47 protein-coding genes and 2 tRNA genes (1 of these 49 cut by a window edge) are annotated in these 42,519 nt (G+C 51.9%); 4 read left to right on the top strand and 45 right to left on the bottom strand.

From position 1 onward, the window contains the following. The 11 genes from trpA to AYW79_RS04165 all read right to left on the bottom strand — a co-directional run. Positions 1–724 (bottom strand): tryptophan synthase subunit alpha (gene trpA, locus AYW79_RS04215; RefSeq protein WP_067562023.1); only part of this gene is annotated, 724 nt, incomplete at its 3' end. Then, positions 705–1,919, bottom strand: a complete 1,215-nt coding sequence (gene trpB, locus AYW79_RS04210) for a tryptophan synthase subunit beta (protein ID WP_067562021.1) — start codon at positions 1,917–1,919, stop codon at positions 705–707. The genes trpB and trpA, both read right to left, overlap by 20 nt. Then, positions 1,900–2,547, bottom strand: a complete 648-nt coding sequence (locus tag AYW79_RS04205) for a phosphoribosylanthranilate isomerase (protein WP_067562018.1) — start codon at positions 2,545–2,547, stop codon at positions 1,900–1,902. The genes trpB and AYW79_RS04205 overlap by 20 nt, the downstream gene beginning before the upstream one ends. Continuing rightward, positions 2,544–3,335, bottom strand: a complete 792-nt coding sequence (gene trpC / locus AYW79_RS04200; RefSeq protein ID WP_067562015.1) for an indole-3-glycerol phosphate synthase TrpC — start codon at positions 3,333–3,335, stop codon at positions 2,544–2,546. The genes AYW79_RS04205 and trpC overlap by 4 nt, the downstream gene beginning before the upstream one ends. Continuing rightward, positions 3,332–4,360 (bottom strand): anthranilate phosphoribosyltransferase, encoded by a 1,029-nt coding sequence (trpD, locus tag AYW79_RS04195; protein ID WP_067562013.1) that lies wholly within the window; start codon positions 4,358–4,360, stop codon positions 3,332–3,334. The genes trpC and trpD overlap by 4 nt, the downstream gene beginning before the upstream one ends. Before the next feature lie 336 nt (positions 4,361–4,696). Beyond that, entirely contained in the window at positions 4,697–5,800 is a 1,104-nt protein-coding gene (aroB, locus tag AYW79_RS04190) for a 3-dehydroquinate synthase (RefSeq protein ID WP_067562010.1), read from the bottom strand. Then, positions 5,797–6,972 carry a chorismate synthase gene (aroC, locus tag AYW79_RS04185; protein WP_067562007.1) on the bottom strand — a complete coding sequence of 392 codons (1,176 nt, stop codon included), beginning with the start codon at positions 6,970–6,972 and terminating at the stop codon, positions 5,797–5,799. Before aroC ends, aroB begins: the two co-directional genes overlap by 4 nt. A 47-nt stretch (positions 6,973–7,019) precedes the next feature. Next, a complete protein-coding gene (locus AYW79_RS04180) occupies positions 7,020–8,018 on the bottom strand; it encodes a zinc-binding metallopeptidase family protein (protein ID WP_067562005.1) in 999 nt (332 codons plus the stop codon). Then, on the bottom strand, positions 8,015–9,040 hold the full coding sequence (locus AYW79_RS04175) for a M42 family metallopeptidase (RefSeq protein WP_067562002.1): 1,026 nt from the start codon (positions 9,038–9,040) through the stop codon (positions 8,015–8,017). Before AYW79_RS04175 ends, AYW79_RS04180 begins: the two co-directional genes overlap by 4 nt. After that, entirely contained in the window at positions 9,031–10,083 is a 1,053-nt protein-coding gene (locus AYW79_RS04170; RefSeq protein ID WP_067561999.1) for a M42 family metallopeptidase, read from the bottom strand. The genes AYW79_RS04175 and AYW79_RS04170 overlap by 10 nt, the downstream gene beginning before the upstream one ends. Positions 10,084–10,104: 21 nt before the next feature. Next, positions 10,105–10,953, bottom strand: coding sequence for an RluA family pseudouridine synthase (locus AYW79_RS04165; protein WP_269449061.1), 849 nt, complete (start codon positions 10,951–10,953; stop codon positions 10,105–10,107). A gap of 124 nt (positions 10,954–11,077) precedes the next feature. On the opposite strand from AYW79_RS04165, the gene AYW79_RS04160 reads away from it, so the two are divergent. Continuing rightward, positions 11,078–11,680, top strand: a complete 603-nt coding sequence (locus AYW79_RS04160) for a hypothetical protein (RefSeq protein ID WP_067561994.1) — start codon at positions 11,078–11,080, stop codon at positions 11,678–11,680. A gap of 4 nt (positions 11,681–11,684) precedes the next feature. Here AYW79_RS04160 and AYW79_RS04155 read toward each other — a convergent pair whose 3' ends face one another. From AYW79_RS04155 to AYW79_RS04110, 10 genes are all read right to left on the bottom strand, one after another. Continuing rightward, positions 11,685–12,350 (bottom strand): GNAT family N-acetyltransferase, encoded by a 666-nt coding sequence (locus tag AYW79_RS04155; protein WP_067561991.1) that lies wholly within the window; start codon positions 12,348–12,350, stop codon positions 11,685–11,687. A gap of 93 nt (positions 12,351–12,443) precedes the next feature. Then, entirely contained in the window at positions 12,444–12,764 is a 321-nt protein-coding gene (locus AYW79_RS04150) for a hypothetical protein (RefSeq protein WP_067561989.1), read from the bottom strand. Between the two features lie 6 nt (positions 12,765–12,770). Continuing rightward, complete coding sequence (locus AYW79_RS04145) at positions 12,771–13,610, bottom strand: SGNH/GDSL hydrolase family protein (RefSeq protein ID WP_067561986.1); 840 nt, start codon at positions 13,608–13,610, stop codon at positions 12,771–12,773. Then, positions 13,588–13,923, bottom strand: coding sequence for a hypothetical protein (locus AYW79_RS04140; RefSeq protein ID WP_067953122.1), 336 nt, complete (start codon positions 13,921–13,923; stop codon positions 13,588–13,590). Before AYW79_RS04140 ends, AYW79_RS04145 begins: the two co-directional genes overlap by 23 nt. 42 nt (positions 13,924–13,965) lie before the next feature. Next, positions 13,966–16,326, bottom strand: coding sequence for a xanthine dehydrogenase family protein molybdopterin-binding subunit (locus tag AYW79_RS04135; protein WP_231877835.1), 2,361 nt, complete (start codon positions 16,324–16,326; stop codon positions 13,966–13,968). Continuing rightward, positions 16,323–16,805 (bottom strand): (2Fe-2S)-binding protein, encoded by a 483-nt coding sequence (locus tag AYW79_RS04130; protein WP_269449058.1) that lies wholly within the window; start codon positions 16,803–16,805, stop codon positions 16,323–16,325. The genes AYW79_RS04135 and AYW79_RS04130 overlap by 4 nt, the downstream gene beginning before the upstream one ends. Then, positions 16,802–17,617, bottom strand: a complete 816-nt coding sequence (locus AYW79_RS04125; protein WP_067561983.1) for an FAD binding domain-containing protein — start codon at positions 17,615–17,617, stop codon at positions 16,802–16,804. The genes AYW79_RS04130 and AYW79_RS04125 overlap by 4 nt, the downstream gene beginning before the upstream one ends. 28 nt (positions 17,618–17,645) lie before the next feature. Further along, on the bottom strand, positions 17,646–18,422 hold the full coding sequence (locus AYW79_RS04120; protein ID WP_067561981.1) for a VWA domain-containing protein: 777 nt from the start codon (positions 18,420–18,422) through the stop codon (positions 17,646–17,648). A gap of 51 nt (positions 18,423–18,473) precedes the next feature. Next, the gene (locus tag AYW79_RS04115) at positions 18,474–19,310 is read right to left on the bottom strand and encodes an AAA family ATPase (protein ID WP_067561978.1); all 837 of its coding nucleotides are present in this window, start codon (positions 19,308–19,310) and stop codon (positions 18,474–18,476) included. Further along, a complete protein-coding gene (locus AYW79_RS04110; RefSeq protein WP_067561975.1) occupies positions 19,307–19,765 on the bottom strand; it encodes a CoxG family protein in 459 nt (152 codons plus the stop codon). The genes AYW79_RS04115 and AYW79_RS04110 overlap by 4 nt, the downstream gene beginning before the upstream one ends. 297 nt (positions 19,766–20,062) lie before the next feature. On the opposite strand from AYW79_RS04110, the gene AYW79_RS04105 reads away from it, so the two are divergent. After that, positions 20,063–21,607: a GtrA family protein gene (locus AYW79_RS04105; protein ID WP_067561972.1), complete on the top strand. Its 1,545-nt coding sequence runs from the start codon at positions 20,063–20,065 to the stop codon at positions 21,605–21,607. Between the two features lie 107 nt (positions 21,608–21,714). Beyond that, entirely contained in the window at positions 21,715–22,653 is a 939-nt protein-coding gene (locus tag AYW79_RS04100) for a glycosyltransferase family 2 protein (protein ID WP_067562054.1), read from the top strand. Positions 22,654–22,961: 308 nt separating this feature from the next. On the opposite strand, the gene AYW79_RS15445 is transcribed toward AYW79_RS04100, so the two are convergent. Both AYW79_RS15445 and AYW79_RS04095 read right to left on the bottom strand, forming a co-directional pair. Further along, positions 22,962–23,126 (bottom strand): hypothetical protein, encoded by a 165-nt coding sequence (locus AYW79_RS15445; RefSeq protein ID WP_156481844.1) that lies wholly within the window; start codon positions 23,124–23,126, stop codon positions 22,962–22,964. 28 nt (positions 23,127–23,154) lie between these two features. Next, positions 23,155–23,577, bottom strand: a complete 423-nt coding sequence (locus tag AYW79_RS04095; protein WP_067561969.1) for a hypothetical protein — start codon at positions 23,575–23,577, stop codon at positions 23,155–23,157. 140 nt (positions 23,578–23,717) lie between these two features. On the opposite strand from AYW79_RS04095, the gene AYW79_RS04090 reads away from it, so the two are divergent. Continuing rightward, a complete protein-coding gene (locus AYW79_RS04090; RefSeq protein WP_067561967.1) occupies positions 23,718–24,767 on the top strand; it encodes an asparaginase in 1,050 nt (349 codons plus the stop codon). Here the strand turns inward: AYW79_RS04090 and AYW79_RS04085 are convergent. The 22 genes from AYW79_RS04085 to cmk all read right to left on the bottom strand — a co-directional run. Continuing rightward, complete coding sequence (locus AYW79_RS04085) at positions 24,750–25,397, bottom strand: DNA-3-methyladenine glycosylase I (RefSeq protein ID WP_231877834.1); 648 nt, start codon at positions 25,395–25,397, stop codon at positions 24,750–24,752. The genes AYW79_RS04090 and AYW79_RS04085 overlap by 18 nt on opposite strands. Positions 25,398–25,556: 159 nt before the next feature. Further along, positions 25,557–25,632, bottom strand: a tRNA-Gly gene (locus AYW79_RS04080). Between the two features lie 75 nt (positions 25,633–25,707). Next, positions 25,708–26,481, bottom strand: a complete 774-nt coding sequence (locus AYW79_RS04075; RefSeq protein WP_067561964.1) for a CheR family methyltransferase — start codon at positions 26,479–26,481, stop codon at positions 25,708–25,710. Positions 26,482–26,516: 35 nt separating this feature from the next. Next, complete coding sequence (gene ndk, locus AYW79_RS04070) at positions 26,517–26,960, bottom strand: nucleoside-diphosphate kinase (protein ID WP_067561962.1); 444 nt, start codon at positions 26,958–26,960, stop codon at positions 26,517–26,519. Between the two features lie 75 nt (positions 26,961–27,035). Beyond that, entirely contained in the window at positions 27,036–28,013 is a 978-nt protein-coding gene (locus AYW79_RS04065) for a polyprenyl synthetase family protein (protein ID WP_082806714.1), read from the bottom strand. Between the two features lie 34 nt (positions 28,014–28,047). After that, complete coding sequence (locus tag AYW79_RS04060) at positions 28,048–28,770, bottom strand: demethylmenaquinone methyltransferase (protein ID WP_067561959.1); 723 nt, start codon at positions 28,768–28,770, stop codon at positions 28,048–28,050. A 52-nt stretch (positions 28,771–28,822) separates the two neighbouring features. Next, the gene (locus tag AYW79_RS04055) at positions 28,823–29,719 is read right to left on the bottom strand and encodes a heptaprenyl diphosphate synthase component 1 (RefSeq protein WP_067561956.1); all 897 of its coding nucleotides are present in this window, start codon (positions 29,717–29,719) and stop codon (positions 28,823–28,825) included. A 96-nt stretch (positions 29,720–29,815) separates the two neighbouring features. Further along, on the bottom strand, positions 29,816–30,025 hold the full coding sequence (gene mtrB / locus AYW79_RS04050) for a trp RNA-binding attenuation protein MtrB (RefSeq protein ID WP_231877833.1): 210 nt from the start codon (positions 30,023–30,025) through the stop codon (positions 29,816–29,818). Positions 30,026–30,080: 55 nt separating this feature from the next. After that, positions 30,081–30,157, bottom strand: a tRNA-Pro gene (locus AYW79_RS04045). A gap of 137 nt (positions 30,158–30,294) precedes the next feature. After that, a complete protein-coding gene (locus AYW79_RS15440; protein ID WP_156481843.1) occupies positions 30,295–30,438 on the bottom strand; it encodes a hypothetical protein in 144 nt (47 codons plus the stop codon). A gap of 28 nt (positions 30,439–30,466) precedes the next feature. After that, positions 30,467–32,026 carry an acyl-CoA synthetase gene (locus AYW79_RS04040; protein ID WP_231877832.1) on the bottom strand — a complete coding sequence of 520 codons (1,560 nt, stop codon included), beginning with the start codon at positions 32,024–32,026 and terminating at the stop codon, positions 30,467–30,469. 139 nt (positions 32,027–32,165) lie between these two features. After that, positions 32,166–33,644 (bottom strand): stage IV sporulation protein A, encoded by a 1,479-nt coding sequence (gene spoIVA, locus AYW79_RS04035; RefSeq protein WP_067561950.1) that lies wholly within the window; start codon positions 33,642–33,644, stop codon positions 32,166–32,168. 303 nt (positions 33,645–33,947) lie between these two features. After that, a complete protein-coding gene (locus AYW79_RS04030; protein ID WP_067561948.1) occupies positions 33,948–34,787 on the bottom strand; it encodes a lipoate--protein ligase family protein in 840 nt (279 codons plus the stop codon). Next, positions 34,787–35,164 carry a glycine cleavage system protein GcvH gene (gcvH, locus tag AYW79_RS04025; RefSeq protein ID WP_067561945.1) on the bottom strand — a complete coding sequence of 126 codons (378 nt, stop codon included), beginning with the start codon at positions 35,162–35,164 and terminating at the stop codon, positions 34,787–34,789. Before gcvH ends, AYW79_RS04030 begins: the two co-directional genes overlap by 1 nt. 36 nt (positions 35,165–35,200) lie before the next feature. Next, entirely contained in the window at positions 35,201–36,286 is a 1,086-nt protein-coding gene (locus tag AYW79_RS04020; RefSeq protein WP_067561943.1) for an NAD(P)H-dependent glycerol-3-phosphate dehydrogenase, read from the bottom strand. A 19-nt stretch (positions 36,287–36,305) separates the two neighbouring features. Next, positions 36,306–36,908, bottom strand: a complete 603-nt coding sequence (plsY, locus tag AYW79_RS04015) for a glycerol-3-phosphate 1-O-acyltransferase PlsY (protein WP_231877831.1) — start codon at positions 36,906–36,908, stop codon at positions 36,306–36,308. 12 nt (positions 36,909–36,920) lie between these two features. Then, on the bottom strand, positions 36,921–38,237 hold the full coding sequence (gene der / locus AYW79_RS04010) for a ribosome biogenesis GTPase Der (protein ID WP_067561940.1): 1,317 nt from the start codon (positions 38,235–38,237) through the stop codon (positions 36,921–36,923). 40 nt (positions 38,238–38,277) lie between these two features. Continuing rightward, positions 38,278–39,636: a DUF512 domain-containing protein gene (locus tag AYW79_RS04005; protein ID WP_067953132.1), complete on the bottom strand. Its 1,359-nt coding sequence runs from the start codon at positions 39,634–39,636 to the stop codon at positions 38,278–38,280. A 193-nt stretch (positions 39,637–39,829) separates the two neighbouring features. Then, complete coding sequence (rpsA, locus tag AYW79_RS04000) at positions 39,830–40,987, bottom strand: 30S ribosomal protein S1 (RefSeq protein ID WP_067561935.1); 1,158 nt, start codon at positions 40,985–40,987, stop codon at positions 39,830–39,832. Beyond that, positions 40,988–41,293 carry a hypothetical protein gene (locus tag AYW79_RS03995; RefSeq protein WP_067561932.1) on the bottom strand — a complete coding sequence of 102 codons (306 nt, stop codon included), beginning with the start codon at positions 41,291–41,293 and terminating at the stop codon, positions 40,988–40,990. Continuing rightward, entirely contained in the window at positions 41,290–41,886 is a 597-nt protein-coding gene (locus AYW79_RS03990) for a lysophospholipid acyltransferase family protein (protein WP_067561929.1), read from the bottom strand. The genes AYW79_RS03995 and AYW79_RS03990 overlap by 4 nt, the downstream gene beginning before the upstream one ends. Then, a protein-coding gene (gene cmk, locus AYW79_RS03985) for a (d)CMP kinase (RefSeq protein ID WP_231877830.1) crosses the window boundary here: on the bottom strand, positions 41,883–42,519 show its 3' portion. It continues 44 nt past the right edge of the window; only the last 637 of its 681 coding nucleotides appear in the window; its start codon lies off the right edge, out of view; its stop codon occupies positions 41,883–41,885. The genes AYW79_RS03990 and cmk overlap by 4 nt, the downstream gene beginning before the upstream one ends.

Below are 42,519 nucleotides of genomic sequence, written 5' to 3'. Positions count from 1 at the left end.
TCGCCGCACAGCGCCTGACCAGTGCGCTCCCGACGACGATGCCGTCTGTGTAATCCGAAAGCTCGCGCACTTGCTCAGGTTGACTGACGCCAAAGCCAACGGCGACGGGTACAGAACTGTACTCGCGCACGCGCTCGACAAACGCGCGCAGGTCGCTTGAGAATCCTTGGCGCTCTCCGGTTACGCCGAGGCTAGAGACACAATAGACGAATCCCGAGGCAGCGCGCGCGATGGTTTCGATGCGTTCCCCACTGGTAAGTGATACGAGCGGAATGAGCGCGAGCCCCCGCTCCTGTAGCGCTTGGCGCAGATCTCCCGCCTCTTCGTGCGGAAGATCGGGGACGATCATGCCGTCGGCGCCCACCTCTTGACACGCTTTTGCTAATTCTTTGGCACCGTAGGATAGAACCGGGTTTACGTAGGTGAACACGACGATCGGCACATCCGTCACTGCGCGCACACGCGCAATCAGTTGTAGCGCCTTCGGCAGGTTCATCCCCTGCTTTTGCGCGCGCAGTGATCCATCTTGAATCACCGGGCCGTCCGCCAGCGGGTCAGAGTATGGGATGCCTACTTCAATCACGCTTGAAAACGCGGCGAGCTGAGTGAGCAGTTGAAAACTGATCTCCGCATCGGGATCTCCCGCACTTAAAAACGGAATAAACCCGGCGCCCCGCTTCTTTGAAAGCGCGTCTGCGATCGCCTCATGTCCACGTTTTGTCAAGGTAGTGCCCCTCCTCTAAAATCGGTTGCAGCGTTTGCACATCCTTGTCACCGCGCCCTGACAGATTGACGACAAGCAACTCATCTGGCCGCATCGTTGCCGCCTTTTTCATCGCATAGGCGACGGCGTGCGCCGATTCAAGCGCCGGAATGATCCCCTCGACGCGGCTGAGTTGCACGAACGCATAAAGCGCCTCTGCATCCGTGACAGGAACGTACGAGGCGCGCCCCGACGCGAAGAGATGAGCGTGCTCAGGGCCGATCCCTGGGTAGTCAAGACCCGCAGAGATGGAGTGAGCTGGCAGCACCTGGCCTAGTTCGTCTTGCAGCAAAAGGGTCATCGACCCGTGCAGGACGCCTTTGCGCCCCCCGTGAATCGACGCCGCGTGACGCTCCGTGTCGACACCCTCGCCTGCCGCTTCCGTTCCGATCAGTTCGACACCGCCATCTTCAAGAAAAGGATAAAAAATGCCCATCGCATTACTGCCACCCCCGACGCAGGCTACAATCGCGTCAGGAAGACGACCGTGCAGTGCGAGCGTCTGCGCCTTTGTCTCATCCCCAATGATCCGTTGAAAATCGCGCACCATCATCGGATAGGGATGCGGTCCGACAACCGAACCAATGATGTAGTACGTGTCTTCCACGTGGGATACCCAGTGTCTGATCGCCTCGTTGGTCGCGTCTTTCAATGTTTTTGTGCCAGACACGGCAGGTACGACGGTTGCGCCAAGGAGTTTCATCCGAAACACGTTGAGCGCTTGTCGCTGCATATCTTCTTCACCCATGAACACAGTGCACTCAAGTCCTAGCAGTGCCGCGACCGTGGCGGACGCAACACCATGCTGTCCAGCGCCGGTTTCTGCAATGATTCGCTTTTTTCCCGTTTTTTTTGCGAGCAATCCTTGCCCCAGGGTGTTGTTGATCTTGTGAGCGCCTGTGTGGTTCAGATCTTCGCGCTTTAAATAAATCCGCGCGCCCCCCGCGATTTTTGTCAGCCCCTTTGCCTCATACAAAGGGGTGGGACGTCCCGCGTAATTGGCGAGCAGATCGGACAATTCAACTTGAAACTGGGGGTCGCTCGAATAATGTGCAAAATCTCTCTCAAGTTGTTCCAGTGCTGACATGAGAGTTTCTGGGACGTATTTCCCACCAAACTCGCCAAACCGTCCTCGCTCATCCGGATACAAGGTCACGCCTCCTTACTTCATGAACAAATGCACGCATCTTTTCCGTGTCTTTTCTGCCGTTTGTTTCAATGCCTGACGAGACGTCGACGCCTTGTACGCGGTAGTCTGCGAGCAAGTCGGCGACGCGTGTCGGGGTCAAGCCCCCCGCGACAAGAAGGGGGGTACCCTGTGCCTGTTCCAGGCATGCGGGAATGAGCGACCAGGGAAACGTTTCACCTGTACCTCCGTGTGCACCTGCGCGCTTCGTGTCAACCAGCAAGGCGTCCACCACGTCGCGATAATCGCCAATGCGCTCGACGTCGCTTTCATTGGCGATACCTATCGCCTTCCAGACGATCAAGCCTTGCTTTCGCGCTTCCTGGCAAAACGCCTTCGTCTCTTCACCGCTCAATTGAACACGGTTGATTCCTGTCTCCTCATGGAGGCGCAAAAGAGAGTCAAGCGTGGGATTGACGGTGACAAAGACCGGTTTACTATGCATTGGACTGACGTGTTTGAGCCACTCTACCACATCTGCGACAGCAACGCGACGACGACTTTTTGCAAGAACAAATCCGATGTAGTCTGCTCGCAGGGCGTCAGCCACTGCGACTTCTTCTTCGCACATGAGTCCACACAGCTTTACGTAGGTCATCGCGCGCGTATAAACATATCATCAATTTGCTCTGAAACATGTTCAACACCTGCGCGCATAAGCGTCTCACCAATTAAAAATGCGCGCGCACCCGCCTGCTTTAATGTTTCTACCTGCGCGTGCGTTTGAATGCCGCTTTCTGCCACGAGTAAAACACTTTTAGGCAGGAGTGGCGCAATTTGCGCTGTCAAGCTGAGATCGACTTCAAATGTGTGTAAATTGCGATGGTTCACGCCGATCAGCGCCGGCTTGAGCGACATGATTCGCTGTACTTCTTCTGCGTTGTGCACTTCAATCAAGACATCCATGGTGAGCATGCGCGCCAATTCGTAGAGCTGAAACAGTCGCTCGTCAGGAAGCGCCGCGACGATGAGCAGAATCGCATCAGCGCCGATCGCGCGCGCCTCATAAACCTGCAGCGGATCGATTATGAAATCTTTGCGGAGCACTGGAAGAGCCACGGACTGCCGCGCCCTTTGAAGGGCCTCGATACTTCCTTGAAAATACGTCCTGTCTGTCAGAACGGAGAGTGCCGCGGCATTCGCCTGCTCGTACGTTTGCGCGATCTGCGCCGGGTCAAATGAATGCACGATCACACCTTTGGAGGGAGATGCTTTTTTGATCTCCGCGATGAGGCTGTTCGGCGCGTTTCGCTCAAGTGCAGCCAAAAACCCCCGCACAGGCTCTCCCTGTTGCGCGCGATCCTTCCACTCTTCGAGTGTGGCATCACGGTTGAGCGCTTCGACTTCTTCTTTTTTGGTGGCAAGGATGCGATCAAGGATGGTCATGACGCAGTCTCCTTCGGCGCGGATGTGCCGTGATTCTGTAGGTCGATCAGTTTTTGCAGCGCCCGACCTTCGTCAAGGATCGCTTCGGCGCGGCGGGCGCCTTCTGCAAATGTTTTTACACGCCCCATGACGAGAAACCCGGCTGCCGCATTCATGACGACCACATCGCGGCGGGCGCCCTTTTCTCCTTCAAAAATGGTGCGAACGATTCCCGCATTTTTAATCGCGTCTCCGCCTAAGATCGCTTCACGCGGCGCTGTTGTTAAACCAAAATCAGACGGTGAGACATCGTAGGATGTCACACGACTCGAATGCACGTCAAATACGCGTGTAGGCGCAGAAATAGAGAATTCGTCAAGTCCATCTGCCGCGTGAATCACGAATGCTCGTTTGACACCGAGGTTTAGCAGCGTATGTGCCATTTTTTCGGCAATCGCGTCATCGGGCGTGCCGAGAACCTGATACGCTGGATGTGCCGGGTTTGTGAGCGGCCCTAGGATGTTGAACATGGTGCGAAATCCGAGGTCGCGCCGGACGGGTGCGACGTGTTTCATGGCTGGGTGATACGCTTGTGCAAAGAGAAAACAAAAATTGTGCTGACGCAGGGATTCTAGCGCCGCAGAAGGTTCGAGTGATATGTTGATGCCAAGCGCCTCTAGAACATCCGCACTGCCGGTCTGACTGGATGAGGCGCGATTTCCGTGTTTAGCTACAGGGACGCCGTCTGCGGCGAGTATGAACGAAGCGGCCGTCGAGATATTAAACGTGCCGGAGTGATCACCGCCTGTTCCACACATGTCAAGCGTTTCACGCTCTTCTAAAATGACTTCAAGCGCGTGTTCGCGCATTGCGAGCGCACTGCCAGTAAGCTCGGTGACCGTCTCCCCCTGTTGCTTAAGCAGCGTCAGGTATGCGGCCATCTGTGCGTGAGTTCCCTCCCCGCGCATGATGTGATTCATCGCGGTGCGCGCTTCTTCCAAGGTTAAATTCTGCCCATTTGCCAAATGGAGGAGGAGATTTTTCACACGTACAACCACCTTTCTAAAAAATGCAAAGAAAAAAGAACGTGGGTTTCCCCCCGTCCTTTGTGAACGCATATCCTCTAGTCAATCACATATCCATAGGCAAATAACACAGGATCTCGACTAGGCTCAACTCAGCTCACAAATTCAAGGGTACCTTGAAATCGACTGTCTTCGCGCGGATCGCTGTCTGCTCCCAGACAGCGCATCACGAGTGCGCTTCTCTTTGTATCCTACTACGCAAAGCGGGATCGGTCAATGAATCGAAAATGGAGTCTTCATGAACGGTTTATGCCTTAACGAACTTTAGGAGAAAGTCCACCATTTCCACTTGTCTTGTCACTGCGTCAAGCGACGCGCGCGTAAAGCAGTTGCGACACGCGTCTCCTCCACATCGGGGTAAAGCTCTACATTCCCGATTCGCGTGGGCAAGACAAACGCGAGTTGCTGCTTTGTCGCCTTCTTATCGCGGCGCATCGCGGCAATCAGTGCGTCCACGTCAAAGGAGGGTGGAATATGTTGTGGAAGATGCGCCGCTTTTAGGAGCGTGTGCAGGCGGTGCAAGACTGCCTCATCACAGCGACCAAGTGACACGCTGATCAAACACTCGGTCATCATGCCGATGGCGACCGCTTCTCCGTGAGCGAATTGACCGTACGCGAGTGCCTCGATCGCGTGTGCGACGGTGTGTCCAAAATTCAGGAACGCCCGTACCCCCTGCTCTGTTTCATCTTTGCTGACAATCTCTGCTTTGATCGCGCATGAAGTAAAGAGCATCTCCTCTGTCGCATCGAGATCACCATCCACCAAGCTGTCCATGTGTTCTTCAAGCCAGGAAAAAAAAGATTCGCTCCAAATGACACCGTGTTTGATCGCCTCAGCCAATCCGCTGCTGCGTTCTCGCGCAGGAAGTGTGCGCAGCGTCTCGACGTCATAGAGCACGATGCATGGCGGATGAAACGCGCCGACGAGGTTTTTCCCCTGCGGGAGGTTGATGGCGACTTTGCCGCCGATGCTTGCGTCGTGCGCGAGGAGCGTTGTTGGAATTTGAACGAAGCGCACGCCACGCATGTAGGTTGCCGCGACAAATCCAGCGAGATCGCCGACGACGCCGCCGCCGAGCGCCAAAACTACCGATTTGCGGTCAAGTCCAGCCTCAACACAGCGCGTATAGAGTGTATCTGCGGTAGCGAGTGATTTTGACGCTTCACCACGCGCAACGACCGTGCGAACGGTTGGCATCCCGCTCGCTTTGAGAGACGCCTCGACCGTGTCGGCGTAGCTAAACGCGAGCAGGGATTCATCCACGACAAGAAGTGCAGATGTGACGTCTTTGCAAACGGCCTGAACCCTCTTCCCGACCTCTGCGAGGAGTTGTCGTCCGATGTGCACCTCATAGTCTCCACCTGTCGACTGAACGTAAAGTGTATGATGTGCGCTCATCGTAATCGCTCTGCGACACGCGCTTGATAACTCGCGAAATTTCGCTTCATTTCTTCAATCGAGTCGCCGCCAAACTTTTCGCAGAATGCCTCAGCCAAGACGTACGCTGCGACATTTTCACCGATCACGGCTGCCGCAGGCGCGGCGCACGCGTCGGAGCGCTCAATGGCCGCGAGGTATGCCTCTTTTGTCTCCAAGTCAAAACTCGGTAAGGGTTTATAGAGTGTCGGGATGGGTTTCATCGCCGCGCGGACCACGATTGGTTCGCCGTTGCTGATGCCCCCTTCGATCCCGCCTGCCCCATTCGTTTGTCGATAGACACCGCGCGCTGGATCGTGGAAAAGGGCGTCGTGCACGAGCGAGCCGGGGAGCGTTGCCGCTTCAAAGCCGAGTCCGATTTCGACGCCTTTAATGGCTTGAATGCCCATCATCGCACCTGCCAATCGGGCGTCAAGACGACGATCCGGCATGACATAGCTTCCGAGTCCTACAGGCACGCCTGTCACGATGACCTCAAAGACCCCACCTACCGTGTTTCCGTCTTCTTTTGCTTGATCGATAACGCGAATCATCTTTGCCTCCGCATCCGGGTCTGCGCAGCGAACCGAGGATGACTCGGCGCGCGCCGACAATTCCTCAAAGGAGAGCGCGGAGATTTTGTCGCGATCCACCTTGACTGGTCCGATCTGTACGATATGCGAGCAAAGTGAAATCGAGAATACGTCGAGCAGTTGACGCGCAATCGCGCCGACTGCGACAAGCGTTGCCGTGTTGCGTGCGCTTGCCCGCTCTAGGCTGTTGCGCATATCGTCAAACTCGTACTTCAGCGCGCCCGGAAGATCAGCGTGACCTGGACGCGGTTTTGACACGCGCGCCAAATCGTCGGGCGCATCGCCAGTAGGAGCCATGCGCGAGAGCCAGTTTTTGTGATCCTTATTATGAACGGCGAGCGCCACGGGGCTTCCCATCGTCTTTGAAAAGCGGACACCAGATAGAAATTCGATCTGATCCGTCTCAATTTTCATGCGATACCCTCTACCGTGTCCCTGTTGGCGGCGCCAGAGTTGGTGGTTGATCGCCGCCTCTTGTAGCGGCAGGTTTGCCGGAAGCCCCTCGATGATGGCAACAAGCGCTGGACCGTGGCTCTCGCCTGAAGTTAGATAGCGAAGCATTCTCTTCTCCCCTTGCGTGTAAACACGCATGCTTTTTGACCGCTCACTTAGAAATTCTGTAAAAACTCAGGTTGATGCAAGAGCGAGAGGAACAGGTCGCGCGTCGCAATCACATCATTCCAGTCCATCAGCGGAGATTGCGCGTTAGGATAGCGAACAGGAACGCTGACTCCGCCTGCTGGCATTCCGTCGCGGCTTAAAAATAGCACGCCCGCGTCACTGCGCGATGTTAGATTGATTTCAAGTTGAAACGCGATGGATGCTGCTTTGGCAGTATGTGTGAGCGCGGCGCGAACGCGTGGCGCGACGACCATGTCGCGATCTGCTTCTTTGATGGCGGGTCCACCGCCGAGCTTGACTGTACCGCGCTCCGCCTTTGGCGTGTCGAGCGCCTCAGTCGTCTGGATGGTCAGCGCCAAGTCGGCTTTGACGGAGTGCCCTGCCACACGCGCACCGCGCGCGCCGAGTTCACTTTGCGCGGCAAAAACGCCGACGATCGTATAAGAAGTGGCACCTTGAAGAAGGATGTCACACAAGATGGCGCACGGGACGCGACTCGTCAGCGCGGGGCCTGACACATACCGTTCATCATGCCAAGTGAGTGGGGTGACAGCCGTAAAAAAGTAGCCCAGTTCAGGTTGATCGCGATCCGTAATCAGGTCGATAAAGAGATGGTGAGCTGTCACATCGCTAGATTTGATCTCACTCTCGACACCAATGATCCCGCGCGCGCCGGTGCGCGAGCACTGAACGGTTCGGCCGATCCACGCGGATGCGGCGAGGCGTCCCAACGTCTCCACGCGCAAATAGGGACGCTCGCGATCATCGATGACGACAAGCGCTGGCTCGTCCATCGGGGCAGTCAGGAGAATGACGCCGTGAGACGTCTCTTTTGGACGAACGACCGCATAGAGATTGCCGAGGGAATCAACCGACCATTCATCTACGGACGGACCCAGATGATCTGTGAGTCGTTTGCGCATCGCGTCTTCGCCGCCAGTCGGACCCGAAACATCGTACAGTTTCTGTAATAGCTCCTTCATCATCCTGGAAATCCTCCCTTTTCAAGCCCGCGCAATACAGAGATGAGCAGACGATACGCGTTTTGCACATCGTCGAGGTGAACACTTTGGACAGGCGCGTGAATGTAGCGAACCGGTACGCTGATCGATGTCGCGACGATTCCGCCTTCGGTTAAATGAATGATGCCATTGTCGTTTGATCCGCCTTTGACGCGGCGCATCTGGACAGGAATGCCGTTTTCCTCTGCCACCTGTTTTACATATGCGCGAAACGGCCTGTGCGCAACCGTACGGCTGTCAACGAGCGTGAGTGCAGGACCGGCGCCAAGAATCGTCGATTCGCCGTGCGCAGGCGCGTCTACGACGTCAAAGCAGACAGTGCCTTCAAGAACGATCGCAAAATCTGGTTTTGTGCGAAACGCAACAGGCCCTGCGCCGCGCAGGCCGATTTCTTCCTGAACTGTGAACGCGGCGACAAGCGGGAGCTTAATGTCTTCTTTTAATGCTTCGAGCAAAATGGCGCAACCGACGCGATCGTCAAACGATTTTGCTTTCGCGCGGCGATCCCCATACTCCTCGTAGCGTGTCGCAAAGACCGCCGTATCACCGATTGCGACATGCGACTCAGCCTCTGCTTTGGTGCTCGCTCCGATATCGATAAAAAGTTGGGAGAGCCCGAGCGGTTTTTTTCGCTCCTCAGGCTTTTGCAAATGGATCGCTTTTGCGCCAATTACGCCAGAGATGCGTTTTGATCCCACAAGCAGGACTTTTGACACGAGAATGCGCGGATCGACGCCGCCGATCGGGCGAAAGCGCAGAAGACCATTTTCCTCTATGCCAACGATCATAAAGGATACTTCGTCCATATGCGCGGCGAGCAGCACCTTGGGACCGTTTTGCTGCAGGTTTTTCTCGACGATCAGCGACCCGAGGGTATCGGTCGTGATGCGTTCGGCAAATGGCGTGGCCTCGCGGCGAATCAGATCGCGGACCTCGCCTTCAAAACCGGATGGACCAAACGCCTCGGTCAGTTCTTTTAATAGCATGACAATCCCTCCACAAACGCGGCGTCAAGGCTTGCGATGACCCGTGCGAGAAGTCTCCCGACACGCGCGATGTCATCGAGGGACGCCGTCTCTACAGACGTGTGCATATAGCGCAGTGGGATGGAGATGAGCGCGGTTGGGATACCGGCTTGTACGATCTGGATCGGATCGGCATCCGTGTACGTCGCGCCCTGTGTCACTTCAATCTGATACGGGATGTTCTGCTCGGTCGCGACGGTTTTGAGCCGCTCAAACAGCTTTGGATGAAGATGGGGTCCAAAGGAGATCACGGGACCTCCTCCCACCTTTTGCACGAGATCCGACTCGACGCCCGGCATCTCGCCGTGGCATACATCAAGAGCAATCGCGAGATCTGGCAGGATGCCGTATGCGGCGGTCTGCGCTCCTTTGCATCCGATCTCTTCTTGAATGGTCGCCACTGCGTACACGTCTGCGTTGTGGCGGATGTGGGAGAGCTCGTTTAGTGCGAGCAGCATTGCCGTCACGCTCGCGCGGTTGTCAAGCGCCTTTGCCGCGACGCGCTGGTTGATCAGGCGGACGGGGTCGCGGCGCAGTGTCACGCGATCCCCGAGGGAGATGACTTCGCGCACACGCGCTTCTGCCATGCCGAGATCAAGAAAAATATCTTTTAATGGAACCGCCTCTTCCCGCTCCTCAGGCGCCTGCAAGTGTGGCGGCTTTGAGCCGATAATCCCGCTATACGCTTGTGTGCCGTGTACGGTGACCTCCTGTCCGAGCAGCGTGCGTGGATCAAAACCGCCAATGCCAATTACGCGCAAGAAACCGCCTGGCTCAATCGCTTGCACCATGAGACAGATCTCATCCATGTGGGCGGCAAGCATGACGCGCGGTCGCGCCGCCCCTTCCCCGTTTGCGACACCGATGCAGTTTCCAACCGAATCGGTGTAAAATGCCTGTATGTATGGTTCGCACAAGGTTTGATAGCGCGCGGCAATGAGCCCCTCATCCCCCGGCCCACCGCTTAATGTGACGAGTTGACTCAGCACCTCAAATGTGTCCATTGGACACCTCCTGTCCTCACTTCACTGCAAATGGTTGCTCAATATGGCTTGTAGCTCGTCCGGAAATGGCGCACTAACACAAATCTTCCGGGAGTCGATCGGATGGCGAAAGCAAAGTTCACTCGCGTGCAGTGCATGCCGAGTCAGGTTGAAACGCGTACGATCATCTTCTCTACCATACAGTATATCGCCAAGTATGGGATGACCCAAATAGGCGAGGTGCGCGCGGATTTGGTGTGTGCGCCCCGTTTCAAGTTTAAGCGTTAGGAGGGACAAGGTTCTGTCTTTGCTCACCGACAGTGACACGCCGTGCGTGACGGCACGCTTTCCAGCGCTTCCAACAATTCGTTGCAGGGCATTCTGCACCTCCTCAATCGCCGCATCAATCGTGAAGGATGGCGGCAACTGACCGTGACTAAGCGCCTGGTAGATTCGCTTGATTTCCCCCGCGCGAAGCGTGCGTACAAGCGCATCGTGTGCGACACGGTGCTTTGAGAGAAGAAGTGTGCCTGATGTCTCTCGATCGAGGCGGTGAACCAGGCGTGGATGAGCAGTCGGTTCACACCGCAGATGATCGACGACGTTTCCCATGACGCTCCCTGTGCGTTCGCCGGGAGACGGATGAACCAATTGTCCTGCCGCTTTGTCGATGACAAGCAGGTGTTCATCCTCAAAGAGAACGCGGATCTCACCGGGTTCCGGTGCCATCCAAAAGGTTGACTCGCGCGCGTAAAGCTCAATGTGGTCACCCACTTCCACGCGTGATGTGAGAAAAACAGGGAGCCCATTTCGTGTGAGGCCGCCACCTGAAAGGATCTCGCGGCGTGCGCGCTTGCGCAATTGAAGACCTGTAAGAAACGATTGCACCATGCGACCTGCTTCGTTTTCCATGACGGTGTGTTCAAACAGTTTCATCGCGTGATCAAGGCATGTCTCGTCCTATTCCGTATATATTGATGGTATCACTGTCCGAATGAATCGGAGGAAAATGCGTGTGAATAAATCCCATGAAGCCCCCCGCCTGCGCGGTTTTGTAAAAGGAGTCATTCTCGGTGCGACAGGAACGCTCGTCGCGTTATCGCTTTGCGTCGTTTTATTTGCCCGGTATCTTGAGACCGCGAGTCAACAGACCACCATCGCTGTGAATACACCGCAGGTCAATTCTTCGAATCGCGTTGAATTGTATTTTCCGCTTGAGCGATTTCTGGCTTGGCGTTCGACGCCAAACCTTCAAATGGACATGCGCGGACAAGATGTCCATGTGCACGTGAACGTGCACCCCATCACGAGCCTTGGGATCACGTTGTCTGTTGATATTTACGGTCAGCCGAATGTCGTGAACGGACAATTTGTACTGCGCTCCGTTCACGGCAGCATCGATCACATACCGATTCCAACATCCCTGTTACTCGGAGCCATTGCGCGCGAAGGTTCGACCTACGGCGTTTACACCAATACAAAACAGGACGAGCTTGCCATTGATAAGACGTTCGGAACGTCTCGCCTTGTCGGTTTTGACCATCCGGCCAATGATTTGATCATCTCTGTTCCGGTCTCGGCTGTTCTGCGCGCCGCACACGGTGAAGGGATCATTTAATGTTTCAACGTGCGTCGGGTACACGCGAGTCGAGTTGCTTCACCATGCGGTAATCATAGGTTGAATACCCATTTTTTTGGTACAAATCGACGGCTGGGACGTTTGTGCGCGTGACAAAGATCTGAACTGCATGAATTCCGCGCGTTGCGAGCCAACGCTCAGCGGCGCGTAGCGCGTGACTGCCTACCCCTTTTTTGCGCCAAGCCTCTTCGACAAACAGCTCGCCGACAACACCCATGCGCTCATTGGTGAGTGGATCTGGCGATTCAGCCACAAACGCGTAACCCACCGTTTGGTGATCTGTTGTCTCAAGCATCAGCACATGCGCTTCTCCACGTCCGGTCAGCTGGGCGATCTGTCGCGCCCACATCTGGCCTTCTTGCGCAGGTGAACTGCGGCTGAGAGCGCCTTGGCGTTCTCCTTTTGCACCATTTCCCTCGGCGAGTTCAGACCACAATTTTTTTTGCACGTTCATCAACTCGACGTGATAATGGCCTACGCGTTCACTGTCGCGCATAGGGTGAAACGGTCGAGCGAGAAAGGTAACGGTTGGTGTATCATCTATCGGGTGGTCCGGCCCGACTCCTGCGTCGATTTGCTTGCGGTTTGGCAAACGCGTTTTGGCTCGCTGAGGCGATCGGCGGCGCGTTCTGCGTTTTGTCGGCTGCATGCTAGACCACCTTTCTGCGGCTGCGTACGACATACTCTACGCAATCTTTGGTTGTCCTCATGCCGCGAGCAGAACGCATGGCGAGTGTCGCTTTTACGTTTTTGCGATCTCATGTTTTTCGAAAAGTTGAAAAAGAAATTCAGGCGGCGTATGTTCGACACCGTCATACTCGCGCTTTGTGTGAAGATGGATCGCCTCTGGAAACTCTTCTGCGAGCATTCCGCGAATGCGCTTGCCGACATCATCCGAATCCGTAAACACGAAGAGCTCATCGTTTTGCACGCGCGCGTGAATCTCCATCACCCGCTGATGGGTTGGAATGCCAAAGGTACACAGCACATCAATATCTTCGCGAAGAAGCGGAAGGATGCGCTCGCGATCTTTTTTCCCTTCAACGATGACTACGGCGCGCATTTTGCGTCAACTCCCGGGATTCGTTGGCGGTGCTGGCAGATTTCCGTGAGGGTGGTATGCGTCAAGTGGTGCCAGGGATCCATCCCATTGGGAAAAGAGCATGCGCAAACGATGGTTGTGAAAGATGTCGCGCAGTAGAATTGAAGCGGCGAGTTTATGTCCTGCCGTGTTGGGATGCCAACCGTCTGCCATAAATGGCACATATGTCAGATGGTGGATCAAGAGATACTGCTTCATCTGGTCGAACACGTTAAAGACAAAGACGCGCGGGCTGGCAAACGACTTGGCAACATTGACCTCGGCGGTCATATAGGCTTGTTGGAGCACGGGATACTGCGTATAAGACGCGCGCGAAATCGGCGTTGTCACCATGAAGACGGCTGAGCCGCGGCGCAGCGCGTCTGCGATCTGATTGTGGATCAGTGACGCAAAAAGTGGGACGGGCGTACCGGCGTGCGCGTCGTCAAGCCCTCCCCAAGCCAAGACGACAACCTGGGGGCGCGCACTGTCAAGCCAGCCAGTGTACTGCGATTGCAGACTTGTCGCGGGTGCGCCTGGAACTGCACGATTGATCCAATCGATCGGCAAAGAAAAACTGTGATGCAACCGATCAAATGTGCGCCACAAGTACCCCCCGCCCGTGTCTTTCCATCCATCCGCAACGGAAGAACCAACGATCATCACACGCATCGCAGGGTCGTTCGTATCTCGCTTTGCCACACTGGCGTGTACTGTGTGACCGCTAAACATTGGAGCGAGCGCGACCCAAGCGCCTAAGAGGAGACCGCCTACGCGCAGGAAGAGAGTGACAGATCGACGAAAATCATTGTTGCGTTGAATCCGCATTGCGTGTGTAGCCCTCCACCATGAGTTCCATCTCCGTCTCAAACGGAAGTTTTAACGGATCTGGCAATTGATTGAAAACGTCTGCAATTTCTTTGATGCTTAATGCCGTTTGTGATTCGACCTGGCGGTGCGTCGTTGATTCATACCACGCGTGCAGCGCGTCAATCAACTGATAGAACGACATCTGAAAGTGATCAGCGCTCTCACCTGCATCGTCGAAGTCACTTTGTTGCATGATCGCATATGCGTCCTTCGCGCGCAAGAGTGCGTTTTGCACGTCTTGCAAATGTGCGTCCGTCCCTGTGTCTGACACGCTACATCTCCTTTAAAAAAACGAGTGCCAAAAACGCTGCGCTCACGCCATGGAGTCTCTGCTGCGATCGATCGCTGCGAGAATCTGATCTGGTGTGACGGGCAGTGCCGAAACCATAAACGCGAACGGTTCGAGCGCGTCACTCACTGCGTTTGCAAACGCGGCGGGGGATGCGATGAGCGACCCTTCCCCCATGCCTTTAAATCCACCTTCGCCGCTCGACGGCGTTTCGAGGTGAGCAATTCGCATGCGCGGAACTTCCGTCGCGACAGGCAACAGATAGTCAGCGAGCGTCGTCGTCGTGACTTGACCTTGGTCATCGTAGCGCAATTCCTCAAGATAGGCGCTTCCGAGTCCCTGTGCGACGCCGCCTTGAATTTGCCCTTCTACGATGAGCGGGTTGATGAGACGTCCACAATCATTGACAACGACATAGTCGAGCACCTCGATCATTCCTGTCTGTGCGTCGACTTCAACGACCGCGATGTGCGTTCCGTTTGAAAACGTGACGGGGCGTTTTGGTTGATAGCGCGCCACCACCTCAAGCCCGACGGGAAAGTCTTCTGGCAGGCGCAAGACATCCGTGTACGCTACTTGGGCGAGTTCACGAATCGAAAAATTTCGCGTCGGTACGCCTGCAACGAACGCTTTTCCGTCTTCTAACTGAACATCTTCTTTCGCAGCCTCAAGCAAATGTGAGGCAAGTGTTTGTAACTTTTCTTTCATTGCGCGCCCGGCCTTGAGCGCCGCCCCACCACCGATTGGTCCGGAGCGACTTCCGCCTGTTCCGCCACCAAATGGCGCGCTGTCTGTGTCTCCGTGCAAAACAACAATATCCTTTAGATCAACCCCAAGCTCATCGGCAATCAGTTGCGCCATGGTGGTTTCGTGCCCTTGTCCCGAAGGTCCGAGCCCAAACGCTGCCGTAACAGATCCATTTGGCTCGATGCGAATGGTTGCTGACTCGTACGGAACGGAGCCCGCCTCGGATTGCGCCATAGCGGTCGGCTCGACAAACGCAGAGATGCCGATACCGATATACTTGCCGTGATCGCGTAGTGTCTTTTGCTGTGCGCGTAACTCGTCATAGTTAAGCATCTCGAGCGCCTTTTCCAGGGATGCGCGATAAGACCCCCGATCATAAGCCTGCCCTGCGGCGTTTGTATAGGGGAAGAGTTCATCTGGGATCATGTTGACGCGTCGCACTTCCACCGGATCAAGGTGCAGCGCGCGCGCCACGCGATCGACGATACCCTCTTGCACAAAAGAGGCGATGGGTCCCCACACACCGCGATACGCGCCAAGCGGCGTTTTGTTGGAGTAGGTGCAATCGATGGTCGTCGCCAGATGAGGGATCGTGTACGGACCTGTCAAAACGCGTGACGCGAGCACCGTTTCACCGATCGCACCGCAAAACGGAAACGCGGAATAAGCGCCTGCGTCAGCGCGCAAATGATCGCGAATCGCAAGAATGCGACCATTCCCCTCAAAAGCGACCTCTACTTCGTGGATGTCATCGCGCGCGTGAACGTCAGTCAAGAGACACTCCGTTCGATCACTGATCCACTTTACGGGGAGTTTGTATTTAAGTGCGGCATACGCAACGACCAGGTATTCCGGATACGCGTGCGCCTTGATGCCAAACGCGCCTCCCACCTCAGGGACGATGACGCGCAACTCATTTTCTTCGATGCCAAGCGCTACAGCCATGTCACCGCGCAAACCGTGTGGAGACTGATGGGTCGCATAGATTGTCAAGCGTCCCGATCCTGGATCGATTGTCGCGGCGAGTCCGCGCGTCTCAAGCGGTACGCCCGTCTGGCGATGGGTTTGAAACACTTCGACCAGATGGTGCGGTGCCGCTTGAAACGCGTCCTCAAAGCCGCTTGTCTGGTACTCACTGTGAAACATGCGATTGGGCGTCTTCTCGTGCACGCGGCGTGGTTGATCAAGCAGGGATTCGCGCATCGCGAGGACGGGTTGCAGTGGCTCGTAGTCGATCTGTACACGCTCTACGGCGTCTTCTGCAGCATAACGGGTCTCTGCGATGATCGCGACAATCGGTTCCCCCACATAGCGCACGACATCGCGTGCAAGCGCCGGTTGTACGACACCGTTTGCTACATCTTCTGCACTGCCAAAAAAACAGGGACATTCTTTTGCCGTCAGGATGCGTTTAACACCGGGAGTGGCTTGCGCCGCGTCTAGGTGAATGGCGCAAATGCGCGCGGCACTGCGTTGGGAGCGAACAAAGGCGATTTCATACATCCCAGGAATTTCGATGTCATCCAGATAGCGGCTCGCGCCAGTAAGCAGACGCGCGTCTTCTTTGCGCGTGACGCGCGCGCCCGTATATTTTGGTTTCAGCGCGTTTTTCTGAAGGTGATGCAGCGCATCGCTCACGCTTCTTCCCCCTTTGCCGCAGCGAGAATGGCGTCAACAATAAACTGATAACCTGTGCAACGACAGATGTTTCCTGAGATCGCTTCGCGAATATCTTGTTCTGTTGGATCTTTCGTCTGTTTCAAGAGCGCTGTTGCGGTAAGGAGAAAGGCCGGTGTGCAAAAACCGCACTGGAGTGCGTGGTGCTCTTGAAAGGCACGCTGCAACCGAGTCATACCGTCTGCCGATAATCCCTCGATCGTTTCAACGGATGAACCTTCTGCCTGTATGGCAAATACGAGACAACTCCGTTCTGGCTTGCCGTCAACAAGCACGGTGCACGCACCGCATACACCGTGTTCACACCCGACATGTGTCCCTGTTAAGCCGAGTTTATGGCGCAGAACATCAGAGAGTAAAAAACGCGGCTCGACATCGAGTGAATGTGTTTGACCGTTGATATTCAATGTGATGGATTGAGTTGCTTGAATGGTTTTCACGCCTGTACACGCCTCCCTTTCAAATAAGCGCGTTCGGCAACGACGGCCGCCAACTTTCTGCGATACACGGTTTGATCAAGTGGCTCAAGTGTGCTTGCAAGCGATGTGAAGAGCGCTTGTCGCGCTTTTTCCTCGACGGGCAGGGCGTCGAGTGTCAGATGGTACGGCATATCAGATACACCAAACCAGGTGATTTCTGTCGCCGATTCCTCAACGCGAACAAAAGCTCCGGAAAGCGCAAAGTCTCCCGGCCGTCGAGCAATTTCTGCAAAGTGAATGCGGTTTGCCGAGCTTGCAAAAAAGTGGATGCGCGTCAGAATTTCATCTTCTGCGAGATCTGTGGTAAAGAGCCCGAGATAGAAGTCGCGCGCGGTGACGGTACGTTCTCCGCGTACGCTCGTAAGGACAAAGCGCGCGTCAAGCGCAACCATGGCGGCTGGCAACTCAGATGCTGGGTCGGCGTGTGCGAGAGAGCCACCCAGTGTCCCGCGGTTGCGAATCGCCCAGTGCCCCACTTCTCCAGCGCACTCTGCGAGTACCGGCGCATACGCTCGCACAAGGGGGTGCTCATGGAGGCTTTGATGTGTGATGCCCGCACGGATTGTGAAGACATCATCTTTGAGGGAAACGGAAGCAAACGCCTCAATGCCGCAGAGATCGATTAAGACCGTCGGTTTGCTTAGACGATAGTTCATGAGTGGAATTAAACTTTGACCACCCGCCAAAAGTTTTGCGTCCGTGTATTCGGATAACGCGTTCGCGGCTTCCTCGACGGTTGCAACGCGAATGTATGAAAACGGTGCTGGTTTCAAAAAATCGTGCTCCTCTCACAACACATCGTTAGATGACAACCGCACGCGCCAGGTGCATGAGCGCTTCTTGCGTGTCACAAGGAAGGAGTCGGCGTAAAAATGGCAGTGCCATTTTAAGGGATCGCGTCTCAGGAGAAAAACCTTCCGTATTCAGATAAGGGTGTAACCAATAGATACGTCGACTGACTGAAAACATGGAGCGAAGTGCATCCCCCACCCTCTCAGGCGGGCCAACATCCCAACCGTCGCTCAAAATGAATACGGTGGTGTCATTGCCAAGCCAAGATGTGGCATACTGCAAAAGCCATGTTTCAAGCGCTGCACCGAGCAAGGTTCCGCCAGACCACAGTGCTGTGAGTTGCAGTAAACGCGTGCGCATCTCCGTATAAGGAAGTCTGAACTCGCGCGTCGCGTCGACGAGGCGCGTTGAAAATAGGAACACGCCTACGCGACTGCGCATAGCAGTGAGCGACGCAATCCACGGGAGATAGCGATCCACGTCACTCATCATTGAGCCTGACACATCCCACAAAATAACCATGCGCGTCGGTGTACGCCGCGCACGCTCGCGCTTAAAAGGCATTGTGTGTCTACCGCGTTTTGCCACGTATTTCGCCATTTTGTTTAATGCGAGATGCTGATTCCCAAGGGGCATTCCACGCGGATCTGCGCGCGTACCCAAGTAAAAAGGAAGGAGCGGAAAGAAGGCGTTTACGGTCTGCAGATCCGCCGCGCGATCCGATGGATCCATCCCCATACGATCACGCAGACGTGACGCTACCTCTTTTTGCGCTATCTCCCCCACGCGCGCATCCCCTTGTTGGTTTGAAGGCGCCGCCTCCGTCTCTGTGTCTTCTCATGAATCGCTAAGCCATTCAGGCATACGGGCGAGAACGTAATTCCAATCGTACTCGTCTTTTAAAACACACCCAAGCGAACTGATGATCAAAGATTCGTCCCACGGTTTTTGCACCTGGAGCGCGATGAGCGCTCTTGTCCAATCGATCGCTTCCGCTGTGCCGGGGAGTTTTATTAGTGGGTAGTTGCGAAATACGCGCAGCCGTGTCCCGACAAAATCGAGAAGTTCTTCTTTTGCATTCGGAACATGTGCAAACAGGATACGTGCCTCTTCTTCGCGCGTTGGGTAGTCCATGTGATGGTAGAAAATACGTCTGCGCAGGGCGTCAGAAAGTGGACGCGTGCGATTTGACGTCAGCAGGATAAATGGCGAAATAAAGGGTCTAACCGTTTGATACTCAGGAATCGTGATTTGCTTTTCGCCGAGGTATTCAAGCAGCATCGCCTCAAAGGATTCGTCTGCGCGGTCGATTTCGTCAAGTAATAATACAGCGCCGCGTTCCGTCGTAAACGCCTTCAATAATGGGCGCTCAATCAAGTACCGCGATGAAAAAACGGTTTCGCTCGCGCCTTTTGTTAAATCAACCCACTGCAGGTGATAATTCCAATCGTAGAGTGCCTGATGCGCATCGATTCCTTCATAACACTGCAGGCGAATTAAATCGCGATCGAGGACGGACGCGACTGCGCTGGCGAGCGCAGTTTTTCCTACTCCAGCCGGTCCCTCTAGTAAAAGCGGGCGATCGAGTATGTGAGAGAGTTCCACAGACCGCGTGAGCGAGTCACTCGCGAGATAGCCAAATGAAGCGAGAGCATCCTTCTTGATTACGCTCACTGAGCAGCGATGGATGACGCCTGTGCCACAAGTGATTTGAAGAATTGGTTGATCAACAATTTGGCGACTCCGGAGAGAATCCTTTGCCCGACGCCCGCAACCGTTCCCCCCACGTGTGCGTCACCGCGATAATGCATGGTGCAGCCAGGCTGTTCACTAGCATTTTCTTCGAAGCGAACATGGACACTGGCCTCCATAAATCCGGTTGGCCCCTGGCCACTTATGACGAGCGTGTAACCAGAACCAGGTAATACATCCCTCATTTCAAGCACACCTTGATACTGGCCTTTGATGCCTGCAACTCCGACTTCAATTTGAGCTTCATATTGGTAGTCTGACGTTTTTTTCAGCGATTTGAGGCCGGGCATAGCAGTTACTAGCACATCCGGATCGGTCATTAAAGAATACGTCTCTTGAGGATTGGTCGGAAATTCCTTCGTGCCTTCTAACTGCATTCGTCCGCCTCCCTTTACCTTTACCTTACTGTACTCAGTATAACACGGTGATCGATGGATTTGGACAACACAAAACAAACTGAAACATTGTGCGAGTCATCTGACTCGCACAATGATCTTGAACGTATGCTGAACATCTCTTCGTTTCAAACACGATCTTGTCTGGCAATACTAGAGAATTACGCGGGTTTGCGGTACGATACCGAAGACTGGAATCTGCATCACGGCAGATCAGAAATATCCAAGCATAAGTAAATATAATCTCACGCTTTCGCGTGATGTGAGGAGGTGAAACTCGTGCTTCAAACCGTTAGAACCTTTTTTACGTACGCAGCGATTGGAATCGTGAACACAGCCGTATCACTTCTTCTCTATTTTCTTTTGATCGCGCTTCACATCACACCAACCATCGCGCTTGCGGTCAGTTACTTCGCCGGGATGGGGACAAGCTACTTCCTTAATGCGCGCTTTACATTCAACCAAAATGCATATAGCGCGGCACTCGTTCTGCGCTTTCTAACGGTGAATGTTGTCCTACTTCTCATGAGCGAATGGTCGCTTCATGAAATTATGCACGTCCTGACCCGTTCTGCCTATCTCGCGCAAATTGTCAATGTGATTCCGATGACGCTGATCGGTTATCTGGCCAATCGTCAGTTTGTCTTTACAGCGCGACATGATGACCGGGAGAATCGCATCTATGCCGGTTTTTTTGGGTGTGCCGTAGGAATTGCGCTCATTCAACGCATCTGGGTGACGCTTGGCGGATATTTATTCTCGGCAACCCATCATGTCAAGACGCTAAAATGGCTTCTCATTCAAGGACTTATCCACTGGGATGCGGGATGGTTTCTCTCCATTGCGCGTCACGGGTATGTCCATGTTACACAGCTTGCTTTCTTCCCATTTTATCCAGTGATTATTCGCGTATTTCACGATGCGACGACACTTCCTGACACGGTAAGTGGGGTGATTGTTTCAAGCGTTTCGTTTGTTGTCGCGATGTACTATCTCGGCAGAATTGCGCATCGACTCTTTTCGACGCGCGTGGCCATCCTCGCAATGCTGTTTTTTGCCTTTTTCCCGACCTCTTACTATTTTGATGCTCCATACAGTGAGGCGCTTTTTATGGCTCTTAGTCTCGCGGCTGTCGAAAATGCGTATCGTCGAAACTTTTTTCTGGCAAGCTTCTTAACCGCACTTGCAACGCTCACGAGAAACACAGGCGCGCTCCTGCTGCTCCTGGTGTTTTGGCAGTATCTATCTTGGCGGGGAATGGATTTTCGTTTTTATACGCGGGCGTGGTGGAAGAAGCTCGACTACAGGGTCATGTCCCTGACGCTCCCCATTGTCTTTTTACTTTCGTATGCGGTTTGGCTTCATCAGCACTATGGACACTATCTCGCATTTTTAACGGCGGAAAAACACTGGCACCGACAATATATGCCCCTTTGGGACACCTACGCTCATACACTCCGACAATACATTACCGGATTGCACCCAATTCTTGCATCCTATTATCTATTGCTCGAGCTGATTTCTGCGCTATTGTCCATTGTTTTTATCGCACTTTCCATTTGGTCTTACCGCGTACACCGCGCGCAAGGGGATTGGATTTTGTATTTAGTCATCCTGACGTGGATCGCAAGCACAGAACCATCGGTAAATATTCCTGACTATCTCGTCAGTCTTCCGCGCTATCTTTTGATGCTCTTTCCGGGCTTCATTCTTCTCGCGGAACGCTTTCCGAGGATTGCAGTGGCCATTCCACTGCTCTTGGTCTCCGCAATTTTTTTATTACGTTTGAGTGGACTTTACTACTCAGGGTCATGGATCGCCTGATTCGTGTGACGCGTCAAATGAGTTGAAATGCGGTCGAGGAGGTAGCCAAGGTGGCGATTGAAGAGCGCTTTGATGACATAAAGCGTCGATTCGAACGAAAAACTGCAATTCCCTATGTATCTGTGGTTATTCCTGCCTACAATGAAGAACTGGTCATCGAAGAGACATGCACTAGACTTATCCGAGTGATGGATAAACTCCATTTGCCCTACGAACTTCTATTTGTCAATGACGGATCGCGCGATGGTACCTACCGCGTATTGGAACGTCTCGCGGAGGAGATTTCTTGTGTAAAGGTGCTCGACTTTTCTCGCAATTTTGGTCATCAAATTGCGGTTACAGCGGGAATTGACCACGCCGTCGGCGATGTAGTCATATTGATCGATGCAGATCTGCAAGATCCTCCTGAATTGATTGCCGATTTTCTTGAAAAGTGGCGAGAGGGATATGACGTCGTCTACGCTGTTCGCATGCGCCGTGAGGGAGAAACGTGGTTCAAACGTTCAACGGCGAAATTCTTTTATCGTATGCTGCGTAAAATGACGGAAATTGAAATACCGGTAGATACTGGCGATTTCCGCTTAATGGATCGATCGGTTGTCGAGAGTCTGCGCACAATTAAAGAAAAACACCGATTCATTCGCGGCCTGGTCTCCTGGGTTGGGTTTCGACAAACGGGGGTGCCCTACGAACGCGCGGAACGTTTTGCCGGAGAGTCGAAATACCCCTTGCGAAAGATGCTGAAATTTTCTCTGGATGGGATTACATCGTTTTCCTTTCGTCCACTTCAGTGGGCGAGCAAACTGGGCATGGCTTCGTCTGGGATCGGATTTTTGTTTATTCTCGTGTTACTCTATTTAAAGATCTTTACTACGCTTACGATTCAGGGGTGGACCTCCTTGATGGTCGTCGTTCTCTTTCTGGGGGGCATCCAACTTTTTATGCTGGGAGTCCTCGGAGAATACATCGGCCGAATTTACGACGAAGTGCGTAATCGTCCACTCTATTTGATCCGAGAGAGAAAGAATTTCGAATCACATAAATGAAGAAAAAAATCAAAAAGGGTTCCTCGCAGGATGGGGAACCCTTTCTTCTTTCGGTTATCTACCGTAATCTTTATGGATAACGCGAAAAAATGCGAGAAATACTGATAAAACGGATATAGCCGATACGGCAACCACCCAGTAATCCTGAACCGTGCCAAGCGTACTCATCGATTCCCCCCGCTCTCAGTACGAGACGTAAGAAACATGACGCGATACAACGATCCTTCATATCTAAGACTATCACTCCGTAGTAACGTTCGCAACCCATTATTCGCCTAGAGGGAAAATTCAAATGACTAAATTCACGCTTATTGCGTTGCTGATCGCTGAGGTTCGTTTTGTGGTTTTGGCAGCGTTCCAGGTCGTGTGAAAAAGTAAAAAAAGATGGCGAGAAAGAGCACCAAGCCAAACGTTCCTACAGACGCTGTGACGCCTTCACCTTCCTCTTTGATTGAACTAATACTCTGATTCATCGCCTTGCCCTCCTTGTTGAGTTTTATTTTAAGTAAAGCGCCAAGTCTTACCAACCCCCTTCAAAAGCAACTGTTGATACGCATCCAACGTTTTTTTAGAAACACCTGGAATGTTTGTTTTTGATTTTGGTGTTTCAAGAATGGGGCCACCCAATACAATGGAGGCTCGTTGCGCTGTGATGTAAAGCCCCACGGTTGTTAATGCCTCACCAACCAATAGTACGGCCGATAGCACCTCGATTGCACGCAACGTCGCACGAGCAGTTGGAGTTATTCCCTGATTTAAGACACCACCGAGTACGGGGCCAGACAGAGAAAGATTTATCCCTGCCGGAACGATAAATAGCCCTGATGGGGCGAGTTGGCCCGTTAACAGAAGTGCCGCTGTGACAAGATCAATACTCTCATGCGTTCCTTGGAGAAAGGTAAACAAGGGGAAATTTCCATGCATGTCCTTTGTCTCTCCCTTCCTCCTATCCTACGCAAGCCAACGTCTCTTCGCGTGCCAAGACCGCCTAAAAAGTAAAAAATAGACGTAATATCCCACGGTTCTTTGCGTATTCGCATACTGATTCGGAAAGCCTATGCGTTATGACAATTACGCTGGATGACCCACTTCAACCTTCCCTCCTCTCTGTCGAATTTCGCGGTGATATCGTGGAAAATGTTCACGATGGGCATATCGCCGTGTGCAATGCGCAAGGTAAGTTACTATTTTTTTATGGAGTTCCATCCGTGCAAGTGTATGGTCGCTCTGCATTAAAGATCATCCAAGCCTTGCCGCTGCTAGAGACAGGTGCGGCAGACCATTTCCAAATGAGTGATCGAGAGCTCGCTCTGTGCGCCTCTTCCCATAGCGGGCTTCCCTCCCATCAAGCCGGTGTTCGCTCGCTGCTCGCACGTATCGGATGTGAGATATCAGATCTCATTTGTGGATGTGGACCGCCCTACAGTAGTAACGCGCACGATGAGATGCTCAAAAGCGGTGAACCAATGACGGCAATCTGCAATGTGTGTTCAGGCGTTCACACAGGCATGCTCGCGACTGCCGTGTTCTGTAACGAATTGACAAGAGGTTATGAAGACATTCGCCATCCCGTGCAAAAACGCGTATTGGACGCAGTATCAGATGTTACAGCGACGCCAGAATCTGCGATTCAGGTCGGCATTGACGGGTGTGGGATACCGACGTTTGCACTCACACTTGAGGGTATCGCACGCGGGTTTGCGCGCATGACGCGCACTTCTCACTTTCAAACAAAACGCGCCTCTGCCGTCAAGCGTATGCTTGACGCTTATGTACGTCACCCGGAAATGGTGACAGAAGAAGATTCATTTGCGACGCGCCTGATTCGTGCCTTTGATGGGGAGTTGATTGGAAAGGAGGGGGCAAAGGGGGTTTTTGCATTGCTGCATCGCTCGAAAGGCTTGGGAATCGCAATAAAAGTGGCGGACGGAACAAAAGAAAGCATACCATCCGCCGTGATGGCCATCCTCTCGCAAATTGATTGTCTGCCAAACCTACCGCCAAGCTTAGAGCGTTATGTAAAAGCGGAATTAAAAAATACATGTAATGATGTTATTGGACGGATCGAATCGAGAATTCGCTTGCAACCCATGCGCTCAACGCAGCGGGAATGAAGTTATACGTAGTTCACGCGCGCGAAAACAGTGCGTGGTGTGATCCATGACAACGCCTGTGGCCTGTAGATAAGCGTAACAAATGGTGCTACCTACGAACGCAAATCCTCTTTTCTTGAGGTCTCGACTCACGCAATCGGATAACTCTGTGCGTGAGGGGACCTCATCCTCTTGATCTGTCGGTCGTACAATGACGCGCGCATCTGTAAACGACCAGAGATAGTTTGAAAATCCCCCCATCGCCTGCTGTATCTCTCGATAGCGCTTAGCGTTTTCGATGGTCGCCAGGATTTTCCTGCGATTGCGTATAATGCCGGCGTCACTCATCAACTGTTCAACCTTGCCGTCTGAAAAGCTGGCAACGCGTTCCGGATCAAATCCGGCAAATACCTCGCGAAACCGTTCTCGCTTTTTGAGAACGGTTAAAAAGCTGAGACCTGCCTGCATCATCTCAAGCACGAGAACCTCAAACAACTGTGTATCATCATGTTTGGGTACGCCCCACTCTTCATCGTGATACCGCAGGTACAGAGGATCATTCGTACACCATGCGCAGCGCACTCGCTGATCGTGAGTGTCGACAAGCATTTTTTGTCCAATTTTGATCGTGTTTTGCGCGTCGATCTTCATCCTCCTCCTTGTGTACAAATATGTTTTATCCGATCCAACCTGTAGTACAGGCTAACCAAGTAAAATAGTCTCTACAGATAAAAAAGCTTCGGACGATTCGCCGAAGTCTTCGTTGATAAATGTACGCTCAGTACGTATTTGAGTTTCGATTCTTCGTTTTGGAGCGGATGACGGGACTCGAACCCGCAACTTTCAGCTTGGGAAGCTGACGCTCTACCAATTGAACTACATCCGCATGATACGAAATTATAGCGTAAACGAGCTTAATTTGCAAAACGATGAAGATACAATTTGCACGGGAGTCTCAACACTAAGGCATCCGCGTATAAAAAAATGGAGCGATCTGTGACAAGCCATACGTTTCTGAGTGAAAAATTTGTTCCGTGCTGCCGACAAATAGAATGCCCCGCGGACGCAGCGATCTGGAGAATTTATGGTACAATTTTTCCTTTGCATCGTCAGTAAAATAAATGAGGACATTTCTACATACGACGACGTCCAAGTTCTCCGGAAAGTCGTCGCGCAATAAGTTGTGAAGCCTAAAGGAAATCCGAGCGCGAAGCTCATCATTAAAACGATCTTTGGTGTCATCAAAGACGTGGATGAACCGTTCTCGCACGGACGCAGGAATAGCCTCCAAGTCGTCTCTAGAGTAAACTCCATATTCTCCTACACGAAGCGCGTGAGGATCAATATCTGTGGCTAAGATCTCCATTTGCGAGAGCGTCATGAATTCGCTAAAAACCATTGCCATCGTATAGGGTTCCTGCCCAGTACTGCAAGCTGCACTCCATGCGCGAAGGGTGCCTTGCTGTTCTCGATTTTTTGCGATCCATGCACCAAAAGCATGCCATCGCTCTGGGTTTCGATAAAACGAAGAAACATTGATCGTGAGTCGATCCATCAGTTCAGCCAACAAGTCTGCGTCACGCAAGGCAGCCTCGAGATAGTGAGTGAAGTTCGCATAACCGCGTCGATCTCTGAGCGTCGTAAGCCGGCGCTCCATCTGCGACTGGCGGTACTGGGTGAGATCAATGCCTGTTGCCGTGTGGAATTTTGCGACAAATGAATCGTAATCACCCATTCAGTTCACCCCCCCATGTCTCGAGGCAAACGCCTTTAAATCCAGCGGCCGATTGTTTTATCCATCGATGTCACTTCATCGTTTGCAAACCAAAGCGCAATTTCACGCACCGCACTCTCTTCCGAATCGCTACCGTGAATGATGTTCATACCGACACTCACTGCGTAGTCCCCACGGATGGTGCCAGGAGCCGCGTCGATTGGATTGGTTTTACCCATCATAGCGCGCGCGGTTGAAATGACATGCTCACCTTCCCAAACCATGGCAAACACAGGCGAGGATGTAATAAACGAAACGAGTTCGCCAAAGAATGGACGATCTTTATGTTCTGCGTAGTGTTGCTCTGCGCGCTCTTTTGAAACCTGCGTGAGTTTTGCACCAACGAGGGTAAACCCCTTCTTCTCAAAACGATTTACAATATCCCCCACCAACCCGCGCTGCACTCCATCTGGTTTTACCATGATAAAACTGCGTTCCATGTGATTCCCTCTTTTCTCAAACTGGATTCCAACGTGCATCGTACCAGTGTCACACGTCTCAATGCAAGTTTATGATTAATGCTCGCGCTTTCCAATGTACGTCGCAAGCGCTGCGAGTGACAAGCGCGCGGATGTGGCTGGCAACATGGCGAGTGACTCACTCGCCTTTATGAGATAAAGATCGGCGAGTTTTTGTGCGTTTAAAAGGCCTGTTGACGATTTGATTAAATGTATGGCAGACTCTACCGCATCTTCGCTCATGTCAGGCGAAATCAGGTTGCGTAGCTCATCGCCAATTTTCTTTTCACAGAGTGCCAAGAGCACAGGGAGCGTAATGTTTCCTTGTCGCAAATCACTGCCGACAGGTTTCCCGAGCCGTTCTTTCGTTGAGGTGAGATCGAGTAGATCATCGGTAATTTGAAATGCCATTCCAGCGAAATAACCGAATCTTCTCAACGCATTGCGATGCGCTTTTTTTGCGTTTGTTGCATGCGCTCCGAGAACACAGGACATCTCAATTAAAAACGCTGTTTTTCTTCGTATGCGATGCAAGTAATGGCGAACAGACTGATTCAGATTATAGAGATCTTTAATCTGTTCGATCTCTCCCAGGGTCATGCGATGAATCGCCTTCGAGAGAATTTCATGAAACGTATGATCCTGAATGGAAGTGAGAACCTGAAGCGACTGTGCAAAAATGAAATCCCCTGTATACATCGACATTCGATTGCCATAGAGAAATTTTACAGTTGGCGTCCCCCGGCGCGTCGACGCGTCATCAATCACATCATCGTGAACCAGCGACGCCATATGAATAAGTTCCAGTCCGACTGCCACTCTCGATAACTGTTCGAAATCGTAGTCTCCAAACGTGCCTGCCAGCAAGACAAACACGGGACGCAAACGTTTGCCCCCTGCAGATAAGAGATGCATTGCCGCATCCTGCAATTCTTTATGTTCACATGTGAGTGCCGCTTTCAAGCGCTCTTCAACGCGCCCGAGATCGCCCTCAAGTTGTTGGTACAGTTGAGCTACATTCCCACTTAGGTTCACCTAGACACCCGCCTTGCCCTCTACCCGACCTGCTTCAAGCTGATCTTTCCGGTTTATAACCGATGTGTAACGCACAGATGCCTCCCATCAACGCGTAGTGTTCCACGCGCTCAAGACCCGCCTCCGCGAATCGCTTTGCCAGTGCAAATCGATCTGGAAATGGTTTTAAACTCTCTGGCAACCAGCGATAAGGTTGGTCATTGCCTACGACGATACGTCCCAAAAGGGGCAAAACGTGATTGAAATACGTGTAGTAAACAGAGCGAAACAATCGGTTTGTCGGCTTCGATAGCTCAAGAGAAACGACGAGGCCGCCCGGTTTTACAACGCGGTACATTTCGCGCAGCACTTGATCAAGATCCGGGACATTTCGCAGTGCAAACCCGATTGTAGCATAGTTAAACTCATCAGACGAAAACGGAAGAGCCATGGCATTCCCTAACATCATTTTTGTCACATTGGATAAACCGCTCTGTTGCGTTTTGGGAATCGCAATATCGAGCATTTCCTGACAAAAGTCAATGCCTACGACTTCCCCGCTTGGTCCAACTGCGTTTGCCATGGAAATCGCCCAGTCTCCTGTTCCTGTCGCAACATCCAGGCAACGTTCACCCGGTTTTATTCGCATTTTTTTCATGGCAAATTTACGCCAAAATTTATGTTGATTGAAACTTAAAACAGAATTCATGACATCGTATTGCTTTGCAATCGTTGAAAACACGTCGTGAACAAATTCTGCTTTTGATGTGTCTGCCATCACGCGAAAACCCCTTTCATACTAAGATTTTCGAGCTCCGTTTTTTAAATCGTCAACTCTGCTCCATCGCAGACGCAGAGATTGAAGCGATTCGCGCATCCAAAACGAGTTCTAATTGATCCCAGTCTTCTCTTCCCATTACATCATTCGCTGCGTGTTGGAGTGCCGTCATAGAATCCCTGAAATTTTGCATAATTCTCGTAAAAGTATCGTATTTTGCATGAAGCAGTGTGATTCGCTTATCTTTGTTCATCTGACCGAGAACCATGTAGTCAATGTTCTTTAATTCTTCTTCTGTCGCGCGTTGCTCTAAATAAACGTGAGCGAGTGAGAGCGACTCCATATCACGCTCATCAAACAGTTCAGCTTTATAAACGGTTGCAGAGATCGCTGCCTCAACGAACTCTTCCATGGATCGATCGAGTTCAAACGCGTTACAAAGCGCGCGAAGCAATGCTCCATGCATGGTTTTTACATCAGAAATGTACTGATCATCTGTCAACTGACCATCGTTCAGTGCAGTGTAGAGGGACGCTTTGGCGACATTGATCTTTGAGACAGCATCGGAAAATCGATGAATAATATCAATGCGATTGGCTTCGGCGAGCAGTTTATAAAAAAGACTGCTCAAGTAATCGCCGCCAAGCACGGTCAATTGCCCCTTCTTATCTTGCCGCGTCGTCGTGTCAACAATTTTTTCGTGGAGCGCCAAACCGTGATACATGAGAATCATGGATGCGAGAACGCGATCCCGTGCGCCTCGCGTTAGGGTTGTCCTAGACAAGATAATCGCCCCAAGAAGAAGTTGCCACTTGGAAAGCGCTGGCAAGATCGATTCTGCTTTTAAAATTGCTTGCGACATGACACGTTCCACAAAGCGTTGTAAGTCGTGCAGGCCAAAGCGATTCTCTAAAGTTGTGCTTTCGTGGTCCGAAATCTTGTTGTCCATGGGTTGAGACCACCCCTCTTACACAGCATGCAGACGTATTATACCACAGTGTGTATAAGCCCAGTGTGGCTGCCGCACGTTTCTTTTACACAGGTCCTACTCTTCTGTGTCAATCGTTCCTAGTTTCGTATAAATCACGGCGGGTCCGCGAACTTTGATCGCTGAAGTGTACTCCGTAAACTGTGCCAACATCACTTCATTTTTATCCAGTTTTTCGAGATGATTGAACTTTGTATCGTGTCCTCTTGTAAGGCCAATGACTTGCACTCCGCTTTGTTTTGCTTTGATCACGACGTATTCTTCCACAAAGATTCCTCCGCTCAAAAAAAATCAGCCTGCGAGACAGGCTGACATTCGGCTATGGTCGGAATGCCGGGATTCGAACCCGGGACCTCTACCTCCCCAAGGTAGCGCGCTACCAGGCTGCGCTACATCCCGTCAAACAAAGTCATTATAACAGGATCACAAGACTGTCGCAAGAAAGGTTCGCGTTAGGTAAGGATCTCCTTCAACGATCTATGGTTCAACGCTCGATGGTGTCATACAGCGAACGCAAGGTGATCTGTTTTTCCATTTCAGCCAGTGATATGGGATGGGACATGGTAGCTTTCGGCGCGCAGTAAATCCGTAAAAATCAGATCCGAGAACGATGGGGTAAGCCAATTTTCATCATCGATCGCGCGCATTTTCCAGTTATCGCGAAGAAGAATTTGAATCATAGAATCCTCCTTTGAAAAGGCGCCCTGCTTAGAGCGCCTTGTTTTTGCGTTGCTTTTCTGCTGTTCGCAGCTCTATTCTGCGGATTTTACCGCTTGCCGTTTTTGGAAGATCAGTGACAAACTCAATCTCACGGGGGTACTTATAGGGTGCCGTAACGCGTTTTACATAGTCTTTCAATTCTTCTTTTAATTGATCCGTAGGTTCAACCCCAGCTTTAACGATGATAAACGCTTTGACAATATGTCCGCGCTCATCGTCTGGGCTGGCGACTGCCGCACACTCGGCAACGGCTGGATGGCTGACGAGCGCGTCTTCTACCTCAAATGGCCCGATCGTGTATCCAGCGCTAATGATCATGTCATCTGAGCGTCCCTCAAACCACAGATAACCGTCATCGTCAAAACGACCAAGGTCTCCCGTTATATAATAATTTCCAAGAAACGCTTTTGCTGTGCGCTCAGGATCGTAGAGATATCCTTGAAACAACGTGGGCAACGTCTTTTTGACTGCGATGTGGCCAATCTCACCCGTCTTTAACACATGGCCGTCGTCGTCCAGAATGGAAACCTCGCTCTGTGGCGTCGGCTTGCCCATCGATCCGGGTTTTAGTTCCATACCCACTTGCGTCGCGACAAGCAGGGAGTTTTCTGTCTGGCCATAGCCATCGCGAACCAAAACGCCACACGTCGCTCTAAATGCGTCAATCACTTCTCGATTGAGCGGTTCACCCGCACTCACCGCACTGCGCAGTGCACTCGGTTTCCACGATTTCATCGCTTCACTCTTTGCCATCAACCGATACTCAGTCGGTGTCGCGCATAAAAGAGAAATTGGATACGCTTCCATGAGTGACAGGTAGACCTGTGGGTCAAATCGTCCGACGTAGATGAAAGCGGTGCCGCCTTTTCCCAGAATCGATACAAACGGGCTCCACACCCACTTTGCCCATCCAGGTCCTGCCGTGGCCCACGCCCACTCTTGTGGCACTGCATCAAACCAATAGGTTGCAGCGTTTGCAAGATGCGCTTTTGCCCATCCGTGAACATGTACAACCCCTTTTGGCCCCCCTGTCGTGCCTGACGTATAGGAGATGAATGCCATGTCTTGTTCATCCGTATCAGCAGCAGGCATGTCCCGTGTGGCACAGCGCGAAGATTCCAGCGTGACAAACCCGTCGCGGATAAAATCAACGGCGATCTTTTTTACATTGGAGTGATCTACGGCTTCTGCGACTTCTTTTGCGACATGCTCAGCAGTTATGACGGCCGTTGCTTGCGCGTGACGAATCCGATACGCGATATCCTTTGCGCGCAGCAACTCAGATCCTGGCATGATGACAGCGCCCATGCGAAGCAGCGCCAAATAGATTTGATACGATTCAACGCCGCGGCCAACCATGACGAGTACGCGATCACCTTGTTTTATTCCTTCAAGCATGAATTGTTCTTGTGTTCCTTTGACCCGTTCGAATAATTCATGGTAGGTCAAGCGATGCTCCGTTCTGTCTTGTTGAAGTGCAACAATCGCCAATTGATCAGGGTGATTGAGTTGATAATTTTCAACATGTGTTGCGAAATTGTAATTCATGCTCATACTCCTTCCAATTGTTCCGAAAAAAGTGTAAAAAACGAGTTCCTCTTTCATCCTTATTCGAGTTGTAAAAACAGAATCCTGCTTTCCTTGTTTGAACGTCATGAAAAAAGCGCGACCCGCAGGTCGCGCTTTTTTAAAGGATGATCGCGATCAATCCCCCGCTGCCCTCATTAATAATTCGCTGAAGCGTTTCCCGAAGTTTATACTGAGCGTTCTCTGGCATCATTGAAAGCTTTCCGGAGATTCCCTCACGAACGATGGCGGCAAGTGACTTGCCAAAGATGTCAGAGTTCCAGATCTTCTGCGGATCCTCTTCAAAATCTTGCATCAGATATTTGACCAACTCTTCACTTTGGCGCTCCGTGCCAACAATCGGCGCGAATTCCGATTCGACATCGACGCGAATCATGTGAATCGAGGGTGCTGTCGCCTTTAAGCGAACCCCGAAACGCGACCCTTGACGAATCAGTTCCGGTTCATCGAGGGACATCTCTTCAAGAACGGGCGGCGCAATTCCGTATCCGGTCATCTTGACCATGCGCAGCGCCTCGCCAATCTTATCGTATTCACGTTTAGCAAACGTCAAATCCTTCATCAGTTTAAGGAGGTGGTCCTTGCCACGAATCTCGACGCCGACAACTTCCGTGAGCACTTGATCGTACAGTTCATCAGGAGCGGTTAACTCAATGTCCGCAACGCCGTGGCCCATGTCAACGTTTGCGAGTGCGGCGCGCGCAATAAAATCGTAGTTTGAAAAGTGACCAACGACGCGATCAATGTCCCGCAGTCGACGAATATCCTGAATCGTGTCGCGCACCGCCGCCTCATACGACCGCCTTAGCCAGTGCTCAGGATCAAGCACCATGACCCAACTCGGCAGATTGACATTTACTTCGTGCACGGGAAATTCATAGAGCGCTTCGCGCAGCACCAACATCACGTCTTCCGTACCCATGGTTGCGCAGGATACAGCCACGACAGGGATGTCGTACTTGTCAAGAAGCGCGGCGCGCAACGCCTGTGTTTCTGGGCTGTAAGGGTGCACGGAGTTAATCACCATGACAAATGGCTTGCCGAGTTCTTTGAGTTCATTGACAACGCGCTCTTCTGCCTCAACATAGCTGTCGCGTGTGATCTCAGAGATGGTGCCATCCGTCGTGATGACAAGCCCGATGGTGGAGTGATCAGCTATGACTTTGCGCGTTCCGATTTCCGCCGCTTCGGCAAAGGGAATCGGGTCGTCATACCAGGGCGTCGTGACCATGCGCGGCCCCATCTCATCCTCGTAACCGCGCGCGCCGTGTACGGTGTATCCCACGCAGTCGACCAATCGGCAATCAATGGTCAGACCTTCGGCAACGGTGATCCTTGCTGCCTGGTTAGGTACAAACTTAGGCTCTGTCGTCATAATCGTACGGCCAGCCGCGCTTTGTGGCAGTTCATCAATGGTTCGCGCGCGCTCCGCTTCATCATGCATATGAGGCAAAACGATCAATTCCATAAATTTTTTGATAAAGGTGGATTTTCCAGTTCGCACGGGACCAACAACACCTAAATAAATATCGCCGCCAGTGCGTTCTGCAATATCCTTAAACACTTCCAATCTCTCCACGCGATTCCCTCCCTGACCTCTGGCCGGCGTCAATCGCGACCTTTGCCTCTGATTTGACGCAACTATCGCTGCCATCCTCTTGCTGTCCGCACTCGGACAGTTCATGTATATGATGGATGACGCAAGATATGCTGCGCTTCAGAGTCCCGCGCGCAGTTGACGAATTGCCACTGGATTCCTTCTAGTTTCTATGAGTACGAACATTTCATAGAAACTAGAACAAAAAAAGATTCGGTTTTCCCGAATCTCTTCTCGAATATTATTGTAGAGGGGCGTTTACTGGATGGGTATATCCGGAAAAACTTACCGTCGCTCATTCCAAACCGACGTGCTGTACTTCTCTTTGTAGAGATGTTCTGCCAGTTCTTGCTCACCTTTTGTGAGCGTTTCTTTGACAAGCGAAAGATTTAATCCAACTTCAAATCCGTGCGCAAATGCATTTGCGGCTTCTTCGTATGAAACAATCCGTCCAGTTAAATCCCTCACGCTTACCGCGCGCTCTGCAAACTCTCGCTGCACCGCGCTTCGCTCTTCTTCCGACCTGAACTGTAAAACAGAGAACAGATCTTCTGCAGATAAGTCGAGTAATAATGCCCCGTGTTGGAGCAGCCCGCCATGCGCGCGAACCTGCGCGCTTCCAGCAATTTTTCGTCCATCAACCACAAGCTCATACCACGAAGGCGAGTCAAAACAAGCGGCAGACCCTGCAGAGGCGTATCGTTTGCGCTCTTCCTCATCAGCGAGTGAAACGATCTGCGCGTGCAGGCCAAGTGCTTCAAATCCTGCGCGCAATCCTTCCGACAGCAGTCGGTAGGATTCGACGACAGATACTTGGGCAAACCTGTGCTGGCCTGGGACGTGTACGCTGTACGTAAGTTCACGATCGTGGAGGACTGCGCGTCCACCCGTCATTCGGCGTACCCAATCAAACCCTCGCGCGTGAATTGCTTCAAGGTTCACATCGCGTTTTGTTCGCTGAAAGTATCCGAGTGAGAGGCTCGGTCTCTCCCAAGCGTAAAAGCGGAGCGTCGGAGGGACATCTCCCTGACTTGTCGAAAGCAGAATTGCCTCGTCAATCGCCATATTCATGGCGGCTGAAGACGGACCTGTATTAAGCAGTCGAAACGTTTCTGGCGTTGTCATCAAGCGTTCGTTAGGGCTTCATATTCTTCCGCCGTGAGGAGATGGGTTGGATCTTCCTTTATTTCAACTGCGATCATCCAACCGAGTTCATACGGTTTTGAATTTACATTCTCCGGATTGTCATTGAGAGATTCATTCACCTCGACGACAACCCCAGTCACTGGTGAATAGAGATCAGACACTGTTTTGACAGACTCTACGGTGCCAAACGTCTCACCTTCGCGAACCTCATCCCCAACGGACGGAAGTTCGACGAACACAATATCTCCCAACTCATCTTGGGCGAAATCTGTGATCCCTATGTAGGCGGTCTTCTCTTGAATGCGAATCCATTCATGCTCTTTTGTATAACGCAAATCTTTTGGTGTGTGACTCATGCGTTCGCCTCCCTCTTCTTAGCGTGATTGTACCATTTATTGTGTAGTCCAGCCAATCGATGCCTCGACAAATCGTTCTTCCACTTCATGCGTTTTTTTTCGATTCATAAGTCCTAAGACTGCTTCTCGCGGCGAACAATTGTCGTCTAAAAGATCGGAAATGGCCTCGGCGATCGGCATGGTTACAGCGAGTGATTTGGCTTTCTCCACAGCCACTTTTGTCGTCGTTGCGCCCTCAACGACCATTCCGATTTTTGGAAGGACTTCAGCGATGGACATCCCTTGTCCAAGAAGATAACCTGCATTCCAGTTTCTGCTGAGACGACTGGTGCATGTCACGATCAAATCGCCAATTCCTGTAAGACCTCCGAATGTCGCGGTCGACGCGCCGAGAGCCACGCCGAGACGGGCGATTTCAACAAGTCCACGCGTGATGAGCGCTGCGCGAGCATTATCACCAAACCCGAGGCCGTCAGAGATTCCTGCGCCGAGTGCGATGATATTTTTAAGCGCCCCTCCCAGCTCTACGCCAATCAGATCCGGATTGGTGTACACGCGCAGTGTGTCGCTCATAAACACATCCTGAATTTCCTCAGCATACGATTTGGATGCGCTTGTGGCGACAAGTGTTGTGGGAACATTCTGCGCGAGTTCCTCAGCGTGACTCGGCCCAGACAAAACTGCGAGACGACTGGCTGAAAGCGCAGGTAGTGTTTCAAGAATAACCTCCGATACGCGCTTGCCAGTCACTCGTTCAAGGCCTTTGGCAACGTGAATGACGGAAGTACTTTTATAGAAAGATGCGGGAGCGATGGCGCGCACTTGTACGCAGGCGTCACGCATGAATTGTGTAGGCACAGATAACAGAAGATAATCCACATGAATCCCTTGCCCGAGATCATTTGTGCATACGATGTTTGGATGGAGGAGAACACCTGGAAGATATCTCGTGTTTTCGCGCTTAGTATTTAACTCAGTCATCGTCTTTTCATCACGGCCAATCAGTGTGACGCGATGACCTTGTCGCGCAAGCGTAACGGCAAGCGCCGTTCCAAAACTTCCGGCGCCAAAGATAGCAAAATGCGAGATTGGCGTTCTTATTGCCGACACCAAATCAGCCATGATGCATGATCCCACTTTCTTACGAAGTCCTTGAAAACAAACGATGTTCTTGACCAGAGCGAAGTCTGGCGATGTTGGTGCGATGGCGGATGAATGTCATTATGGCGATCGCGAAAGAGATGAGGATAACCGCCGCATTACCGTGCATAATCCATTGAAAGATCGGCGTTAGAGCGACAAATGTGAGCGACGCAACAGATACATAGCGAAAGAGTAAAAGGAGCGCAATCGCAATCAATCCGGCGTACAGTGCGGGTGCGGCATAGAGAGTTAAGAGTACGCCGATCGTCGTGGCGACTCCCTTCCCTCCGCGAAATCCAAAATAGACAGGCCAATTGTGGCCAACAATCGCAAAAAATCCAGCGAATGCCAAAGCCACTTCGTTCCCTCCTGTGATCAGGTGGGCAAAGGCGATTGCAAATACACCTTTTAGAATATCGATGAACAAAACAAAAACAGCGATTCGCCAGCCAAGAATGCGCAAGGTGTTTGTCGCACCTGCATTGCCACTTCCATGGTTGCGAATGTCTACGCCAGCGAGGGTTCGCCCTAATAGATAGCTCGAAGAGACGGAGCCTAATAAATACGCGACGATGCTTGAGATGAGAATGAGAAAAAACACGCTACCACCTCCTTAAGATCGTTGACGCACAAGAATACGAATCGGGGTGCCATCAAATCCAAACGATTGACGTAGCTGATTTTCAAGATAACGCACATAAGAAAAATGCATCAACTCTGGGGTGTTTACAAAGACAGCAAAGGTCGGCGGTTTGACAGACACTTGCGTTGCGTAGAGAACTTTTAAGCGACGTCCTTTGTCTGTAGGTGGTGGCGTTAACGATACCGCTTCTTGAACAATCGTGTTTACGGTTGATGTTTGAATCCGCATGGCGTGTTGCTCTGCGACATGGGAAGACATTTCGAGTACGCGTGACACACGTCGCCCTGTCTTGGCGGATACAAAAGCCACAGGTGCCCAGCTCATAAACGGAAAATGGGAGCGCAGATTTTTTTCGAATTCTTGTGCAGTTTTATGATCCTTTTCAACAATATCCCATTTATTCACAGCGATCACAAGCGCTTTTCCCGCGTCAAGTGCATAGCCAACAACGTGTTTGTCCTGCTCGATGATGCCCTGCTCTCCATCGATGACAAGAACGGCGACATCACATCGCTCAATCGCTCGTAGCGCGCGCAACACGCTGTACTTTTCTGTCTTCTCGTAGACTTTGCCTCGCTTGCGTACGCCCGCCGTGTCAATGAGTACGTAGGGATTTCCTGCAAACGTGAGTTCTGTATCAATCGCATCACGCGTTGTTCCGGCAATGTTGCTTACGAGAACGCGCTCTTCTCCGAGCAGTGCATTGATCATCGAAGACTTACCGACGTTCGGGCGGCCGATAATCGCGATGCGGATCGCATCTTCTGCGTAACTCGGTTCTTCTTGATCAAGTGGAAAATGATTAACCACCTCATCGAGCAAATCACCAATTCCAAGTCCGTGTTCCGCAGAGATGGACAGCGCTTCGCCAAACCCGAGTTGATAGAACTCATAGGCGTGACTCAAGCGACCAGGATGATCCGCTTTGTTCACCGCGACAATGACGCGTTTATGGGATCTGCGCAGACGATCGGCAATCTCTTCATCGGCACTCGTCAGTCCAGACTGCCCGTCCACCAAAAAAACAATCACGTGCGCCTCATCGATCGCAAGTTCCACTTGCGCGCGAATTCTCGCCGCAATCTCGTCATCCTCACCGAAATCGAGTCCTCCAGTGTCAATGATGCGAAACGAAGTCCCAGACCACTCCGACGCTGCAAAAATGCGATCGCGAGTAATGCCTGGTCGATCTTCAACAATGGCGATGCGCTCGCCGACGATCTTGTTAAAAAGTGTAGACTTACCCACATTGGGTCGTCCCACAATTGCCATGACTGGTGTAGCCACTAAAATACCTTCTTTCCTTTACGACTACTTCAAAGTAACCCTACGCCATCGCTCGCGCAAACGTACCTTCATACCGTTTGCGCAAAGGCAATGCTTCAAGCGCCCCAAGCGCGCCGTGTATCAACCCGCTCGCCGTTGGTGGTACAATCAGAACTTTACAACGCAACGCTTCAGATACCTGTTGTACAGTGAAATCGTCAAGAAAAACATCCTCTTCATCTTTCAACATCACATCTGGGAGCAATATTGTGTCGGCAGTAAGGGATGTTTCCAGTTGATGGACGATATCCTGGCCAGTAATCAAACCGGTCACCGTGACTTCTTCCCCGTAAAACGCATTGCGAATCACATGGACATCAATAGCGAGATTTGCAATTTGACTGAGTTTTGAGACGGCCTCCTTCATCGTTTTACTCGCAGATGTTCCGGTAACGATGGCAATGTGTCGCGGTGCGTCAAGTCCAGTCGGGAGCGTATTCTCAAGCGCCTGGAATTCGTCGATAAACGTTCGCAGCATTCCGACTCCGTTTTCAACCTGCGCAAACTCATCATAATACTCCGCTGATGGAATGTCGGTGTTAGCCAGCACATAGAATTCATCCGACGCGTGAACGAAATTCACGCCGAGTTTTGGGCGCAAAATCCCCTGCCATCGCTCAATCTGGCGAACGGTTCGCCGCGCCTCAATTGAAGTGCAGCCGCGAAGGGCAGATAACCCTTTGCGGTGTTTCGTCAAGCCGACCGGAACGACAGATAACGTACGAACAGCAGGATAAAATTGAGCGAGTTCCTCAATGGTACGATCAAGTTCGGCGCCGTCATTCCACTCAGGGCACAGCACGATCTGGGTATTCATCTCAATTTCATGTTCTGCCAAATAGCGAATCTGATTGAGAATTTCACCCGATTTTTTATTGACAAGCATTTGCTCGCGAAGTTCCGGGTTGGTCGTATGAACACTGATATTAATGGGCGACATCTTAAGTTCGGCCATTCGTTCAAGTTCACCCGATTTCAAGTTGGTGAGTGTCACGAAGTTCCCATGCAAGAACGAAAGTCGATAATCATCGTCGCGCATGTTAAGCGTCTTTCTCATATTTCCGGGGATTTGATCGACAAAGCAAAAGACACATTTGTTGTGGCAAAGTTTCACGCGATCAACCGTCGCATGCTCCCACTCCACGCCAAGCATCTCATCATACGCTTTATCGACTTCAATGAGCCACTCTTCTCCATCGCACTTTTTTACTTCAATTTCTAAATACTCACCCGCGAGTGCAAACTGCAAATCTACAATGTCCCGAATTGGCTGCCCATTGATTGAGACCACTTCATCGCCAGGTTCGATCTGCAATTCTTCCGCTAGAGAATCTGCGCTGACAGTGCGCACCTTAGGCACAGTCATCTAACCTCCTTCGCATAGCAATCCATTGTCGCATATTCAAATTCATTCAGTCAAATGGAAACAACCGTCTTATGCCACTGCGATGGCACCAGACGGTATGGATCCTGTGTCACTTGAAGATTACCTGACCAAATTCTGAAGATGCTCTAAAAAATGATCGTTTCTCACACGCATTTGTTCAAGAATGTCAGGATTTGAAACGATCTCTTAACAAGTCACCAAAAAGGTCCCCAAGCGTGGTTTGTTGAGATTCCGAATTGGACTTCTCTGTCCATTCAGGAGCTCGTCGTTTTTCTTCGCGCATCTGAGCCTCTTTGATTGAAAGTGACATCCGCTCTTCCTCGGGACGAATGTCGAGCACTTTGACCATGACCCGTTGCCCCGGTTCGAGAACGTCTGAAGGCTGATCAACGCGCTGTCGGGAGATTTGCGAGACGTGCACTAAACCCTCGACCCCCGGTGCCACTTCGACAAATGCGCCGAATGACGAAAGGCGGCGCACCTCCCCTTCGACAATATCCCCAATCTGAAACGCTTTGCTCGCTTTTTGCCAAGGGCTTTCCTGAGTGTGTTTCATGCTGAGAGACACCTTGCCGTTTTCAGGTTCTACGCGAAGTACGCGAACCTCAATTTCATCGCCGATCGAAATCACTTCTTCAGGACGTGCGACGCGCGACCAAGACATTTCAGACACGTGCAATAGACCATCAATTCCACCGAGATCAATAAAGGCGCCAAACTGAGTCATACGGGCAACACGCCCATGCACCAAATCCCCCGGGTGGAAGTCATGGATTCGTTCGGCGCGCGCAGACTGTTCTTCCATTTCAAGCACGCGCTTGCGGGAGATGATCAATCGCTTATTCTCTTCGTCAACTTCTGTCACGATCACATACACATCCGAACCGACAAGCGGAGTCAGATCTGCCGCAAAGCGAAGGTCGGACTGTGATGCCGGCATAAATGCGCGCGCACCCATAAGGTCTGCGACAAGACCGCCTTTTACCGCCGTCGCAATCGTCACTTCGATCACTTCTTGTGATTCTGCGAGTGCGCGCAACGTTTCCCACGTTGACGCATCCACTGCATTTTTACGTGAAAGGCGCACCGTTCCGTCTTCTTCTTCGCGAAGGATCACCGCGCGAATGGTCTGACCGACTCTGGCCATAACCGTCAGATCTCCGCCCGTTGCCTGTGAGAATTGCGCACGCGAGATAACGCCCTCGCGAGTGCCATCAAACTGTACAAAGACGGCGTCGCTCTCAACACGCGTGACAACCGCATCTAATGGTTTTGCTTCACTCGCTACTTCCTTGGATTGTTCTTCATTTACAAGTTCAGACATCTATAAATCCTCCTCGTGAGCTCGCAGCAGCGGTTGCAGTCGAACCATGCAGACTGCAAACAGGGCGATCAGTGGTATGTACAAAATCCCCGCAAGAAGCAAGGAGACAACATGTTCTTGATACAATAATCCCACACTGAAACAGGCAACTGCAAGTGAAACGCCAATCGAAAAAAAACGTTTTCGAAATGCTGCTCGTTCCGCCAAACTTTTCTTGACAAGTTTGGCACTGATCTGTCTTGCGTATAACTGCAAAATCAGCACAATACCACAAAACATCAGCACCGGTTCCAAAACGCGACTCATCCTTGTTCGACCTCTCGCGCAAGTTCTCTCATCTTCGTGGCAATGATCTCCGTGGCGTGACTGATCGCTGCACGACCTTTAAGCGATTTCGCTTGCTCATCGAGTTGAAACGGAGCGCCAAACTGCATGCGTAGTCCCCCGAACGGAAGATAGTGACCGCGAATTGCAACAGGTACAATCTGAGCATCGGATCGCAGCGCCAGCATGGAGGCGCCAGGCTGAAGTTCTGTGAGCTGCCCTTTTAGCTTGCGCGTTCCTTCTGGAAACATGACAAGAACTTCACCTTGTTCGAGAATTTGAAGCGATGTTCGCAATGCGCCGCGATCCCCTGCCCCGCGCCGAATGGGGAACGCATGAAGTTTGTGCATGATATGGCCAAGCCATTTCAAACTAAATAGTTCTTCTTTTGCAAGAAAAGCGACTTCCCGTTTTGAAAAACACCCGACTAAAACAGGATCCCAGTTGGATTTATGCGTGCTGCATAATAGAACAGCCCCCTGATCGGGAAGATGCTCCTGTCCTGTAACGCGGATTTGAAATAGCAGGATCACGACATACCGCATGAAATCACGAGCGAACTGATAGACTGTCAATGCCTCACCTCGTTGTGCATGCGAGCTTGACAAAGGCTTACAACCATCGCAGTCACTTCATGAATCGCAAGGCATGACGTATCCAAGACAACCGCATCGCTGGCAGGCCGCATGGGAGCAATCTCCCTTCTCCCGTCAATTTCGTCGCGCTCATGCAAAAGCTTCATCACGTCTGCGACAGATCCTGTAAATCCTTGTCGTACGAGTTCTTCGTGGCGCCTTCGCGCACGCACGTCAAGTGTCGCTGTCAAATAAACCTTCACGACCGCGTCAGGCAAGACATGCGTGCCAATGTCCCGACCGTCCATCACGACACTGTGTGCGGTGCGCGCCATCTCACGTTGTTTTTCAACAAGGCACTCACGAACGCGCGCATGCTTTGCGACAAGCGGAACAAGCGCCCCGACTTCGGACGAACGGATCGCATCGGTAACGTCCACACCGTCAAGGTGCACCACTTGACCGTGTTCGGAAGGGATAAACATCAGTTGCATCGCATTGGCGAGATTAGATAAACCCGTTTCATCTTGCATCGTGACATGGCGTTTAATTGCCAAATACGTGACACAGCGGTACATCGCGCCACTATCTACATAGGTCATCTGAAGTCGTTTTGCAACTTCTTTCGCGACG

It is taken from the genome of Ferroacidibacillus organovorans, assembly GCF_001642725.1.
GTDB lineage: Bacteria > Bacillota > Bacilli > Alicyclobacillales > SLC66 > Ferroacidibacillus > Ferroacidibacillus organovorans.
Note: the sequence above shows the minus strand (reverse complement) of the source record. Positions and strands in the feature narration are given on the sequence as shown.

Bases quoted from the DNA above. Each gene is read 5' to 3' on its own strand.
- AYW79_RS04030 (WP_067561948.1), bottom strand. From the start codon at position 34,787: ATGACAACGCCAGAAACGTTTCGACTGCTTAATACAGGTCCGTCTTCA.
- AYW79_RS04165 (WP_269449061.1), bottom strand. From the start codon at position 10,953: ATGGTGCAATCGTTTCTTACAGGTCTTCAATTGCGCAAGCGCGCACGC.
- AYW79_RS15445 (WP_156481844.1), bottom strand. From the start codon at position 23,126: ATGAATCAGAGTATTAGTTCAATCAAAGAGGAAGGTGAAGGCGTCACA.
- AYW79_RS04145 (WP_067561986.1), bottom strand. From the start codon at position 13,610: ATGCGGATTCAACGCAACAATGATTTTCGTCGATCTGTCACTCTCTTC.
- AYW79_RS03995 (WP_067561932.1), bottom strand. From the start codon at position 41,293: ATGAGTCGCGTTTTGGAACCGGTGCTGATGTTTTGTGGTATTGTGCTG.
- AYW79_RS04090 (WP_067561967.1), top strand. From the start codon at position 23,718: ATGACAATTACGCTGGATGACCCACTTCAACCTTCCCTCCTCTCTGTC.
- AYW79_RS04020 (WP_067561943.1), bottom strand. From the start codon at position 36,286: ATGGCTGATTTGGTGTCGGCAATAAGAACGCCAATCTCGCATTTTGCT.
- AYW79_RS04170 (WP_067561999.1), bottom strand. From the start codon at position 10,083: ATGGACACATTTGAGGTGCTGAGTCAACTCGTCACATTAAGCGGTGGG.
- AYW79_RS04110 (WP_067561975.1), bottom strand. From the start codon at position 19,765: ATGCAGTTAGAAGGCACGAAGGAATTTCCGACCAATCCTCAAGAGACG.
- aroB (WP_067562010.1), bottom strand. From the start codon at position 5,800: ATGAGCGCACATCATACACTTTACGTTCAGTCGACAGGTGGAGACTAT.
- AYW79_RS04180 (WP_067562005.1), bottom strand. From the start codon at position 8,018: ATGATGAAGGAGCTATTACAGAAACTGTACGATGTTTCGGGTCCGACT.
- AYW79_RS04040 (WP_231877832.1), bottom strand. From the start codon at position 32,026: ATGAATTACAATTTCGCAACACATGTTGAAAATTATCAACTCAATCAC.
- aroC (WP_067562007.1), bottom strand. From the start codon at position 6,972: ATGCTTCGCTATCTAACTTCAGGCGAGAGCCACGGTCCAGCGCTTGTT.
- AYW79_RS04175 (WP_067562002.1), bottom strand. From the start codon at position 9,040: ATGCTATTAAAAGAACTGACCGAGGCGTTTGGTCCATCCGGTTTTGAA.
- AYW79_RS04150 (WP_067561989.1), bottom strand. From the start codon at position 12,764: ATGCGCGCCGTAGTCATCGTTGAAGGGAAAAAAGATCGCGAGCGCATC.
- gcvH (WP_067561945.1), bottom strand. From the start codon at position 35,164: ATGAGTCACACACCAAAAGATTTGCGTTATACAAAAGAGCATGAATGG.
- AYW79_RS04155 (WP_067561991.1), bottom strand. From the start codon at position 12,350: ATGCAGCCGACAAAACGCAGAACGCGCCGCCGATCGCCTCAGCGAGCC.
- AYW79_RS04205 (WP_067562018.1), bottom strand. From the start codon at position 2,547: ATGACCTACGTAAAGCTGTGTGGACTCATGTGCGAAGAAGAAGTCGCA.
- AYW79_RS04060 (WP_067561959.1), bottom strand. From the start codon at position 28,770: ATGGCAGACACATCAAAAGCAGAATTTGTTCACGACGTGTTTTCAACG.
- AYW79_RS15440 (WP_156481843.1), bottom strand. From the start codon at position 30,438: ATGATTCAAATTCTTCTTCGCGATAACTGGAAAATGCGCGCGATCGAT.
- AYW79_RS04085 (WP_231877834.1), bottom strand. From the start codon at position 25,397: ATGAAGATCGACGCGCAAAACACGATCAAAATTGGACAAAAAATGCTT.
- AYW79_RS04055 (WP_067561956.1), bottom strand. From the start codon at position 29,719: ATGGACAACAAGATTTCGGACCACGAAAGCACAACTTTAGAGAATCGC.
- AYW79_RS04095 (WP_067561969.1), bottom strand. From the start codon at position 23,577: ATGCATGGAAATTTCCCCTTGTTTACCTTTCTCCAAGGAACGCATGAG.
- rpsA (WP_067561935.1), bottom strand. From the start codon at position 40,987: ATGTCTGAACTTGTAAATGAAGAACAATCCAAGGAAGTAGCGAGTGAA.
- AYW79_RS04075 (WP_067561964.1), bottom strand. From the start codon at position 26,481: ATGGGTGATTACGATTCATTTGTCGCAAAATTCCACACGGCAACAGGC.
- trpC (WP_067562015.1), bottom strand. From the start codon at position 3,335: ATGACCATCCTTGATCGCATCCTTGCCACCAAAAAAGAAGAAGTCGAA.
- ndk (WP_067561962.1), bottom strand. From the start codon at position 26,960: ATGGAACGCAGTTTTATCATGGTAAAACCAGATGGAGTGCAGCGCGGG.